The organism is Pollutimonas sp. M17 (genome assembly GCF_025836975.1).
In the GTDB taxonomy this organism is placed as follows: Bacteria; Pseudomonadota; Gammaproteobacteria; order Burkholderiales; family Burkholderiaceae_B.
Window position 1 is genome coordinate 2,716,392 of record NZ_CP107548.1, and the last position, 57,080, is coordinate 2,773,471.

The following is a 57,080-nucleotide window of genomic DNA, read 5'->3' on the forward strand; positions in this document are numbered from 1 at the left end:
CCCTGACGCGATATTGTTCTGGAATCTTGATGCGCCAAAGTGATAAAATCGATCACATAAACAATAATCGATTTTTTATGATGTTTTGTCAAGGGCTGCGGCGAACGCCGACCGTGGTAGCCTTGCCAAACGCAATTGGAAGAGGAACAAAACATGGGGTGCAACATTGTCGAATACTGGTAAGAGCCTGACGGAAAGCGTGTATCTCTCGCTGCGCGACGACATACTGACTTACCGTCTAAAGCCCGCGACCAAGCTGAATATCGCTTCCATGGCGAAATCCAGGGGTGTCAGCCTCAGTGCGGTTCGCGAAGCGTTGGCCCGCCTGAGCTCAGATGGGCTGGTCGTCACTGAACCGCAACGGGGCTTTCGCGTGGCACCGGTGTCGCGTGCCGACCTGCTCGACCTTACCGAGCGCCGGGTTGCGATCGAGGGACAGTGTCTGGAGAATTCAATCCACAATGGCAGCCTGGCCTGGGAAGGTCGTGTACTGGCCAGTCTTCACGAACTCAGCCGCACCCCCGTACGCCTTGAGAATGAGTTCAATCCGGCATGGATCAGTACGCACGTGCGCTTCCACGCCACACTGGTCGAAGCATGCGATAGCCCCTGGCTGATGCGTATCCGCGAACTGCTGTTCATTCATTCAGAACGCTACCGTGTGCTGTCCATCCACATTGACCGGCCTCATCTGGATTCCGAACACCAGGACATCGCCGAGGCCGCCATCACGCGAGACACGGAACGCGCCGTTGACCTGCTGACGGAACACGTGAAATTGACGGCCAAGATCATCCTGGAAAACGAGACGGGAGGGAGCGAGTCGCCCTATCTCGCCGCCTAGCTTCATCGGTGCACCTGCGCGCAGGTGCTTAGGATTGATTTCCGCAGCTCGTGGAGAACATACCTTCTACTTCTTACCACTGCCCGCCCCGACTACGCCGCAGCGCTGCATTGGACAGGAATTTTCATCCAAGAAGGCCGCTTACCATCCGCTGATGCGAGGCCAGTAAGCCTCTATTTGCGATGAACCTGCAACAACGTGATAGCCGTCATGCTGAGCCGCAGTCGAGCATGCATGGTTGGGCAAAATACGCAACAAGGTTCCAACCGGCAGCATCGGCGTCAAGCTGGTGTCGTCACGGTGCACGATGATGCCATGCTCCTGGTTGGCTTGCTGCATGATCAAGCCGGGCAGCGGTATCCCGGCCTGATCGCAGACCACGCCATAGCCCTGGTCGACTTTCTGGCCGGACGTGCCCCGATCGCGCGACATGGCCATCCAGCCGCCGTCGGTGATGATCCAGCCCTTCTCTTGCTGATGTCCGATGACGGAGCACAGCACCGAAAGCGCAATGTCGGATTGCTCGCACACGCCCAGCCCATGCATCACCAGGTCGAAAAAGACGTAGACACCCGCGCGCACCTCGGTGACGCCATCGAACGAACGGGCGAAATGCGCCGTCGGCGTGCTTCCTACACTGACGACCGGCGCCGGATAATCGGCCGCCCGCAAGCGTTGGGCGGCGCGTACGGCCCCCGCTCGTTCAAGCTCGGCCACCTTTTCGATGTCGGCGGTGCTTGGGCAGTTGTACGAGTCGCCCGCATGCGTCATGACGCCGGACAGCCAGGCCCCGCCGGCTGCCTCGGACTTGCCCAGCTGCGCCGCAATCTCCAGCAGAAGCGGCGCCTCGGGCGGGACGCCCGATCGATGCCCATCGGTATCGATCTCGATGAGGACGGGAATCGTCAGTTCCGTACTACGGCAGAATGCCGCCAGGGCCCGGGCCGTCTCGACATTGTCGAGCACGACCGTCATTCGGGCTCCGCGCTGGACCAGGTCGGCCACATGGGCGAACTTGTTGGCCGCAATGCCCACCGCATACAGGATGTCGGCCCAGCCGTGCTCGAAGAAGTACTCCGCCTCTTTCAGCGTCGATACCGTGATGGGCGATCCGGGCGCGCCGATGCGCCGGGCCACGTCGGCGGACTTGTTGGTCTTGACATGGGGCCGCAGCGCCACATCGAAGCCGGCGAGGCGATCACGAAGACGCGCGATATTGCGGTCCATCGCAAGCCTGTCGAGGATCAAGGCGGGAGTTTCCAGTTCGTTCAGTTGCATGTCCGTCCATGGTGATGGGTAAGCGGCCTAGCGGCCCGCCCAGGTGTCTTGCGTTGGCAAAGCGGCCGCGCATTGCCACAATTCTCGCAAAAGCCTATAGTGTTTCCAAGTGTCATGAGTTGGTAAAAGGGGGCGTAGCGCCCTTTGGATTTCGGCTTTGGCATGCATATCATGACAGGCCGGCTTGCTAGCCTAAGGAGATCGTCATGAAAATCGAATCCCTGAACCTGGTCGTCGATATCAATCACGATGGCGCCTACAGCATGTGGGAACTCTGGGAAGCGGTCAAGTTCGTCTATCGGGTGCCTGGCAATCTTCTGGTCGAAGGGCTGGGCCACATTCCCTACGTATCCTCCTTCCTGGGCATCAGGGCATCCGAGGCCGCGGGCTACGGCAGCCTGGACGGCCTGCTGTCGATTACGCTTTCCCTGATGTTCTGGATCGTGGTGCTGTTCAGTGCGCTGACCCTGTCCTCACCATCGGAAGACGACGCCGGCGACAGTGCCGAAAAGGCCCCTGGTCCGGCGCTGGAGGCACCCTCGGGTTTTCCCCTGGAAAAAAGCGGCCACACCCCATCGGCTGGCGCCCGGGATGACGGCGCCTGGGTCTCGTCCGCGGTTCGCGGCCACCTGCCGGTCAGCCGCTCGGCCTATTCCGCCCCCGGCAGCGCCAAGCACAAGAAGCCGCGCCGCCGCCACATGATCAGCTATCTGATCCGGCATGCAAAATAGCAACGCAACCAAGCGCGGGCGTTATCAAATGTAATCCAGCTGTACATGGGCTGAATGGCTGTAGCTTTTGGAAGCGTTTTACCTGTTTCACCTAACCGTTCTGAAACCAATAAACGGCACAATAGGCTGAACGAATTAAGCAAACAGGTGCTCGCATGAAAAAACTGCTATTGATCGCGGCGGCCGCCACGGCCATGATGGGCTCCACCGCCGCCATGGCCCGCGTCGACGTCGACATTTCCATCGGGGTGCCGGGCGTCATCTACAGCGAGCCCGATTACTATTATCCGCCCGTCCGTTATGTGGAAAGGCCCCGCGTCGTGATATTGCCGGAACGCGTGTACAGGCCGGCGCCCGTTTACCGATCCCGCTATTACCGGGAAGAGTACCGCCCGCGACACTACAAGCCGCATAAGCACTACAACAAGCACCATCATCGCGGCCATCGCGGCTGGGATCGCTAAACAAACAGGCCCGCCATTGGCGGGCCTGTTTGTTTGACAGCGTTGCCGTCAGGCCGCCGTCAACCGATCGGCCCCGCCCATATAGGCGCGCAGCGCCTCGGGCACGGCCACGCTGCCGTCTTCCTGCTGATAATTCTCCAGCACCGCCACCAGGGCGCGGCCCACGGCCAGGCCTGAACCATTCAGGGTGTGCAGGTATTCAGGCTTGCCTTTTTCCGGCCGGTAGCGGGCCTGCATGCGGCGCGCCTGGAAAGCCTCGCAATTGGATATCGATGAAATTTCGCGCCAGGTATTCTGGGCCGGCAGCCAGACTTCGATATCGTAGGTCTTGGCCGAGCCGAAACCCATGTCGCCGCCGCAAAGCAATACGACCCGGTAGGCCACCCCCAAACGCTGCAGGACGGTTTCGGCATGTCCCACCATCTCTTCGAGCGCCGGATAGGAGGCCTCGGGATGGACGATCTGCACCATTTCCACTTTGTCGAACTGATGCTGGCGTATCATGCCGCGGGTATCCCGCCCGCCGCTGCCGGCCTCGGACCTGAAGCAGGGTGTATGCGCCGTCAACTTCAACGGAAGCTCGTCCTGCGCGACGATGGTGTCGCGCACCGAACCGGCCAGGGTGATCTCGGAAGTGGAGATGAGATAAAGGTCTTCGCGGGCGATGGCATTGCCGTGTTCGTCGTGATCGGCGTCGTCATCCTGCCCGCCCTTGGTCACCCAGAACATGTCGTCCTTGAATTTGGGCAACTGCCCGGTGCCGAACAGCGTGGAGCTGTTGACGATGTAGGGCGTGTAGCATTCCTGATAGCCGTGCTCGGTGGTTTGCAGGTCCAGCATGAACTGGGCCAGCGCGCGATGCAGGCGGGCAATGGGCCCGCGCAGCATCATGAAGCGGGCGCCGGACAGCTTGCGGGCCGTCTCGAAATCCAGTCCCATGGGTTCGCCCAGGGCCACGTGATCCTTGGGCTCGAATGCAAACGGTGCCGGATTGCCGTCGGCGTCGGTGGCCATGCCCGGCGGCAGCCAGCGGCGCACCTCGACGTTGTCGTCGCTGTCCTTCCCCGCGGGCACGCTTTCGTGCGGCAGATTGGGGATGGTCATGAGCCACTCGTTCAGCTCGCCCTGCACCGCGGCCAGGTCCTGCTCCAGCTCTTTCAGACGGGCCGGAATCTGCTGCGATTCGGCCATTTCCTTGCTGGCGTCCTCGCCCTTGGATTTCAGTTGGCCGATCAGCTTGGAGACCGCATTGCGCCGCGCCTGCAGCGCTTCGGTTTCCACTTGCACCGACTTGCGCCGGGCTTCGAGCTGGTTGAAGCGGTCGGTGTCGAAGGCAATGCCGCGAAGCTGCAGGGCCTTGACGACGGTGGGCAGGTCTTTGCGCAACTGATTGGGGTCTAACATAATCAACCAAGAAAAAAATTAAGGGATGCGGCGGCCGTGCCGGCGGCTATCCGGACTTGCTCTGCTTGTCCAACTGCCGCAGGAAGGCCAGCTTTTCGGAGATTTTACCTTCTAGCCCGCGGTCGGTCGGCTTATAGAAGCTGGCCCGCAGGCCATCGGGAAAATAGTTCTCGCCCGCCGCGTAGCCATGCGGCTCGTCGTGCGCGTAGCGGTAGGCGCGGCCGTGGCCAAGCTCCTTCATGAGCTTGGTGGGCGCATTGCGCAAATGCATGGGGACCGGCGCGCTGCCGTTTTCCTCGGCATAGCGCCTGGCCATTTTGTAGGCGCTGTACACCGCGTTGGACTTGGCCGCGCAGGCCATGTACACCACGGCCTGTGCCAGGGCCAGTTCGCCCTCCGGCGATCCCAGGCGCTCGTAGATGTCGGCGCCATTCAGGGCCAGCTCGGTGGCGCGCGGGTCGGCCAGCCCTATGTCTTCGATGGCCATGCGCACAATGCGCCGCGACAGGTAGCGCGGGTCCGCCCCGCCGTCCAGCATGCGGGCGAACCAGTACAGAGAGGCGTCCGGGTCCGAACCCCGGACGGCCTTGTGCAGGGCGCTGATCTGGTCGTAGAAGGCGTCACCACCTTTGTCGAAGCGGCGCAGGTTCTGCGACAGCGAAGTCTCCAGCCAGGCGCTGTCTATGAGGGCCACGCCCGCGTCGCGCGCGGATTCGGCCACGACTTCCATGGCATTGATGACCCGGCGCGCATCGCCGTCGGCCCAGCGCGCCAGCTGTTCGCGCGCGGCGGGGTCGAAATCCAGCAGCAGGCCGCCCGGGCCGGCGCCCTCCGCCTCTGCAAGCTTGGCCGCAACATCGCCGGAGGTCCCGGACTCCAGGGGGAGTCCCGATGCGTCGAGATTGAGCAGGTCGACGGCGCGGTCGATGAGTTCCTGCAGTTCGTCGACCGACAGGGATTCCAGTACGTAGACGCGCGCGCGGGACAGCAGCGCCGAATTGACCTCGAAGGAAGGGTTTTCGGTCGTGGCCCCGATGAAGGTGAACAGGCCGCTTTCGACATAAGGCAGGAAGGCATCCTGCTGCGCCTTGTTGAAGCGGTGCACCTCGTCGACGAAAAGGATGGTGCGCCTGCCCTGCCCCTGGGCGACCTGAGCGGCAACCACCGCCTCGCGTATGTCCTTGACGCCGCCCAGCACGGCCGAGATGGCCAGGAACTGGGCATCGAAACCATCGGCCATGAGGCGCGCCAGCGTGGTCTTGCCCACGCCGGGCGGCCCCCAGAAAATCATGGAGTGCGGCCGCCCCGACTGGAAAGCCACGCGCAGGGGCTTGCCCGGTCCCAGCAAATGCGACTGGCCGACCACCTCGTCCAGGGTCCGGGGACGCATGCGTTCGGCCAGGGGCGCGTGCGCGGATGCGCTGACGGGCCCGAATAAATCATGGGTGCTTGCCATACAGGCCTACTGCATGTTCACGACGTCGACGCCGGCGGGCGGAGTGAAGGTGAATTCATCCGCGTCCAGCTTGGGATTGGTCACGATTCCGCTAAGATCGATGCGCGTCGTCTGGCCGAACGAATCCAGCAGTTCCAGGCGGGCGGGCAGGCCGTCACGAAAGCCGATATCCACATGCGTGAACCCCGCATCCGCGCCGCGCGGCTTGGCGCGCAGCCAGTCCAGCCCGTCTTTGGCGGACAAGGCGGAAATATCGAAGGCCTGCTCCAGGGAGCCTGAGCCAAACAGGATGGCCGCCGGCGAAGCGCCCAGGGACTGGTCCACGCCGCGCACGCTGACCTGGGCCAGGTCGGGATCGTACTGGTAGACCTGCTTGCCGTCGGAAACGATGAGCTGTTCGTACGGCTTCTTGACCGCCCACCGGAATTTGCCGGGGCGCAGGAATGAGAACTCGCCCGTTTGAGGAGCCTTGCCCTGCGACGGGCCATCCACGCGCTGCTGGCTGAACTGCCCCGTCGCCGAAGGAACCTCGGCGATGAATTTACGCAATTGCGCGGGCGCATCGGCCGACCAGGCCAGCAAGGGGCTGGCAGCCATGCATGCGGCCGCCACAAGGTGTCTAATCTTCATTGGAGGCATTCCCCGCTGGTACCAGGATTTCACGATTGCCATTGGACTGCATGGCGGAGACAAGCCCGGCCTGTTCCATTTGCTCGAGCAGGCGGGCCGCGCGGTTGTAGCCTATGCGCAAGTTGCGCTGCACCGACGAAATGGATGCCCGCCGGTTTTTCAATATGACTTCCACGGCCTGATCATACAGGGGATCGGACTCGGCGTCGGCAAAGCCGGTCACGCCGCCCACGCCGTCGCCGGTTTCGCCTTCGAGGGCGCCTTCCAGCAGCCCTTCGATGTAGTTGGGCTCGCCCTGCTCTTTCAAGGCTTCCACGACGCGATGCACCTCGTCGTCATGCACGAAAGCGCCATGCACGCGCGCCGGCAGGCCGGTGCCCGGCGGCAGGTACAGCATGTCGCCCTGCCCCAGCAGCGTTTCGGCGCCCATCTGGTCCAGTATCGTGCGCGAGTCGATCTTGGAAGAAACCTGGAAGGCGATGCGGGTGGGAATATTCGCCTTGATCAGGCCCGTGATGACGTCCACGCTGGGACGCTGGGTGGCAAGAATAAGGTGAATACCCGCCGCGCGGGCCTTCTGGGCCAGGCGGGCGATGAGCTCTTCGATCTTCTTGCCCACCACCATCATCAGGTCGGCCAGCTCGTCGATGACCACGACGATCATGGGCAGGGTGGACAAGGGCTCGGGCGCATCGGGCGTCAGCGAAAATGGATTGGGGATGGGCTCTTCCCGCTTGATGGCGTCGCGTATCTTGGTGTTGTAGCCGGCCAGGTTGCGCACCCCCATCTTGCTCATCAGGCGATAGCGCTTTTCCATTTCGCCCACGCACCAGTTCAGGGCATTGGCGGCATGGCGCATGTCGGTGACCACCGGCGCCAGCAAGTGGGGTATGCCTTCGTAGACGCTCATTTCGAGCATCTTGGGGTCGATGAGGATCAGCCTGACCTGGGTGGCATCGGCCTTGTACAGCAGGGACAGGATCATGGCGTTGATGCCAACGGACTTGCCCGAACCGGTGGTGCCCGCCACCAGCAAGTGAGGCATCTTGGCCAGGTCGGCCACGACCGGATTGCCGGCGATGTCCTTGCCCAGCGCCATGGTCAGCAACGAGGCGCTGGCATGATAGGTTTGCGATCCGATGATTTCAGACAGCTTGACCATTTGCCGCTTCGGATTCGGCAGTTCCAGGCCCATCAGGTTCTTGCCCGGTATGGTTTCCACCACGCGGATGCTGACCAGGCTGAGGGCGCGCGCCAGGTCCTTGGCCAGATTGACGATCTGGCTGCCCTTGACGCCGGTGGCCGGCTCGATTTCGTATCGCGTGATGACGGGCCCGGCCTGGGCGGCCACGACGACGGCCTTGACGCCGAAGTCGGACAGTTTTTTCTCGATGAGCCGCGAGGTGTATTCGATGGTTTCCGGCGAAACCATCTCGGCCTGCTCGACCGGCATGTCCAGCAGGCCTATGGCCGGAAGGTCGCCCGATCCGCCCGGCTCGGTCGGCGCGGCAAACAGGGTTTTCTGCTTTTCCTTTTCGACGCGCGCGGATTTGGGCACCGACGTGATGGCGGGCTCGATGCGCACCGGTTGCTCGTGCACCAGTTGCTCTTGCTTGGCGACCACGATCTCGTTGCGCTCGGCTTTCTTGGCCTGCCCCACCTTGCGGTCCTCGCGCGCCGCCTTGAACTCCAGCAGGCGGCGAGCGGCCTTTTCGATGACCAGGCCCACCCGCTCGGCCACGACAAGCCAGGAAAAGCCAAAAAACAGGCTGGCGCCCACCGCCGCGAAGACCAGCAGCAGCAAGGTGCAGCCGGTCGTGCCCATGGACAGGGACATGATGTGGGCCAGCAACTGGCCCAGCTGGCCCCCGGCTCCGGCCGGCAGCTCGGCGCCGAATTGCTTCAATTGCAGGGCTTCCGTGCCCATCGCGCCGACAAACAGCAGGAAAAAGCCGATTCCGACTTCCCAGCGCACGCGCGGCAGGGGCTCTTCGCGGTTGGGCAGCAGCAGGTGGGTCAGGCGATAGAAGCCCAGTGCGACCCGCTGGGCCAGCAGCACCACCCACAGCCAGGCGGAATAGCCGAAAAGGAAGAGAAGGAAGTCGGCGATATAGGCGCCCAGCGTCCCGCCCTTATTGAGTATGGCCGTGCTATGCACCGAATGCGACCATGCGGGGTCGGACGGATGCCAGGTGGCCAGCACCAGGCCCAGCCAGGCCGCCAGCGCGGCGAAGACGATCCAGCGCGCTTCGCGCAGCAGGCCCGACAGCCGGGACTGCAAGGGGGAAGGACCATTACGCACGTTGCGGGAGGAGCGCGGGGATGTAGCGGGTAATCTAGCCATGGACTCATTATAATTGGCTGTTCATATTTTTCGGATTTTCTGCGATGACGACTCCAAAACACGCCAAAGTACTGATTTTAGGCTCGGGGCCCGCGGGCTACAGCGCCGCGGTGTATGCCGCCCGCGCCAACCTGAATCCCGTACTGGTCACCGGCCTGGAACAAGGCGGTCAGCTCATGACCACCACCGACGTGGACAACTGGCCGGCCGACGCCCAGGGTGTGCAGGGTCCCGATCTCATGCAGCGCTTCCAGGCGCATGCCGAACGCTTCAACACGGAAATGATCTTCGACCATATCGCGAGCGTCGACGTGTCCAAGAGGCCTTTCACCCTTACCGGCGACACTGGGGCTCAGTACACCTGCGACGCGCTCATCATCGCCACGGGCGCGTCCGCCCAATACCTGGGCCTGCCCAGCGAACAGGAATTCATGGGCCGCGGCGTATCGGGCTGCGCCACCTGCGACGGTTTTTTCTATAAGAACCAAGATGTTATCGTTGTCGGTGGCGGCAATACGGCCGTCGAGGAAGCCCTTTACCTGTCCAATATCTGCCGCAGCGTCACCCTGGTCCACCGCCGCGACAAGTTCCGTTCCGAACCCATCCTGACCGACAAGCTCATGGACAAGGTCGCCAACGGCAACATGAAGCTCAAGCTGTTCTATCAGCTGGAGGAAGTCCTGGGCGATCAGTCGGGCGTGACCGGAGCCCGGCTGCGCAATACGCAAACCGGCCAGACCGAAGACCTGCCGGTTACCGGCGTGTTCATCGCCATCGGGCACAAGCCCAATACCGCCATCTTCGAGGGCCAGCTGGACATGGCCAACGGCTACATCGTTACCCGCAGCGGCCTGAACGGGCTGGCCACCATGACCTCGGTTCCGGGTGTGTTCGCGGCCGGCGACGTCCAGGATCACGTCTATCGACAAGCCATCACCAGCGCCGGGACGGGCTGCATGGCCGCCCTGGACGCACAGCGGTGGCTGGAGAATGCGGGCGAATAAAAACGGGCGCAGCGGCCAGCCCGCCCATGGGCTGGCCGATCTGAAACGCCTGCGCAAGGCGGCGGCCCAGGCAGCCGCCACCCCCGATACGGCTCCGCCCGCGGGCACGAAAGCCACGAAAACCGCCAAAACCGCCAAAGCCGTCGAACCGGCGCTTAGCCGCGACGATGCCCTGCTGTTCCGGCGCGCAATGAAAACCGTGGAACCCATCAAGGCGGCCCGCCGGACCCTCCTTCCCGTGCAGCGACCTGTCGCCGCAGGCGATATATTGCGCCAGCGGCGCGAGCGCGCCACGGGACTGGATCCCGTGCGCCTGCCGCAAACGTCCGACCATTACAGCCCGGCCACTGCGGACGGGGATGATTCCCGCTACCTGCGCATGGGTCACGGCCCCGACCTCATCAAGGGGCTGCAACGCGGCAAATGGCCTGTAAGCGCCAGCCTGGACCTGCACGGCAGCACGCTGGAGCAGGCGCGCGAGCGGCTGGACCGCTTCCTGGAGTCCTGCATGGCGCACCGGATCAAGTGCGTGCGCATTGTCCATGGCAAGGGCTACGGCTCGAAAGATGGCGCATCCGTGCTGAAGCAGACCATCCGGCGCTGGCTGACCCAGATCGACGGCGTTGCCGCCTATGCCGAGTGCTCCGAGCGGGATGGCGGCGCCGGTGCGGTGCATGTATTATTACGGACCGATGCGGCCAGCCCCTGAAGCTTGGGAAAGCCTTCCGCGTGGCGGGAATCCGGAAACAACAAAAGCAGGGACCATTCATGAGCTGGCTTTATCTTGCGATTGCCATTGCCGCCGAAATCGTTGCCACCACGGCCTTGAAGGCATCCGATGGGTTTTCCCGTTTATATCCTTCGGCCATAACGGTGGTGGGCTACGGCCTGGCTTTCTATTGCCTGGCCATCACCTTGAAGACCATACCCGTGGGCATCGCCTATGCCATCTGGTCGGGCGTGGGCATCGTGGCCATTTCATTGATAGGCTATGTGCTGTACAAGCAAGCGCTGGACGCGGCGGGGTTGCTGGGCATCGGCCTGATCGTGGCCGGCGTTGTGGTGCTGAACGTGTTTTCCAAATCGGCCATGCACTGAGCCGCCGCCGAATACCAGGGTGGCCGTCGCCGGCCAGAGCCATGCCGTGTTCCGTGCCCACATGACAAAGGCCGACGATTGTGTCGTCGGCCTTTGTTGTTTATATTTTTTATGGGTTCTGCAACTTTCTTATATACCGATTTATCGGCTTGCCCATGCAGGGCTTTGTCTCCTCACCTGCATGAACGGAATTGTGCATGATTATTACGGCTCGAACACTTAGGGAATGCACTAAGTTAATGCCTATTTTGTCTAAATAAGTGCCGCTTTTTACGATATTGGTGCATCGGCGGCCCTCAGCACCATCTTCCGGACTGCCTTTTTCTCCACCCAATCCCGGCTCAAGGCGTCGAAGGCCAGATAATGCGGCGATCGCAGATGCGTATCGATCGCCGCCTGGTCGTCATAGATCTCATACAGGAAGAACAGCGCCGGGTCGTCGGGATCGCGGCAGACATCGAAGCGCCGGCAACCCGCCTCGTCGGTCAGCGACGCGGCGGCATTGCGCAGGATGGCCGATTCGAATGCCTCGATGTGCGCCGGCCGGATACGGAATTCGACGAGAAGAACGAGCTGCTGGGACGGATTTTTTGTCATGACGGATACGGCGCCTGGTCTGGGTTCGGTTTTATTTTGCGGTGATTTTAGCCTTGGCTATCAGCTCGCCGAATTTGGCGACCTCGGACTCGATGCGCTTGCCCATTTCCTCCGGGCTGTTGCCCACGGGTTCCGCACCCATGGCCAGTAGACGCTTCTTGACTTCGGGATCGGCAAGGATCCGGACCGTCTCGGCATGAATCTTGTCGATGATGGGTTTGGGCGTACCGGCCGGCACCATCAGGCCGAACCACGTCGCGATGTCGAAGCCCGCAAGCCCCGACTCGTCCATGGTGGGCACGTTGGGCAAGGCGCTGGACCGCGTGCCCGTCGCCACCGCGATGGGCTTGAGCTTGCCGGACTGGATGTGGGGCAGGCAGGACGCGACCGTATCGAACATGAAGTCGATGCGCCCTCCCATCAGATCGACCAGCGCGGGGCTGCTGCCCTTGTAGGGCACATGCATCAGGTCGGTGCCGGCCATGGTGTTGAACTGTTCGCCGATCAGATGATGGGCCGTGCCCGCCCCCGTGCTGCCATAGGTGAGAGCGCCGGGATGCGCCTTGGAATATGCAATGACCTCGGCCGTGGTATTGGCGGGGAAATCGCTGCGCGTGATCATGACATTGGGAACAATGGCGACGATGGACACAGGAGCAAGGTCGCGCTGGACATCGTAGGACAGATTCTTGTAGAAGCTCTGTGCAATCGAGTGGTGGACGGCGCCCATGAGCACGGTATAGCCGTCGGCGGGGGCATCGGCGACATAGGCGGCGCCCAAGGTTAGGCCGGCGCCCGGCTTGTTCTCGATAACGACCGTCTGGCCCCAGGCCGCGCCCAGCCTGTCGCCCATCAGGCGGGCCAATTGATCGGTGCTGCCGCCCGGCGCCGACGGCACGACCAGCTTGATGGGCTTGGTCGGGTAGCTTTGGGCCGCCACGCAGAAACTGGCAGAACCCATCACCAGCGACAACAAGGCGCCGCGTATCACTCGTTTCATCTTCGTCTCCTGTGTTTTATCTGGCCGGCCGGCATGCACTCATGAAGGGCGGCGTTTATAGATTGGCAATCACTGCCTTCGTAATGTCGGCGGTATTGCTGCCTCCGCCGAACTCGAACGGAACGACCGCTCCGCTGGAAAAAGAGCGGGCAACCGCCTGCTCGATAGCCTGGGCGCCATCGCCCAAGGCTGTGTCCTTGGTCCGGTCGGCCAGCCAGTCAAGCATCATGGCGACCGACAGAATCATGGCCGTCGGATTGGCTATGCCCCTGCCGGCGATGTCCGGCGCACTGCCATGCGCGGGCTGGAACAGGCCATAGTCATCTCCGATGTCGCCCGACGGCGCCATGCCCATGCCGCCGACCATGGCCGCGACCAAGTCCGACAGGATGTCGCCGAACATGTTCTCCGTGACCAATACGTCGTACTGCCAGGGCTTGAGCACCAGGTTCAGCGCCATGGCGTCAACGTAGGCGCTGGACGATTCGATGCCCGGGAAGCCGGCGGCCCTTTCTTCGAAGATCTGGCGCCAGAAGGCCATCGAGTGGAATACGTTTGCCTTGTCGACATTGGTGACATGGCCCGGACGCCCCTGGGATTTTCGGCGCTCGGCCAGCCTGAAGGCAAAGTCGCAGATCCGGGTGGTCCCCTTGCGGGAAATCCTCATGGGATCCACCACCGCATCGTCGCCGTCCTGCTGGCTGCGTCCGCGCGAATAGAACAGGCCTTCGGTGTTTTCACGCACCAGGACCAGGTCGATAGAGGCGGCCCTTGGGTCGGACAGGGGTATGGGCAGGCCCGCGAAAGTGCGGATCGGACGGACGCCGGCATAGAGATCCAGCGCAAACCGGATATCCAGCTGGGGAATGATCTCGGTGCCGTCGGCGCCGCGCACATGCGGCAAGCCCATGGCGCCGAAAAGTATCGCATCGGCGGCGCGGCAGGCAGCCAGCGTTTTTTCCGGCAAGGCGTCGCCCGACTCCTGATAATGCTGGGCCCCGGCCGCATGGGCCCGGGCATCGAATTTACGGTCGATCTTCGAGCCCAGCGCCTGAAGCACGGCCAGGCCCGCATCCATGACCTCGCGGCCGATTCCATCGCCGGGCAATACAGCTATTGAATATTCTTTCGTCATGATCACATCTGTTGAAGGTTGAAGCGTTCGAAAATTGAGAGCAACTCGGCCGAGGCCCGCTGCCGATGCGCCTTGTTGATGGCGACAGCGCCCTGGGCATCCCCGGCAAGCAGGCGCTCCACCAGGGCCAGGTGCTCTTGCGTCGAATTGACAGGCTTGGCGCGCAGCTTGAGCGTGAACATACGCGCCCGATGAGCGCGATCCCAATAATTAAGGACGGTGTCGTGCAGTTGCCGGTTACCGCAAAGCACCAGCAATTGCTTGTGAAAGCGCTCGTCCGCTGCAGCCCATGCCTCCAGCCCGGCCCCTCCGTCTTCCAGGGCAAGAGCCATATCCCGGGTCGCATCCGCAAGAGGCCGCAATTCCTGTTCACCCGGCCGGCGCAGCGCCACCATTTCGACCGCGGCGCACTCCAGGGCCGTCAGGACTTCGTATATTTCACGCATGTCCTCCGCTGAAACCGGCAGGACACGCATGCCGCGCCGCGGAATCACCTTGACCAGCCCTTCGTTCTGCAAACATATGAGCGCCTCATGGATGGGCGTGCGGCTCATGCCCAACGCAAGGGCAAGCTCCTGTTCCAATGCCTGATAGCCCGGCGGCCATACGTTGTCCAGAATGCGCCGGCGAAGTTCGCGCAGCGCGACATCGGCCATGGATTCGGAAAGACGGGCGAGAGCATTCATGGATTTCTGCGCCATGCTTTATGCATGCATCAATGTATAAATTAATGCATACATTAATCCGAAGTATGGCCCGCAGGTATCGGGACAAACCCTGTGTCCGCTGCACGCTTATGAAAAAAGCCGGCGGCCCGTGGGCAGCCGGCTTTAAGACCGAACGAAATGACGCAAGCCGTTACGCGGCGGCGGGCAGAATGAAGTTGCCATCGTTGAGTTCGCCGGTATAACCGACCAGCTGGATCAGGCCATCACCGGATTCCAGGCCCATGTTCCCGTTTTGCACGAAGACAAAAGTGTCGCCCTCATGCTGGAAAGCAGCCCAATTGTCAACGTCGACATTGGCGGCGGCAGCCTCTACTTTGGCCAGCAACGTGGCTGAATCGTCCACGGCAATATCCACACGCATGCCTTGCAATACATCGCCGGTAAGCGCGCGCGGATCGGCGCCATCGCTGTGCTGACCAAAGACAAGCTCATCGCCGCTGCCGAACTCGACCACGCGCATTGCGCCGGCCAGCAGTCCTTCTTCGGTGCCGACATCCTTCAGGTTTGAAACCTGTTCGGTGAACTGAATCCAGTTATCGCCCTTCCCCGCCTCGATGGTCATGCCCAGGTTGCCATCCAGGTACAGAGTATTATCACCGGCACCCAGATCCAGCGTACGGTTGGCGCTGCTGCCCGATACCTCACCCTCGTCCGACAGCACCACGTCGATGCCGAGCGAATCGTCGCCGCCGCCCAACAATACCTTCCAGCCGGGCAATGACGCATCCTCCTTCTCGGTGATCACCACATTGCCGTCCACCGTGGGCGTCAGTGATCCAACGTCATAAGAGGCCGAGCCTTCCCCTTCGATCTCGATGGGCCCCAGCGTCATCGTGCCGCCCCCATCGATGATCACCTCCTGCAGCAACTGGCCTATCGGCGAATCCGTACCCAGATCGATCACGCCTTCCGTGGTAACCAGTTGAACCGCCAGGTTCTGCATCACCTGCGCAGCCACGGAAAGGTCGACCGTGCTGTTGGTAAAGGCCTCGGTCAATGAGGTTCCGGGCGCCAGCGCCTCGGAGTCGGATATGTCCATGGTGAACTTCAATACTTCACCATCCAGGCGGGCGCCCGTCACGTCAATGCCGCGCTCATCCAGGAACTGGATCAATGGGGCAGCGGCTTCGCGGATGTCGTCCAGCGTGAGGTTGCCCGTATCGCCAAGGCCGTCTCGCAGACGCAGCAAATCCGAAGGAGTCAGGCTGAAGGTCTGATCGCCACTGGGGCTGGTCAGCAATATTTCGCCCGTCAAGGCCAGCGTCATGGTGTCGCCGGTACGGAAGGCCTGGGCTTTACTGTCGGCGCTCCATTGCATGGGTATGCGGCCGAGTTCCGTCACCAATGTGATCGTGCCCGAGGCATCGTCCAGCTCAGCGCGAAATACGTTCGGGTTGCCTTCGGCCCCGCCATGAGGCGGGGGGCAGCCGTGGTTGTGCTCATGCCCATGCCCGTGTCCGTGCCCGTGATCATGGTCGCCGAATTTATCCTTGAGTCGTGAAAGTATGTCGAAAGAACTGTGTAGCCAATGCTTTACGCCCGATGTGAAATCAGGAGCAACATCCCGATTGAAGAATGTGGTCAAGAACGAAGCCATATGAACCTCCCGAGGGGCTGGTGATATGTACAACCGCATGAAGTAAGCAGCCAAGCGGCGGCGCTGCGCTGCAGTCCGATGCTAACAACACGGTTTCCATTCCCTATGACATTCCATGTCGACATACGAATATTCTGGTGTAAATGTAAATCACCGATCGCCATTGAAATGCCCGGTTTGCCGCCTGAAGGCATTCCGGCCATAGGAAGATAGGACAAACGGACCTCGCATCGGCCAGCGGCCCCAGGAAAAACACCGTTTCAAATAGGACAAAGGGATTACGGCCGTATGTCCAGGTTCACCGGCTTGCTCAAATACAGTTCATTGATCGAGTCGAAATCACCGGCCTCGAGTTCGCCCGCGACGCGCTCCAATTGCAGGCGAGCCAACAGATACTCGAGCCGCGCCTGCTCCAGTTTCGACCGGGCCTCGAACAGCACGTCCTGTTCGTCGAGCACATCAAGATTGCTGCCCACGCCGTAAGAAAACGCCTTTTGGGCCGCGTCGACACTCAGCTCGCTCGACGCCACGGCTGATTGAAGCGCACGGATGCGCTCGACGCCGTCGGCCACATTCGTATACTGGCGCATGGCATCGGCCGCCGCCTTCTCGCGGGCCGCGTCGAGTTCGTGCCGGCGCTGCCGATAGACCGCGCGCGCACGGGCCACGTTCGCCGTGGTGTAGCCACCGGTAAAAATCGGAATCGCAACGTGGATGCCCACCATGAAGGTATTGCTGCGCTGGCTCAACACAGAAAGATTTTCGCTATCCGCGTTGCTATAGCTGGCAACCAGACTCACCGTCGGCCAATACTCGCTCTTTGCCTGATCCAGCTCCGCCTGCGCAACGTTCACTGTCTCGCGAGCCGCCCTTGCGGATGGGTTGTTCACGCTGGCTCGCCGGAGCCATTCGTCCAGGCTGGCCGGCTGCGGTAGCTGCAGCGGAAATTCGTCCCCCGGTCCGGCAACGGAATCAGGAACGAAACCAAGCATGGATTGCAATTCCCGAACGGCCACGACCAGATCATCGTGCGCGGCGATTTCGTCGGCCTTGGCAAGGGCCAATCTCGCGGCGGTCTCACGCACGGCAGTCGCGGTGCCCGCATTATGCGCGTACCGGGACTTGAGGCCTTCATGGCGATCCGTCAATGCGGCGATCCGCGCGCGCTGCAAAGCACGCCTATCCTGGGCAAGCAAGACATTGAAGTACGCCGTCGCCAGCCGCGAGCCCGTTTCCTGTTGGTGAACCATAAAGGTGGCTGCGCCCTCGTCAGCCACCGCGACGCCACGCCGGTACCCCGCGTAGCGTCCATAATCCAACAGCGCCTGCTGCAATTGTATATAAGCGTTTGACGAGTCATAACTTACGTCGGAAGTAATATCCCGGCCGGAAAAGCCGGGCTGTGTAATAGCACCCGTGACACGGCCGCGTATATAGCCAGCCTGTATTTGCGGCAGCAGGCCGGCCCTGCCCTGCCGGCGAGCCGTTTGGGCCGCAAGCCTCTCGCTTACGGCCGCCCTGTAGCGATAGTCATGGTCCAGCGCCATTCGCCAGGCTCGCGACAAATCGACTGCATCCGGCCCAGCGCCGCCCGCTTCGTGCGTTGCGTCCGCCCCCGTGCGGGATGCCTTGGACGCCCCGGGCAATAATGACGAACCCCGCAAGGTAAACATATCGGGCACGCCTTGCGCATGCGAAAGCACAGCGGTTGCCGCCGTCAGCAGCAAACCGCGTAGCATCGCCATGCATGGCATTCGCACGCGTGTCCAGATAGGAAATACAGGCATCCTGTACCTTGATGTTGACGCAGACCCTGGGCGCGGGTATGGGTGAATCAAGCAGGAAGTTATTACAGTCGCGCAGAAAAGCAGGTGCGCAAACGTTACGTTCGTTATATGGTTTTACCGGCTTGCAAGCCGGCACGCCGGCCTTTGCGCCTGCCCGGCCTTCTAACGATGGAGCTGAACGGCGGGCCGCATAACCGCCGGCGCGCGGGAGAAACGTAGGAAACGGACGCAAAAGCAACATCGCGCCACACGTTGTCATAAACAGCCAAAATCCAACGGATATAGTGACACGCTTCGGCCGTTCCAGCGTGTCTTTTCCGCAGGATACTCATGACATCCTCCCGCCGTACCGAACTGGGTCTAGCGCTATATCGGTTCCGCAAGATTTTCTACAGCCTGGCCGCGTTCAGCTGCGTCATCAACATACTTGGCCTTGCACCGGCGCTTTATATGCTGCAAGTGTATGACCGGGTGCTGACCAGCACGAACGAAACCACGCTGCTCATGCTGACGATACTGGTCGTGGGCCTGTTCCTGTTGTCCGCATTGCTGGAACTCGCCCGTTCGCAGGTGCTGATACGCGTCGGCAACCGTTTCGACATGATTCTGAATCAGCGCATCTTCACCGCCTCGTTCGAGCGCAATCTGCGCCGCAGCGGGGGCAATCCCGCACAAGCGGTACAGGACCTGACCAATTTGCGCCAGTTCCTGGCCGGCAATGCCCTGATCGCATTTTTCGACGCCCCCTGGACACCCGTCTATATTGCCGTCACCTTCATGGTGCACCCGCTGCTCGGGCTCATTACCCTGGGCGGTTCGATCACATTGATCGTGCTGGCCTGCATCACCAACGCCATAACCCAAAAGCCGCTGGCCGAGGCCAACCAGGCATCGATTTCCGCCGCCGCCTTCGCCAACAACCACCTGCGCAACGCCGAGGTCATCGAGGCCATGGGCATGCTGCCTGGCTTGCGGGCACGCTGGTTCGGGCAGCACAGCCGCGTACTGGCCCTTCAGACCCAGGCCTCCGACCGCAATGCACGGATCAGCACCATCAGCCGCTTCGTGCGCATTACATTGCAATCGATCGTCCTGGGCGTAGGTGCCTTGCTGGTGATCGACGGCTCCATTACCGCGGGCATGATGATTGTGTGTTCGATCCTGATGGGCAAGGCGCTGGGACCCGTCGAACAGGCCATCGGCGCATGGCGGCAGATGCTCAATACCCGCCAGGCCTACGCCCGCCTGGACGAGATACTGAAGGAGGCGCCGCAGCGCGGCGATACGCTGAGCCTGCCCGCCCCGCAAGGCCATATCCGGCTTGAAAACGTCTTCGCGGGCGCGCCTGGCGGGCAAAGTGCGATCATCAAAGGATTGTCATTCGATATTCCCGCCGGCGACGCCGTCGGCGTCATCGGACCATCGGCCGCAGGCAAATCCACCCTGGCCCGCGTCCTGGTCGGCATCTGGCCCTCGCGGGCCGGAACCGTACGGCTGGATGGCGCGGATGTTTATCTATGGAACAAGGACGAACTGGGCCCGCATGTCGGCTACTTGCCGCAGGACATCGAGTTGTTCGAAGGTTCGATCGCCGAGAATATCGCCCGCTTCGGTGCCATGAACGATGAACAGGTCATCGAAGCCGCGCAGCGGGCCGGCGTGCACGACATGATCCTGCATCTGCCGCAAGGCTACGATACCCGCTTGGGCACGGATGGAGCCTCGCTGTCCGGCGGACAGAAACAACGGATCGCCCTGGCGCGGGCAATGTACGGCAACCCTGCCCTGCTGGTGCTGGACGAGCCCAATTCCAATCTGGACGAAAGCGGCGAAGCGGCTTTGGTGCAGGCCATCGCCGACATGAAGCGCCGAGGAAGCACCGTCGTGCTGATCACCCATCGCATGAATGTGCTTAACGCCATGGATAAACTATTGGTGATGCGCGACGGCGCTCTGGCCATGTATGGCCCGCGCGGCGACGTACTGGATGCCCTGCATCCGAAACAGATCAAGACCGCCACGCAAGCCGAACAAGGCCGCTCTCCCGGTGCCGATCCGGATGGTCAGTACCAGATCACGGCACCGCTGCATGCCATCCGAGCCAACCGGACCTGACATGACGGCCTATATCGAAAATCCCATTCCCGGCCAGGACAGCCTTCCAGGCGTCGACACCGACTTCACCAGCCCTTTGCGCTGGGGGCTTGCAGTGCTGCTCATCGGCTTCGGAGGCTTTGCCGGCTGGGCCGCTTTCGCACCGCTGGATGCGGGTATTACAGCCAACGCCGTCGTGCAAGTGGCCGGCAGCCGCAAGGCCGTGCAGCACCTGGAAGGCGGCACCGTTGAACAACTCATGGTGCGGGAAGGCGACTACGTCCGGGCCGGGCAGACCCTTGTCCGCCTGAACGCCACGCGCGCCCAGGCCGAACAGGGTGTTGTCAGTTCTCAGTACATTACCGCCGCCGCCATTGAAGCCCGGTTGATCGCCGAGCGGGACGGACTGAATCGCATCGAGCCCCTACCCGCCGTGCAGCAACGCTTCGGCAATGACCCGCGTTTCATCCGCGCCACGCGGGCGCAGCAGCGCCTGTTCGATACCCGCTCGCAAGCATTGCAAGGCGAGATCGGCATCCTGAACGAAAATCTGCAGGGCGCCGAACAACAACTGGCAAGCTTGAATCAAGTGCAGTCCAACCGGAAATCCCAGATCGGCTACTTGCAGCGGGAATTGCAGGGCGTGCGCAAACTGGCCGGCGAAGGCTATCTGCCGCGCAACCGCATGTATGAGCTGGAGCGCAACGCCGCCCAGTTGCGGGCCGCGCTCTCGAACGACGCCGTTGAATCCGGCCGGACGCGAAACCAGATCGCCGAGCTGAAACTGCGTATTCTGCAACGTGAACAGGAATACCAGAAGGAAGTCCAGTCGCAGCTGTCGGACGTTCATAAAGAAGCCTCCGCGCTCCACGACCGGTTAAGCGCGCTCGACTACACGGTAAGGCAAACCGACATCCAGGCCCCGGTGGACGGTTATGTGCAGAATCTGAGCATACATACCGTGGGCGGTGTTGTATCGCCGGGCGCCGTCCTGATGGAAATCGTGCCCGAAGACCGGAGCTACCTGATCCAGGCCCAGGTGCCGGTGCATGCGGTCGACCGCATGCGGCCCGGTCTTGACGTGGAAATCAGTTTTCCGGCCTTCAATCATGCCCAGACGCCGAACGTTCCGGGCAAAGTGCTGACCGTTTCCGCCGACCGCCTCAAAGACGACGACAGCAAAGCCCCCTACTACCTGGCTCAGGTCGAAGTTACGCCGGAGGGCGTCGACATGCTCAGCACAAATACCATTCGCCCCGGCATGCCCGCATCGGTGCTCATCCGGACGGGGGAGCGGACCATGCTGAGCTACTTGCTGAAGCCATTCCTCGACCGGCTGGACAAGTCATTCAAGGAGCAGTGATGCGAATAGCCGCAACGACGCGCATGCTGTTACTGCTCGCCATGCTGGCCTGCCTTCTGCCCCAAAGAAGTCAAGCGGCCGAGTCTTCCGTACGGCCGGCCAGGCAGCCATCGAACGAAACAACTCAGCAGCCTGTGCTGGACCTCACACTCGTCCAGGCCTGGCAAGCCGCCTTGAAACACGATCCCGGGTACCAAGCCGCCATCAGCGAACGCGAGGCCGGCCAGGCCAACCGCGGCATCGGCCGCGCAGGTCTGTTGCCGCAGGTCAGCGCATCGCTGGGCCGCAGCAAGCTGCGCGGCACTCTGGAAATCCCGAGCCCTCTCGGTGGAGTGCGCGACGAAGACCTGAACTACACAATCAAGACCAGCGAGATCCGCGCCACCCAGACCGTATTCGACTGGAGCCGCTATGCCGAATACCGGCAAGGCCATGCGCGCGCCGATCATAGCCTGGCCGTCTTCGATACCAAAGCGACAGACACCGCGACGCGGCTGTTCAACCGTTACTTCCAGGCCTTGCTGGCTCACGAGAACATCGTGCTGGCCCAGAACAAGCTGGATGCCAACGAGAAACTGCAAATGGTCGCCCGGCACCGCTTCGACAACGGCGAAGGCACCATTACGGATATTCGCCAAGCCGCTTCGCGACGCGATCTATCGCGCGCCGACCTGATTGCGGCCAGGGACGCCATGGTGATCGCACAACGCGAACTGCAGGAGATGGTGGGGCCCTCCCCCTTGCGCCTGGCCGCCCTGAAGCCTGATTTTCAGGCGCAGCCGCTCTCGCCTCCTTCCCTTGCGCAATGGCAGTCGGCCGCCCTGGCGGGCAGCGGCGAAATCCGCAGCAGCGAGCAAAACCTGCGCATCGCGGCCGACGAAGTCGATCGCAGTTTCGGTGGCCACTTGCCCACGTTGGAGCTCGTTGCCGCCCGCCGCTTGGCCAGCAACGAAACCATTGCCACCCGCTACCAGGACAGCAGCACCACGGAGATCGGCGTCCAGGTGTCCCTGCCCATTTATTCCGGCGGCCTGACCAGCGCCCTTGTCGATCAGGCAGGGCATAACCGGGATCGCGCCCTGCACGAACTGGCGGCGACACGCGAGCGCACCGCCGTGGAGGTGACCCGGCAATATCATGCCGTCGTCAGCGGGGCACAACGGATCAATGCGCTGATCGTGGCCGAACAATCGGGCGTGCAGGCACTGGAAGCCGTCGAGGCCGGCTTCGCGGCGGGAACGCACAGCATGGTCGACATCCTGGATACACAGGACCAACTGTATCGGTCGCGGCTGGACCTGGCGCAATCGCGGCTGGAGTATGTGCTGGCAAGATTGATGCTGTCGGCCGCCTCGGGAGGACTGGATGCGCAGTTGATTCAGCGGACGAGTGAGCAGTATTTCGGGAAAGGCCGGGTAGCCTTGCAGCCACCACCCCCGAAGTTCTGAGCCTTGCCGCGCCCCGCTGATCAGACCGTTGCGGCCATCATTTCCCGCAGTGCCTCCAAGGCCTCTTTGATGGCCTGCTGCTGGGCCGTCGATGCCGGAGGAATCGGCCTCAAGGTATGGCCGGTGGGCACCCCTTGCAGCGACAAGGTGAATTTGGCCAGGGCGACACGGTTGTCCGCATACATGGCGTTCCATAGCCGCAGCAGCCTTTCGTGCAAGGCCAGGGCATAGCCGTGGTCGCCGCGGCGCACCGCATCCCACAAGCTAACGCAGGCCCCCGGCGCGGTCGACGTCAGCATGGAGATCACGCCATGGGCGCCCAAGGCCATGCAGGGATACAGCAGGGAGTCCACGGCGGCATAGATGCGGTCTTGCGGGCCTGCGGCAATCAGCAGGTCGGCCAGCGCCTTCAGGTCGCCCGCGCTTTGCTTGACGCCGACCACGCCGGGAACCTCGCGCATGATGCGCAGGATGAGCGAAGGAGAAAGGTAATTCCAGGGAATCACGTTATAGATGAGGATGGGAATGTCGGTGGCATCCGAGATTTCCTGGAAATGCCGGATCATGCTGGCTTCGTCGGTCTTGTATATGTAGTGTGCAGGCGTCACCTGCAGCGCGCTGACATCAAGGCCTTCAAGGGCGCGTATTCTTCGTATCGTGCCGCGCGTGCTGTTGGCGATCACCCCGGCCACCACGGGCATCTTCCCCTGGGCTTCCTGGGCGCTTACCTCGACGATATGGCGCAGCTCGTCGGTTTCCAGGGCAAAGCCCTCGCCCGAGCTGCCGCCCGCCACCAGGCCGTGCACGCCTTGCGAAATCATGAACTTCACGACCGCGCGCAGGCTGTTCTCGTCGATTTCACCCGACGCATCAAAGGGAGTGATGAGCGGCGGGACGATGCCCTGAATTTGCTCCGGGGAAAACAGTTTTGTCATGATGGCCTCTTCAAAGTCTTTTTCGCTGAATGGTTGGGGTTATTGCGGCTCGACACCCGCCAAGCGCAGCAACTTGGCGAAGTGCTTGATTTCCTGCTCGATATACCGCCCGAAGCCCTGGCTGTCGGAAGGCGCGGGCTGCAGGCCCAATTGCTTCAGGCGCTCGACCACATCCGGAGAACCGACGGCCTGCACGGCGGCGGCATTCAGCCTGGCAATACGGTCGGCCGGCGTGCCCGCGGGCGCCACAATGCCATTCCAGGTCAGCACTTCGTAGCCGGGGTACGATTCGGCCAGTGCGGGAACATCGGGCAGCAAGTCGGAGCGGGTCGCCGAGGTCACGGCGAACGCCTTGAGCTTCTTCGACTGGACCAGAGGGACGGCTTCAAGAATGGGGCTGAAGGAAATCTGGATCTGCCCGCCCAACAGGTCGGTGTTGACCTGGCTTCCGCCGCGGTACGGCACGTTTATCATTTTGACGTCGGCCATCGATTCAAACAGAGCCGCTGCCAAATGAGGCGAAGAGCCATTGCCCGAGGTGCCATAGTTCACCTTGTTCGGGTGCTTCTTCAGATAATCGACGAAAGACTTCAGGTCGTCGGCGGGAACGGAGGGGTTCGCCACCAGAACACTGGGACTGGTCGTGGTACGGGCGACCGGAGCGAAATCCTTCAGCGAGTCATACGCCAGCGATTTATAGAGACTCATGTTGGCCGCCAAGGGGCCGCTGCTAAGAAACCCCAGCGTGTAGCCATCGGGCTTGGCCTGCGCGACGAATGCGGCGCCTATGGCGCCGGCCGCGCCGGTCTTGTTTTCCACGACTATGGCCTGCCCCAGGATGTCGCCCATTTTCTTGGCGATGAGCCGGCCGGAAATATCGTTGTTTCCACCCGCTGCGAACGGTATGACCAACGTTATGGGCTTTTCAGGATAGGCGGCCACCGTGGCGCCGGCGGCGCAAGCCGCCAGCACGCCCGCCAGGCAGGCGCGGAAAATGAATCGTTGTTTCATGTTTGTCTCCCGATGATCGGTTTTCTGTCGTTGAGGAATCATCCCGAATGACGCAAGGGAGCGCCATCGTTCATCTGCAAACCCATGGCACGAGTCACGACGCGCTGACGCGATGCATTGATGTGTTCACAGATGAGCGCCACGGCGCGTGGTTCGTCGCGCGCCTGAAGCGCGGCGATGAATGCGAGGTGCTCCCGCATCGCAGGCACCACCCGCATTGGCCGGGCCAGATCGCTGTCGATGCGGATAAGCTTGATATGCAGGCTATTGACACGGTACATGTCCGATATGATTTCGTTATTCAGGACATCGACCATGCGATGGTGAAAGTTCCAGTCCAGTGCCAGGGCCTCCTTGTCCAGCCTGGGATCGGGTTTGTCGTCGATGGCGCGGCCAAGCATCGCCCTGTGAGCCTCCGCTATCCGCTCGAGCTCGCTGTCGGAGGTGCTTCGAATGAAGGCGCAGGCAGCTTCCTTTTCGATCATCAGCCGGACATCAAAGGCATTGCGGATCAATTTAAGGTCGACCGGCATGATCTGCAGCCCCCGCTTGGGCACCGTGACGATGAGTCGTGCCGCCTCCAGCCTGGGGATCATTTCCCGTATGGCACCCAATGGCATGCCCAGCAGCAAGGTCAGTTCTTGCTGAGAAACGAACTGGCCCGGGCGCAGCCTGGCTGCAAGCACCTGCTCGCAAAACAGCTCGTACGCCTGATTCCTCAGGCTCGTAGCGCCGCCGGCGGGTTTTTCTAAAGAATGCGTGGCCATAAGACATCTCCTTGGCCGCATTCTAACTTTTATCTAACATGTTAGCAAGATGGCAGCAGTGAACCATGCACTTCTTATGCTGACGCTAGCGCCGCCGCTTCCACCATTTCAGCAAGCCATACGAAAGATGGGCCTTTTCCTGCCCGACCGGCAAGTCGGGCCGGATGCTCATCCAGGACGATTTCGCATACGCCAGGCGCTGATCAGGATAGACGCTTCGATGCCCTATGATCAGATACGCGGCAATCGCCGCGCCAGCCACGTATGCCGTGCCCACTGTTCCGCCAAACAGCTCCACGCCCATCAGGATGGCCGCCAGCGGCGTATTCGATGCGGACGCCACCACCGCCACCAGGCCCACCGCCGCGCCCAGTTCCGGACTGATTCCGAATAGATGCGCAAACGCGTTCCCGGTGACCGCCCCAATGACAAACTGCGGCGTGACGATCCCGCCGTAAAACCCGGACCCCAGGGTAATGGCCACCAGCAGGCTCTTCCACAAGAAGCCCATGTAAGGCATGGATTCCCCCGCCAGCGCCTGGTTCATGAGCGGCAGGCTCAGACCCAGATACTTTGTCGGAATCACGAATATCAAGGCCGCCAGCACGCAGCCACCCAACACCGGCATAAGCGGCGGCCACACGCCGAAACGTGTCCGCACATGCAGGAACAGGCGCGTGGCCCCGTGTGTCAGATCGACGAACACCCGCGCCGCCATGCCGCAGATCATGCCGATCAGCACGGTCTTGATGAACAGCAGCTCGGAAAATTCCGGCAACACCGGAATATGGAAGTATTCGTAGGGTATCCCCAAGATCTTGCTTACCTGGAAGGCCGTTACCCCGGCTACGATGGCGGGCAGCAGGAAGTCGTGCCGGATACGCCCTATGGCCAGCACCTCGACCCCATAAATGGCCCCGCCGATGGGTGTGCCGAATACGCCGGCGAAGCCGGCGCTTACGCCACAAGCCACCAGGCGCTTGCGCAGCTCGGCATTCAGCTTGAGGGAATGCCCGATGGCCGACGCCAGCGTCGCACCGATGTGCGAGCACGGCCCCTCCTTGCCCGCCGAGCCGCCGCAGGCCAACGTAACAATCGCCGCGACAGGCTTGATCAGCACAGTCTTGAACGGCATTTTGCCGCCCTGCTCGTAGACTGCCGCCAGCATGGAGTCCTTCAGCCCACCGGCGTTGGCCCGGTAGCCGTAGTACAGCATCAGGCCGTTGATCAAGCCGCCCAGGGGCAGCAACAGCAGTTGAAGCCAGAAAGGCACTGAGATCGATTCATCCGTCAGGAAGAACAAGACATGCAAAAAAAGGCTGGTGCCCATGCCCACGACCACGCCCGTAATCGTGGCCAGAACCAGCCATTGCACGACCGTTGCCAGCATGACCAATGGTTCTACATAATCGATGCGTCGCATGGATAATTATTCGGTGAAGGACGAAAAAACCCGCAAGCCTTTCGGCAAGCGGATTCTGTCTGGATGGTGGGCGGACTGGCGAACTGCACCGCTACATCGTAACATCCTGAAGTCCCAGGATCCGCGCTTGCGCGACCGTCGTGTAGTATGTTGCTGGAACAGTACGCTTCCACTTATTCACTGAACATGCTTCTGCCGACATTTGTTACCCGACACCGCCCTATCGCAAGGACTTTGAATTCTGCCTCGGCGGCAATCCGCCCTTACGGTCTGTCCCTGGCCATGCTGGGCATGGCGATATTGCTGGCTTCCTGCGGAACCACCAAACCCGTCGGACAAGGTCAGTATCGCGTCGCGAGGGGGGATACCCTCACAAAGATTGCTCGCGAACATGGGCAAAGCGTCGATACCCTCATCCGTTTGAATAAGCTGAAAGACGGCAACAGTATCCGGGTCGGGCAGGTTCTTAATGTAAGGGGTGGCACAGCGACGGCTCCCGCTCCCCGGGCATCGACAAACAGTCCATCCATTGCCGCCCCACGATCCATCGATCTCGTCTGGCCCGCGGAAGGAAGACCCAACCGGGGCAGCTCGGCTCCCCACACCCAGGGCGTTTATATTGCCGGCGTGGCTGGATCGCCCGTCAAGGCTGCGGCAGCCGGTAAAGTGATGTACGCCGGCAATGGCTTGCGAGGTTATGGCAATATGCTCATCGTGAAGCACGACGCCGACTTTTTAAGCGTCTATGCTCATAACCAAACCTTATTGGCAAAAGAAGGCGCGCAGGTCAGGCAAGGACAAACAATTGCCACGATGGGCAACACGGGCAGCAATGTCGTGAACCTGTATTTCGAGCTCCGCTACGGCGGCAAGGCGGTCGATGCATTGCGGTATCTGCCCAAGAGATCTTTGCAGTGACCCGCCAAGCACCCAAGATAAGTCTATGAATGCGCAGGCCGGGCAGTCAGTTGCACACCCAGCGCGGCGCATACACGGGCAATGGTATCGAAGCGCGGGTGCGATCCAGGGCGCAATGCCTTATAGAGCGCCTCACGTGTCAGACCGCTGGCTCGCGCGACTTCCGTCATACCACGCGCGCGGGCAATGACACCCAGCGCATGGGAAAGCTCGGCGGGATCGTTTTCTTCCAGAACCACCGTCAGATAGTTGGCAATGTCCTCATCCGTCTTGAGGACTTCGGCCATGTCGAACTCCGGCAGCTCGGAAATCTTGCTTGTCTTGGTCATGTAGGTTACTCCTGCAGTGTCTTCGCCAGCGCGATGGCCTGCTTGATATCGGCATTCTGTGTGGACTTGTCGCCGCCGCCCAGCATGACAATCAACACATCGCCCCGCTGGACGTAATACATTCGCCAGCCAGGACCAAAGTGTTCACGCATTTCGCTGACGCCCTCGCCTATCGGCGCCACATCACCCAGGTTGCCGCGCTGAACCTTATCCAAGCGCTTTGCCAGGCGAATTCGAGCCATGCCATCCTTCAGGCCGCCAATCCATCGCTCGAACTCCGGCGTTTGCTTGACTGTGAACATAAGGCAACTGTAATCACTTATTCACACTGCGTCAACATTCCTGGGCTGGGGGGCGCGTCTGGCTGGGTGATAGTGTGGGATAGACTTTGGATTGCCTTATACGATGTGACACAAGCAAGCGAATGAAAAAACCCGCAAACCTATGTGGAATGCGGGTTTCGTGTACTACCTGATATGACGGCCGACTTACATATTGTCGATCATCACCTGGCCAAAGCCCGAGCACGACACTTGGGTCGCGCCTTCCAGCAGGCGTGCGAAGTCGTAGGTGACCTTTTTCGACAGGATGGATTTTTCCATGCTGGAGATGATCAGGTCGGCGGCTTCGGTCCAACCCATATGGCGCAGCATCATTTCGGCGGACAGGATTTCGGAACCGGGGTTCACGTAGTCCTTGCCGGCGTACTTGGGCGCGGTGCCGTGGGTGGCTTCGAACATGGCAACGGAGTCGGACAGGTTGGCGCCCGGGGCGATGCCGATGCCGCCCACTTGTGCGGCCAGCGCGTCGGACACATAGTCGCCGTTCAGGTTTAGGGTGGCGATGACGTCGTACTCGGCCGGGCGCAGCAGGATCTGCTGCAGGAAGGCGTCGGCAATGACGTCCTTGACGGTGATTTCACGACCCGTCTTGGGGTTCTTGAATTTGCACCATGGGCCGCCGTCGATCATTTGGGCGCCGAATTCCTTTTGCGCCAGCTCATAGCCCCAGTCGCGGAAACCGCCCTCGGTGAACTTCATGATGTTGCCCTTGTGCACCAGGGTGACCGAGGGCTTGTCGTTGTCGATGGCGTACTGGATGGCCTTGCGGACCAGGCGCTGCGTGCCTTCGCGCGAAACCGGCTTGACGCCGATGCCCGAGGTTTCGGGGAAGCGGATCTTGGTGACGCCCAGTTCGTTCTGCAGGAAGGAAATGAGCTTCTTGGCATTGGCGCTTTCAGCTTCGAACTCGATGCCGGCGTAGATGTCTTCCGAGTTTTCGCGGAAAATGACCATATTGGTTTTTTCCGGCTCGCGCACGGGCGAAGGAACACCCTTGAAGTATTGGATGGGGCGCAGGCAGACGTACAGGTCCAGTTGCTGGCGCAGCGCGACGTTCAGCGAACGGATGCCGCCGCCCACGGGCGTGGTCAGAGGGCCCTTGATGGAAACGACGTAGTCCTTGACGGCTTCCAGGGTTTCTTCGGGCAGCCAGACGTCGGAGCCATATACTTTCGTGGACTTCTCGCCGGCGTAGACTTCCATCCAGTGGATTTTGCGCTTGCCGCCATAAGCCTTGGCCACCGCAGCGTCAACGACCTTGAGCATGACCGGCGTGATATCGGCGCCGGTGCCATCGCCTTCGATGAAGGGGATTACGGGCTCATCGGGGACGTTGAGCGAAAAATCGGCGTTAACCGTGATTTTCTGGCCCGCTGCCGGGACTTTGATGTGCTGATAGGACATGGATGCTCCAGTTGTGCTCCGGAAGGAGTAGAAATCGGTTGAACGAAAAGCAAAAAGCTCAGTCTTATATAAGAGTAGTTTATCCTAAATTTAACAAATCTGATATCGCCCCACCCCGCCTCGACCAAAAGCGCGATGCGGGGGAAGCTAAAATGATGCGCTTGCAGCCATCGCTATACAACAGGAAGCTTTATGTTCAATCCCTCCCGGGAACAGGTACGCCAGTTTTTCACCGAATCATGGAGCAAACACCGTTCGGGCGGGATCCTGACGCCCCTGGAAACCATGGCGGTCGACCTGATCGAACAGCACCCGGAATACCACGCCGACCTGGAAAGCCCGGATAGCGCAAACCGGGATTTTTCCGTCGAACAGGGGAAGACCAATCCCTTCCTGCACCTGTCCATGCACCTGGCGATCAACGAGCAGTTGTCCATAGACCAGCCACCCGGCATCAAAGCGGCTTTCCAGAGCCTGCTGGCCACCCGCGACGCCCACGACGCCGCGCACGTCATCATGGAGGCGCTGGGCGAAGTCGTCTGGGAAGCCCAACGCCTGGGGACACCCCTGGACACCGATAAATACCTGGAGCTGATCCGGCGCCACGCAAGCCGGAACTGACCCGGCCCGCATTATGCTTTAAAGAAAAAGGCCAAGTCCTGCGGATACAGGACTTGGCCTCTTGGCTTTTTACAGCCCCGCCTTTCTTGCGGAGCAGAACCTTACTTGCGCACCGCCAAAGGCGAGGGCAGGCTGGACAACCAGGCGGAGATGTTCTGGATATCGGCCGGCGACAGCTGGGCCACCATGGCGCCCATGATGGCGTTCTTGCGCGTATTGGCAGTGGCCGGAGCACCGGAGGCGCCGCGCTTGTAGGCGCGAAGCGCATGCTCCAGGTAATCCTGGTGCTGGCCGGCCAATACCGGGTAGGCCGGCATGGTGGACGATTTGCCGTCGGCGCCATGGCAGGACGCACACGTGAATTTTTCAAATGCGGCTTTGCCGGCATCCAGGTCGGCGGCGAGCGCGCCCGAAGCCAGGGCGAACAAGGCGGAGCCAGCCAAGGCGAGTGTCAGTTTTTTCATTCAGGCCCCCGATTATTTAAGACTGGAATAGTAAGCCGCGAGATCGGCCATGTCCTGCTCGGACAGGCTTTGCGCAATGGCTTCCATGGTCGGGAACGTACGTGCGCCGCTGGCGTATTCTTTCAGCGCGGCAACAATGTACTCGGCATTCTGGCCGGCAATCATGGGCACGTGGTAGACCTCGGGGTAGCTGGACTTGTATCCCGGGATGCCGTGGCAGCCAATACACATAGAGGTTTTAGACAGAGCGGCCTTGGCGTCGCCCACAGGCGCGGCATCGGCCGCAAGTGCTTGGCCCGCGATGGCACAGGAGGCCACAACGGCTAGCGCATTCAAGGTGCGCGTCAGGGATGTTCGCAACTTCATAATAGCTCTTGTTTTGGCGTTGAATAAAATTTGATCTATGTCAATAGACCGGCTAAAAATGGTGATTGTACGATAATTGGGACACGCCATACACGAATGAATGCTCAATCTTGCAATAGCGGACGAGCAGCCTTCCCCAACCACGGAACGATACGATGACTTCTGCCGCACCCGCATTTTCCTCCGAACGATTCACGGGAACCGAGCGCTATGTCGCCACCGACGACCTGAAACTCGCCGTAAACGCGGCGCTTGCGCTGCAGCGGCCGCTGCTTATAAAGGGCGAACCGGGCACCGGCAAGACCATGCTGGCCGAGGAGGTCGCCGCGGCGCTGAAGCGGCCCCTGCTGCAATGGCACATCAAGTCCACCACCAAGGCCCATCAGGGACTTTACGAGTACGACGCCGTATCGCGCCTGCGCGATTCCCAGCTGGGCGATGAAAAGGTCCGCGACATCGGCAACTACATCGTCAAAGGAGTGCTGTGGCGCGCCTTCGAGTCGGAGGAGCCGGTGGTCGTGCTGATCGATGAAATCGACAAGGCCGACATCGAATTCCCCAACGATCTGCTGCGCGAACTGGACCGCATGGAATTCCACGTATATGAGACACGCCAGACCATACAGGCCAGGCACCGGCCGCTGATCATCATTACGTCGAACAACGAAAAGGATTTGCCGGACGCTTTCCTGCGCCGCTGTTTCTTCCACTACATCAACTTTCCCGATCCTTCGACCATGAAGGAGATCGTGGCGGTGCACTATCCGGACATCCGGGAGGACGTGCTTCGGGCAGCCCTGGACACCTTCTTCGCCCTGCGCGATGCCCCGGGACTGAAGAAGAAGCCATCGACCTCCGAGTTCCTGGACTGGCTGCGCCTGCTGGTGAACGAAGCCGTATCGGCCAAGGACATCAGCGGCGCGCAAGGCGACCTGCCGTTGATGGCGGGGGCCTTGCTGAAGAACGAACAGGACCTGACCCTGCTTCAGCGCCTGGCCGCCGTGGCGCGCGCCGGCCAGCGCCGCTGATCCGCTCCGGCGCACCCGACCCCATAACGAACCCAGCAAGGCCGTGAGCATGACACAAGGATTCCTTCAGCCGCCCTCTCCCACCACACTTAGCGGGCATGGGGTCAGCCTGATGCCATTGCATCGCGATCACGCCGACGCTCTGGAAGAAGCCGCCGCGGACGGCCGGCTTTGGGAGCTGCGAGTCACGTCGGTGCCCGAACCGGGCGGCGCCGCCGCTTATATCCAGGCAGCCCTCCAAGGCCAGGCGGCGGGGCATATGCTGCCCTTTGCCATCATCGACGCCAACAGCGGCCGCGTCATAGGCACCAGCCGCTATCACGATATCGTGCCCGCCCTGGCACGGCTGGAAATCGGCTACACCTGGTATGGCAAAAGCTGGCAGCGCAGCCACGTCAATACCGCCTGCAAGCTATTGCTGCTGCGCCATGCATTCGAGGTGCTGGGCGCGGCGCTGGTGGGATGGCGCACCGACAATTTCAATATTGCGTCCCAGCGTGCCATAGAACGCCTGGGCGCCCGCAAGGACGGCGTCCTGCGGCACCATGCCCTGCGCCGCGACGGCACGGTGCGCGACACGGTCATGTACAGCCTCGCCAAAGGCGAATGGCCCGAGGTCGAGAGGCACCTGGAATACAAGTTGCGAGCCTATCATGCTGATTGATTTTTTTTACCATTTGCGCGCACGCAGGCTGCCGGTGTCGGTGCAGGAATACCTGACCTTGCTCAGCGCCCTGAAAAGCGATCTGATGGCGCCGACCATCGACGAGTTCTACCATCTGGCCCGCATGACGCTGGTCAAGGATGAAACCCTGTTCGACCGCTACGATCAGGCATTCGGCGAGTTCTACCGCAATCTGCAGGCCGCCTTCCCGGAAGACAAGGAGATTCCTCTGGACTGGCTGATCAAGGAGTTTCAGAAGAACCTCACTCCGGAGGAAAAGGCGGCGATCGAAAAACACGGCTGGGACAAGCTGATGGAGCTCTTCAAGGAACGTCTGGAAGAGCAGAAAGAGCGCCATGCCGGCGGCAGCAAATGGATAGGCACGGGCGGTTCCTCGGCCTTTGGGCATGGCGGCTATCACCCGGAGGGCATACGCGTGGGCGGGCCGTCCGCCGGCAACCGGACCGCCGTCAAGGTCTGGGAAAAGCGCGAATTCAAGGACTATGACGACCAGCAGGAGCTGGGCACCCGCAATTTCAAGATGGCATTGCGCCGCCTGCGGCATTTTGCGCGCGAGGGCGCCGAGCTGGAACTGGATCTGGACCATACCATCCGCAGCACCGCCCGCAACGCCGGCTTCCTGGACTTGCAGATGGTGCCCGAGCGGCACAACACGGTCAAAGTGCTGATGTTGCTGGATGTGGGCGGCAGCATGGACGACCACATTGCACGGGTCGAAGAATTGTTTTCAGCCGCGCGCAGCGAATTCCGGCATCTGGAGGTGTATTACTTCCATAACTGTCCCTACGAATCCCTGTGGCAGAACAACCGACGCCGCTATTCCGAGCGCTTCGACACCTGGGACATACTGCGCAAGTACAACGACGACTGGCGCCTGATCATCGTGGGGGATGCCACCATGAGCCCCTACGAGATCCTGCAGCCGGGCGGATCCGTGGAGCATTACAACAAGGAAACGGGAGCGGCCTGGCTGCAGCGCCTGCTGGACAACTGGCCCAAGGCCGTCTGGCTGAATCCCGAACCCGCCGCCTACTGGCAATACCGCCAGTCCATCGCCATCATCCAGAACATCATGCACGACCGCATGTATGGAGTGACCGTCAGCGGCATCGAACAGGCCATGCGCCACCTGTCCAAATAAAGCCCGGGCACGGTAAATGCGCGCAAGCCGCCTGTGTTAAAAGAAGCACTGGCACTCACCGATATTCTCGTACGGACGCGCGCATGCAAACCCTACTGCCCAAGACCCTGATTCGTTTCGGCATTTTTCTTCTTCTTGCCTTCATGGCGGCTGCGGCGGGCGCCAAAGAATTGCCTGCGGGGGTATCGCAAGGCCCTTCGGTCGAAGGCGTGACCGAATACACCCTGCCGAACGGCCTGCGCGTCTTGCTGGCTCCCGACGCATCCAAGCCCACCACCACCGTCAACATGACTTACCTGGTGGGCTCGCGCCACGAGAACTACGGCCAGACCGGCATGGCCCATCTGCTGGAACACATGCTGTTTCGCGGCACGCCCACCTTGCGCAATGCGCTGGCGGAGTTCTCCAAGCGCGGCTTGGCCGCCAATGGCTCGACCAGCAGCGACCGCACCAATTACTACGCAAGCTTTGCCGCAAATCCGGAAACCTTGTCCTGGTATCTGGAATGGCAGGCCGATGCCATGGTGAATTCGCTGATCGCCAAGGAAGACCTGGATTCAGAAATGACGGTCGTGCGCAACGAAATGGAGCGCGGCGAAAACAACCCCTTCCAGATGCTGATGCAGCAGATGCAGGCGGCCGCCTTCCGCTGGCACAACTATGGCCACAGCACCATAGGCGCCCGCTCGGACGTGGAAAATGTGGACATCGGCCAACTGCGCGCTTTCTACAAGGAATACTATCAGCCCGACAATGCCGTGCTGATCGTCTCCGGCCGTTTCGATCCCGATGCCAGCCTTGAAACCATCGCCAAGGCCTTCGGGAAAATCCCCCGGCCCGAACGCAGCTTGCCGCCCGAGTACACCGTGGAGCCCGTTCAGGACGGCGAGCGCCTGGTCACTTTGCGCCGCCAGGGCGGCAGCCCGCTGATCGCCGCGCTGTATCATGCGCCGTCCGCCGGCAGCCGCGATTTCACCGCCCTGGACATAGGCGTTTCAATCCTGTCGGACACGCCTTCGGGAAGGCTCTATAAAGCACTGGTCGGCCAAGGCCTGAGCGCGAGCGTCTTCGGCTTTGCCGCCGGTCTGCGGCAGCCGGGCTACGCCTTTTTCGGGGCCCAGCTGGAATCCGGCATGGATCAGGCCAAGGCCCTGGCCACCCTGAACGACACATTGGCTTCAGTCGCGTCGGAGCCTTTTACCGAACAGGACTTGCAACGCATACGCAATAAATGGCTGACCGACTGGTCCAAGACATATGCCAATCCGCCCAGCCTGGCCTCGGCCCTGTCGGAAACGGCCGCCGACGGCGATTGGCGCCTGTTCTTTTTGCAGCGCGATTGGGTGGAAAGCATGGAGCTTGCCGACGTGCAGCGCGTAACGGCCGCCTATCTGGTGCCCAGCAATCGCACCAACGGCCGGTACATACCGACAGAGAAGCCACTAAGGGCTCCCACGGCGCCGGACGTCGACCTGGCCGCCTTGTTCAAGGATTACAAAGGCAAGGACACCGCCCAGTCCGTGGCCGCGTTCGACACCAGTCCGGCAAACATCGATGCCGCCACCCAGCGCACGCCGCTCGACCTGCCCAATGGCAAGGTCAAGCTCGCCCTGCTGTCCAAGCCCACGCGCGGCGACCGGGTGGAGGCGAATCTGCTGATCCAGTTCGGCGATGCAGACAGCCTGAAAGGCCAGCGGGACATATCCAGCGCGGTGGCGTCGCTGCTGGATCACGGCACGAACAGGATGTCCCGCCAGGAGATCGAGGATCGTTTCGATGCGCTGGAAGCCAGCGTCGATTTCGGCGGCGGGGCCGGAATCGTCATGGTTGACATGTCGACCACGGAAAAACATTTGCCTGAGCTGGTGAAGCTGGTCCTGCATATCGTCCGCGATGCCGATTTCCCCGAACAGGAACTGACCGAATACAAGCGCCAGGCCAGCACCGCCATCAGCGACGCCAAAGCGGAGCCCAGCGCCCTGGCCTCCCGCGCTCTGGCCCGCCACGACAATCCATGGCCCGCCGACGATGTGCGCTATACGCCCACCTTCGACGAAGCGCAGCAAAGTATCGCCTCGCTAACGCGCCAGCAACTGGTCGACTTCCATAGCCGTTTCTATGGCGCCGGAACCATCGAGTTTGCCGCCGTCGGCGCCTTCGACGCGGACGCCGTGAGAGCCGCCCTGGCCGAAGGCCTGGAGGGCTGGCGCAAGGCGCCCGCCTATACCCGGGTTGCCGACCCTTACCGGGAGGTTCCGCCGAAGACCTTCGCCATCGACACACCCGACAAGGCGAATGCCTTCTATCTGGCCAAGCTGCCCCTGAAGCTGCAGGACACCGACACGGACTACACCGCGCTGTACCTGGCCAACTACCTGCTCGGCAGCTCGGAGACCTCGCGCCTCTGGTCCCGCGTCAGGGTGCAGGACGGCCTGTCCTACGATGTGCGCAGCTATCTGGATGCGTCCTCCTACGAACCTTCGGGGGATTGGACCATCTATGCCATACATGCCCCGGAGAACAGCCAGCGGCTGCAACGTGCAGTGAACGAAGAACTGAAGCGGGTGCTGAACGATGGGTTCACGGACGAGGAAGTGCGTGAAGGTGCAGCCGCCCTGTTGAACTTCCGCAAGCTGGCCCGCAGCCGGGACGGCACATTGGCCTCGGCCTGGATCAACTACATGCAGCTCGATCGCAGCTTCGACTGGTCCGAGAAAATCGACAAGGAACTGGCGGCGCTGACGGCCGAGGACGTGAATGCGGCACTGCGAAAAAGGCTGGATCCATCGCTGTTCAGTACAGCGATTGCCGCGGATGAAAGCAAGCAGGAGAAATAGCTATTCGAGCTTGGAGTAACCAAGCTCCCGAAACTCGTCCCAAGGAGGATGGAGGCTACCTGGGCAGGCCATAATAGGTCCCTGGTACAGGCGACTTCTGAACCCAGCTTTACGGGCAGAACTATTTCTTGAGCTATCCGGCTCCCTTTAAAGGGAGCCGAACGCCGCAGGACGGTTAAGGCTACACGGCGAGAACGAGGCGCTGACCAATAACTACGGGTTCTTCGCTCTCCAGGACCAAGGTATTCTTGCTCACCTTGAATGTCGCCACCAAGCGGGCCAGTTCCTTGGCTTGGTCTTGCATGCTGCTCGAGGCGACAGAAGCTTCTTCGACAAGAGCCGCATTCTGTTGTGTCACCTGGTCCATCTGCCCCACAGCTTGATTCACTTGCTCGATACCGACGCTTTGTTCACTGCTGGCAGTAGTAATTTCACCCATAATGGCCACCACTTTCTTGATGCTGTCTACCGTCTCTTTCATCGCATCGCCAGCCTTTATTACAAGCTTATTGCCCTCCTCAGTGGCATGAACGGACGTTTCGATCAAGCCTTTGATCTCCTTGGCGGCGGTCGCACTACGCTGTGCCAAACTGCGAACTTCACTTGCCACGACAGCAAACCCGCGCCCTTGTTCACCGGCACGAGCAGCCTCAACAGCGGCATTGAGCGCCAGGATATTCGTCTGGAAGGCTATTGCGTCAATTACACTGATAATTTCCACCACATGCTTGGCGGAGCCATCGATGGACGCCATGGTGTCGACCACTTGCGCCACGACATCACCGCTTTCAATGGCCACTTTTACCGCAGTCTCAGCAAGCTGATTCGCCTGTTCGGCGCTACTGGCATTCTGTTTGACAGTGGTCGTCAGCTCTTCCATCGTCGCGGCTGTTTCGGCCAAGGAGCTTGCCTGCTCTTCAGTGCGCGAAGACAAATCGATATTGCCGGCAGCAATCTGTGCTGATGCAGTTGCTATCGCATCCGACCCTTCCTGAACCTGGCCGATCACTCCCACCAAATTAGTATTCATCTGACGCAGCGCATTGAGCAACTGGCTCAGCTCATCTTGCCCATTCGCCTCGATTTGCTGCGTTAAATCACGCTTGGCAACAGCTCTGGCATACTCCACCGCGCGCTTCAAAGGCTGAGTGATGGAACGGGTGATGCCATAGGCGAAAAGCAGGCCGATCAACAAGGCAAAAGATCCGACTCCCGTGACGGCCCAGATGGCTGCCTGATTGTTCTCTTTAAGCAAATCGCCTCGTTGGTTGATCGAGTCTTGCTGGAATGCAATCAGTGAAGCAATGCTTCGCTCGTACTCGATCCGCATCTTGGACAGCTCGCCGGCCAGCCGTTGGGCTCGGTCATAATCACCAAAGTTCTGTGCCTGAACCACCTCGTCGCGCACTTTCCCGTACTCGCTGGCCTCCTGCTTCACAATCTCGAACAAGCGGTCGACCTCTGGATCAATGATCGCGGCTTCGAGTTTCCTTTGAAGTTCGTCATAGGTCTTGGCCGCTGCGGCCATGTCTTGCTCAAATTCCTTACGCGTTTCGGCCTCCGTCACCTTGGAGATTACGGACACTCGTAAAGCATTTTCGCGGACGATGGTGCCCCATTCCGTCAGCAGTCGCTCTATGGGGAGGCGGCGCTCAACAATCTCGTCGGTAGCACGAGCGCCTCCCTGCATCCGCCAGAACGACAGCGTTGCCAAGATCGCTATAAATATCAACATCAATGCGAAACCTGCTGCCAGCCTCGCTCCAATACTAAATCGGTTCACCTTCTAATCCTTATTTGTAAATTTCTATATTTAGAATCGGTAACCGCAACCCTCCCGAGCCGCAGATGCCACGTGTCGGCGAATATCGATTGCCTTGCACTATGCAAGGTATGGTCAAGCCGCCCAAGCCGTAACAATAAGAAATACAAACCACTCGTCATTACAGTTGTAACGGTTAGGGAATGTACTATATGACATAAGCATGTCACAACTAATATAATTAAAGGTTTTGCAATAAAATCGTTATCGTTGTTCTTATACGTCAGCAATGCTCGCTCAAAAGGCATGCCTTCGCTCATGTACACCTTGCGCTCTATCGTTAAATATCGTTTAACTACAAAGGCTTGGTTCTACGCGCGGTACTCCAGCCTGTGGCCCAGGCGGATGTTATTCAGAGATTGAAGACGGACCAGCCTTGAAGGCGCCAAGAGCGGGATGCAACACTAGCTGGTCCCGTTCGAGACGTCTAACCTCCCGGTCTTATTCGAAAGGCTATTCGGGGATGGCCGAAGGGGTGAATGCGGCACTGCGAAAAAGGCTGGATCCATCGCTGTTCAGTACAGCGATTGCCGCGGATGAAAGCAAGCACGAGAAATAGTCCGCGAAGCCTGCCGATGGATTCTTAGGCAGCATGCATTTGGATGATGGCTTCCGGGTTGACCGGTCGATAGATTCCTGAGCCTGGGGGCCGCTGCTGCCAGTCTCCAACGTAGCGGCGAAGCGCCCTCCCGGCGAACTCATGACGCAAAGGGTGGCCGTGGCAAGTGCGGCGCAGGCGCCTCGCGTATGCCGGCCCGGCAGCTGAAAGCGGAGGTGCAAGTACGCGGCTGTTTGAGCCCGGGCTTATGGACGGCCGGGGGCCGTCCATTCGGGCGAGTTCCGCGTACGCTCCGCTTTCAGCTGCCGGGCCGGGAAGTTCTGGCGGAGCCAGAACCATGCGCGCGAAGCCGGAGCAGCGCTTGCCACGGCCGCCCTCTCAAGAAATCCCGCCTGGGCCTGGCCCAACGCGGGCCAACGCCACACAGCACCCCAACCAGGGATGCCAGGCCACTACAGTCGATTACTCAGCCACCGCCTACGAGAAAAAGTTCTTGACCCTATCCGTCCATGACTCGCTCTTCGGCGAATGCTTTTCACCGCCCTGCTGCAGCGAGGCTTCGAACTGGCGCAAGATCTTCTTCTGCTCATCGGACAGCCGCACCGGCGTTTCCACCGAAATATGGCAGTACAGATCACCCGGATAGCTGGCCCGCAGGCCCCGTATCCCCTTGCCCCGCAAACGGAACGTCTTGCCCGTTTGGGTTCCTTCGGGAATCGTGATCTCGCCCCGACCCGCCAAGGTCGGAACTTCAAGCTCGCCCCCCAGCGCCGCCGTTGTAAACGGAATGGTCAATTCGCAGTGCAGGTCTTCGCCGTCGCGCTGGAATATGCCGTGCGGCTTCAGATGAATCTCGACGTACAAGTCTCCCGGAGGCCCGCCGTTGACGCCGGGCTCGCCGTTGCCGCTGGAGCGTATGCGCATCCCGTCGTCGATACCCGCGGGGATCTTCACCTGCAAGGTCTTGTTCTTGCGCGTGCGCCCGACACCGTCGCAGGCCGTGCAGGGATCAGTGATCTCCTTACCCGTGCCATGGCAGGTGGGGCAGGTTTGCTGCACGCTGAAGAAGCCCTGCTGCATGCGCACCGTGCCCGCGCCGTCGCAAGTGTGGCAGGTCTTGGGATGGGTTCCCGGCTTGGCGCCGGAGCCGTGGCACACATCGCAGGTTTCCCAGCTTGGAACCCGGATCTCGGTGTCGAAACCATTGGCCGCCTGTTCCAGGCTGATGTCCAGCGTGTATTTCAGGTCGGCGCCGCGATACACCTGCGGACCGCCGCCGCGGCGGCCACCGCCAAAGATCTCGCCAAAGATATCGCCGAATGCATCGGCAAAACCCGCGCCGCCCATTCCGCCGCCGCCCATCCCCGAGTTGGGATCGACGCCTGCGTGGCCGAATCGGTCGTACGCCCCGCGCTTCTGCTCGTCGGACAGCATTTCGTAGGCCTCTTTGGCCTCTTTGAATTTTTCTTCCGCTTCCTTGCTATCGGGATTGCGATCCGGGTGGTACTTCATTGCCAGCTTGCGATAAGCCTTTTTCAGCTCATCGTCAGAAGCGTTCTTCGCTACCCCCAGAATTTCATAATAGTCGCGTTTTGCCATTTGAGTCGCTTGCGTCTTGGACGTCTGTTCTTTGTGCTTGAATAAGAAGGCCCGATTTCCGGCAAAACACCAGAAACCGGGCTCAAACCGCTACAGCCAGCGCTTATTGATCGCGCTTGACTTCTTTGAAGTCGGCATCGACCACATCGTCGTCGACAGGCTTGGCCGCATCGGCCGCCTCGCTTTGCTGCGCCGCCGCCTGCGCTTGCATATCGGCGTACATCTTTTCGCCCAGCTTCTGCGAAGCGGTGGACAGGGCTTCGACCTTGGCCTCGATGGCGGCCTTGTCGCCGTCCTTCAAGGTCTCTTCGAGTTCCTTCAGGGCCGCCTCGATGGCTTCCTTGTCGGCGGCATCCAGCTTGTCGCCATACTCGCCCAGCGACTTGCGCGTGGAATGCAGCAGCGCGTCGGCCTGATTGCGCGTGAGCGCAAGTTCGGCAATGCGATGGTCTTCCTCGGCATTGGCTTCGGCATCCTTCACCATGCGTTCGATCTCGTCGTCGCTCAGGCCGGAATTGGCCTTGATGGTGATCTTGTTTTCCTTGCCGGTGCCCTTGTCCTTGGCCGACACGTGCAAGATACCGTTGGCGTCGATGTCGAAGGTGACCTCGATCTGGGGCGTTCCGCGTGCCGCGGGCGGGATGCCTTCAAGATTGAACTCGCCCAGCGCCTTGTTGCCCGCGGCGATCTCGCGCTCGCCCTGGAAGACCTTGATGGTGACGGCCGGCTGGTTGTCGTCGGCGGTCGAGAACACCTGCGAGAACCGGGTGGGTATCGTGGTGTTCTTCTGGATCATCTTGGTCATCACGCCGCCCAGGGTTTCAATGCCCAGCGACAGGGGGGTGACGTCCAGCAGCAGCACGTCTTTGCGGTCTCCGGCCAGCACCGAACCCTGGATGGCCGCGCCGGCGGCAACGGCTTCATCCGGATTGACGTCCTTGCGGGGCTCCTTGCCAAAGAATTCCTTGACCTTTTCCTGCACCTTGGGCATGCGCGTCATGCCGCCGACCAGGATCACGTCGTCGATCTCGGACACTTTCACGCCCGCATCCTTGATGGCGATGCGGCAAGGCTCGATGGTGCGTTCGATCAGTTCCTCGACCAGGGCTTCCAGCTTGGCGCGGGTGACCTTCAGGTTCAGGTGCTTGGGACCAGAGGCGTCCGCCGTGATGTACGGCAGGTTGATTTCGGTTTGCTGCGCCGAGGACAGTTCGATCTTGGCCTTCTCCGCCGATTCCTTCAGGCGCTGCAAAGCCAGCACGTCCTTGGACAGGTCGACGCCGCTTTCCTTCTTGAATTCGCCGATGATGTAATCAATGATGCGCTGGTCGAAGTCTTCGCCGCCCAGGAAGGTGTCGCCGTTGGTGGACAGCACCTCGAATTGCTTCTCGCCATCGACATCGGCGATTTCAATGATGGACACGTCGAAGGTGCCGCCGCCCAGGTCATAAACGGCGATCTTGCGGTCGCCCTTTTCGGTCTTGTCCATGCCGAAAGCCAGCGCGGCCGCCGTCGGCTCGTTGATGATGCGCTTGACGTCCAGCCCGGCGATGCGGCCGGCGTCTTTCGTGGCCTGGCGCTGGCTGTCGTTGAAGTAAGCGGGAACGGTGATGACCGCCTCGGTGATTTCCTCGCCCAGGTAGTCTTCGGCCGTCTTCTTCATTTTGCGCAGCACGTCGGCCGACACCTGGGGAGGCGCCAGTTTCTTGCCTTGCGCCTCGACCCATGCGTCGCCGTTGTCGGCCTTGACGATGCCGTAAGGCATGAGATGGATGTCTTTTTGCACCGCTTTTTCGTCGAACTTGCGGCCGATGAGGCGCTTGACGGCATAAAGCGTATTCTTTGGATTGGTGACGGCCTGGCGCTTGGCGGGGGCGCCCACCAGGATTTCGCCGTCCTGCATGTACGCCACAATGGAAGGCGTGGTGCGCGTGCCTTCGGCGTTTTCGATGATCTTGACGCTGCTGCCGTCCAGAACAGCCACACAGCTGTTGGTCGTGCCCAGGTCAATGCCGATAATCTTGCCCATATCTATTACCCTGCTGAAAAATTTCTGAATTTGTAAAAACTGCCTGATGAATCGTAAGTGGGGATCCGCAGTGCAATTTCAAGCCTGACGGCGGGATTTTTTATGATTTTCCCGCTTCAAGCGCCGTTTTAAGGTGAAAAAGGCGGATTCAACCTCGAAAACACTGCAATTTACGAATGCGGCCCGGACGACACCATGACCAGCGCGGGGCGCAGCACCCGGTCGGCAATGGTGTAACCCTTCTGGAGCAGTTGCACCACCGCTCCTTCGGGAAGCTCGGAGTGCACCGAGGAAATCGCCTGATGCACGTGCGGATCGAACTTGTCGCCTTCGACAGGCGCCACTTCTTTAAGCAGATTGCGTTCGAATGCCGTGTTCAACTGGCGCAAGGTGGCCTCGACGCCTTCCTTCCAGGCCTGGGCGGTCTGGTCGGTAAGGGCCAGGGCGGCCTCCAGGCTGTCCCGGACGGGGATCAGGCTTTCGGCAAACGACTCGGTGCCGAACTTGCGCGCCTTGGCCACATCTTCCTGAGCGCGGCGGCGTATGTTCTCGACCTCGGCCTTGGCCCGCAGCAGTTCTTCGTGGTACTGCGCCACCTTGGCTTGCGACTCGGACAGCAAGGTCGCCCAGTCTTCTTCGGCGGCCAGCTGCTCCTGAGCCTGGGTCTGGTCAATATCGCTATTGTCGGATGCGCCCTGGGCGTCGTTCACTTCCAGGTGTTCGGACGTATCGACCGAAGCATCCTGTTGCTTGGGATCTACGGGTTCCTTGGGTGCCGGCATAAAAAATCTCCACATCTACGGTATGCAATTCCATGAAAATGGGGGCGTCAGCCCCCATTTCAAGACCTGGGAACATGGCGTTTCCCGGCCATAACTCATTCGGCGCCATCCATGGGCTCGAACTTGCATAAAGCCGGCATGCCCACCGAATAAAACGCCCCAGAGTTTACACCCGCTCCGCCGGAACCCACCCGGCCAGATGCCCCCGCGCAATGCCCGCCAGGCTGGACGCCCAGTCCGGGTCGCCGTTCAGGCAGGGCAGGTAACGGAACTGCCGGCCGCCCTCGGACAGAAAAGCATCCCGGCACTGCATCTGGATTTCCTCCAGGGTTTCCAGGCAGTCGGCGAGGAAACCCGGACACATCACGTCCACTTGGCCGATGCCCTGCCTGGCCCATTCGCGCAAGGTCGGTTCGGTATAAGGTTCCAGCCACCTTTCGGTGCCAAAGCGGCTTTGAAAGGATACGTGCAACCGTTCGCCGTCGGCGCCCAGCCGCTGCTTCAGCAGGCCCGCGGTTTCCATGCAATCGCGGTAGTAGGGGTCGCCCTGCTCGACGCTGCGGCGCGGCAGGCCGTGGAAGCTGAGCAGGAGCCGATCGGGTTTGCCGTTGGCGGCCCAATAGTCGCGCAGTTGTCTCGCCAGCGCGTCGATATAGCCCGGATCGTCGTGATAGCGCTTGACGAAACGCAGTTCGGGCTGGTCGCGCATCCGGGCGGCGCAGGCGGCTACGCTGTCGACCGCCGTCGCCGTGGTGCTGGCCGCATATTGCGGGTACATGGGCAAAGTCAGGATACGCTGGCAGCCGTCGGCGCGCAGCCTGGCAAGCGCATCGGCGATGGACGGATTTCCGTAGCGCATGCCCAGCTCGACGTGCGCCGCGATGCCTTGATCGGCCAGGCTGTCCCGCAGCCCCTGCGCCTGCGCCCGGCTCCAGACCAGCAGCGGCGAACCCTGCTCCAGCCATATTTCCTTATAGCGCGGCGCCAGCGCGGCAGGCCGGCGCGTCAGGATAAAGGCGCGCAAGATGGGCTGCCATATCCATTGCGGAATTTCGATGACGCGCGGATCGGACAGGAACTCGCCCAGATAGCGGCGTATCGCCCCCGGCGTCGGCTCGTCGGGCGTGCCCAGATTGATCAGCAGCACGCCTACGGGGCCCGGATCGCGGGGCGGCGGATCCGGATTGAAGGCCTGCGGGTCGGCGGGTTCGGGCAAGTAACGCGAAGAGAACAAGGAAGACATGTGGATCGAGGCCCGGATCAGGAAAATTAAGCCGCGGCGACCGCGCCGCCATGCATGGCGGCGCGGTCGCGTCAGGACTGGTTGTGGCTGAGCGCGTTGGACAATAGCCGCGCCGTGATATCGACGATGGGAATGACACGTTCATAGGCCATGCGCGAGGGGCCGATCACGCCCAGCGTGCCGACCACCGTTCCATCGACGCCATACGGCGCCGTAATGACGGACACGTCGTCCAGAGGAACCAATTGGGAGTCGCCCCCGATATAGATCTGCACGCCCTGCGCGCGGCTGGACACGTCCAGCAGTTGCAGCAGGTCGGTTTTCTTTTCAAACAAGGAGAACATGCGCCGCAGCCTGTCCATGTCGGAGGCGATGTCGGAAATGTCCAGCAATTTGCTTTCGCCGGAAATGACCAGCGATTCATCGGTGTCCGCCGTGGCGGCGCCGGCCTCGACGGCCTCTTGCATGAGGCGGGAAATGTCCGCTTGCAGCGAGGACAGTTCGTCGGCGATGGCAAGGCGTACTTCTTCGAAGGACATGCCGGCAAAATGCTGATTGAAGAAGTTGCTGGCCTCGAGCAGTTCCTGTTCGAGATAGTCGCGCGACACGAACAGGATGCGGTTCTGGACGTCGCCATCGGGGGTGACGATGATGAGAAGCACTCTTTTTTCGGAGAGGCGGATGAATTCTATCTGCCGAAAGACCTGGGCGCGCTTGGGCGCAAGGACGACGCCGGCAAATTGAGACAGATTGGACAGCAGGGCCGCGGCGGCCGTCACGGCCCTGCCCGGCTCGGCCGCGGGGAGAATCTGGCGGATCTGGCTGGCCGGCAGCACTTCGAAGCGCTGCACCGCCAGCAGGCGGTCGACGAACAGGCGATAGCCCTTGGGCGTGGGCACCCGGCCGGCCGACGTATGGGGGCTGTGGATCAGCCCCAGGTCTTCGAGGTCGGCCATGACATTGCGTATGGTCGCGGGCGACAGGTCGAACATTTTTGAGAGGGTCCGCGACCCCACGGGCTGCCCGTCGGCTATGTATCGTTCTATGAGCGCTTTCAGGAGCGCGTTCGCTCGGTCATCCATGGTTCTATTTTATGCAAACTTTCAGGCCGGGGTTGTCCTGCCCAGCGCCACAACCCGCTCGCGGGAACCTATAATCAACGGGTCCTATTATTCCACCAAACCAGCAGGTATTCGCCTTATGCATTTCAAAAACGTTGCAATCGTGGGCCGCTATCAGGACACCGGTCTTGACGCCCCTTTGCGCAAGCTGGCCGATATGCTGGGCGCCGCCGGCTGCAAAGTGCTGATCGAGGCCGATACGGCCAAGAATACCGGCATACGGGAACACACCGTAGCCTCTTACCAGGAAATCGGCAATCAGGCCGACCTGGCCGTCATCATGGGCGGCGACGGAACCATGCTGGGCGCGGCCCGCCAGCTGGCGCACAGCAATGTGCCCCTGATCGGCATCAATCACGGCCGGCTGGGCTTCATCACCGACATTCCCCTGCATAGCGCCAACGACGCCCTGGCCAGCGTCATCCAGGGCAACTACGAGGCCGAAGACCGCGTCCTGCTCGAAGGGCGCGTGGTGCGCGACGGCCAAACCCTTTTTTCAGGCGTGGCCCTGAACGACGTCGTCCTGAACCGCGCCGGGCGCGGCGGCATGATCGAAGTCAAGGTCGAGTTCGACGGCGCCTTCATGTACAGCCAGCGGGCCGACGGTCTGATCATCGCCACCCCCACCGGCTCGACCGCCTATTCGCTCTCGGCCAACGGTCCCATCGTCCATTCGCGCCTGAACGCCATCCTGCTGGTTCCGGTCGCGCCGCAAACCCTGTCCAACCGGCCTATCGTGCTGCCCGACAGCGGCACCCTGAGCCTTACCGTTACCGCCCTGGGCCGGGTAGAGTCCGGCGCCAGCGTCCACTTCGACATGCAGACCTGGTCCGACTGCCAGGCCGGCGACCGCATCGAGGTGCGCCGGGCACAGAATACGGTACGCTTCATCCACCCCACCGGCTACAGCTTCTTCTCCACCTTGCGACGCAAGCTGTACTGGAACCACATGCCGCAACCCTCCGACGAGGTCGAATAGCCCATGCTGCGTACTTTGCATATACGCGATTTTGTCATCGTCGAGCAGGCCGAAATCCAGTTCGACGCCGGGTTCACGGTCTTCTCCGGCGAAACGGGCGCGGGCAAGTCGATACTCATCGACGCGCTCTCGCTGGCCCTGGGCGCCCGCGCCGACGCCTCCGCGCTGCGCGAGAACGCGGCGCGCGCCGATATCTCGGCCGTGTTCGATCCTCCCGACACGCTGGGCGGCTGGCTGCGCGAACAGGAACTCGACGCCGACGACGCCCTGGTCCTGCGCCGCGTCATCGACAGCCAGGGCCGCAGCCGCGCCTTCATCAACGGCCTGCCGGTCACGCTGGGGCAACTGCGCGAACTGGGCGAATACCTGGTCGACATCCACGGCCAACATGCGCATCAAAGCCTGCTGAAATCGGCCAGCCAGCGCGAACTGCTGGACACCCAGGGCGGACATTTGCCTTTGGCCCGCCAGGTGCAGCAAGCCTGGCAGCAATGGCAGCATGCCCTGAAAGCATTGGACGCCGCCCGCGCAAACAGCGCCACGCTGCAGGAAGAGCGCGAACGCCTTGAATGGCAGTTGTCCGAACTGAATCGTGTGGGCCTTCAGCCCGGCGAATGGGACGCCATCAACAACGACCACAATCGCCTGGCGCATGCGCAGGCCCTGCTGGACGGCGCGACCCAGGCGCTGGCGGCCCTCGATAGCGATGAAGGGTCCGCCCAGCAGGCGCTGAACACCGCCGGGCACGCCCTGCAACAGTTGCTGCGCCACGACGCCCATTTGCAGGGCATCTACGACGCCATCGAGTCGGCGCGCATCTCGGCGGCCGAGGCCGTATCCGACCTGAACAGCTACCTGGACAGGCTCGAACTGGAGCCCGACCGGCTCGCCCAGGCCGAGCAAAGGCTTTCCGAAATCTTCGACCTGGCGCGCAAGTTCAAGATCGAGCCCGAGGATATCCCCGCCCTCGGACAAAGCCTGGAAGACCAGCTGAATGCCAGCCAGACCGCCGCCGACATCCCGGCGCTGGAGGCCCGCGAGCAAACAGCCCGGGCGGAATATCACCAGTTTGCCGCGCAGCTGAGCGCCGCCCGGAAAAAAACCAGCAAAGACCTGGGCAAGCGCGTGAGCGCGGCCATGCAGACGCTGGCCATGCAAGGAGGCCGCTTCGACATCAGCCTGTCCGAATCGCCTCCCGGCCCCCACGGTATGGAAACGGTCGAGTTCCTGGTGGCGGGCCACGCCGGCGTAAGCCCACGGCCCCTGGCCAAGGTGGCGTCAGGCGGCGAGCTGGCGCGGATCTCGCTGGCCCTGTCGGTGATTGCCAGCCAGGCGGCGCGTGTTCCCACGCTTATCTTCGACGAAGTCGACACCGGCGTGGGCGGCGCCGTGGCCGAAATGGTGGGCCGCCTGCTGCGCGAACTGGGCGAACGCCACCAGGTGCTGTGCGTCACCCACCTGCCCCAGGTGGCGGCACGCGGTTCGCATCATTACGAAGTCAGGAAATCGACGGCCGCTTCAAGCACCTTGTCGACCATCCAGGCGCTCGATGCCAAAGGCCGCATCGACGAGGTCGCCCGCATGCTGGGCGGGCTGAAAATCACCGACACCACGCGCAAGCATGCGCGCGAGATGCTGGCAAGCTAAAGAAGCGCAGCCCCGCCCTTCACGGACGGGGGGAAGGCAAGCCGGAACCTTGCGGGTTCCGGCTTTTTTACTTGGCGTGCTTGGGCGAGCAGTCGGAGCAAATGCCATACAAGAGCATGGTGTGGCTTTCAAGGGCGAAACCCTGTTCCTTGGCGATCTTGTGCTGGCGCTTTTCGATGTCGTGGTCGGTGAACTCCACCACCTTGCCGCAATTGGTGCAGATAAGGTGATCGTGGTGGTCGCCGTCGTTGAGCTCGAATACCGCCTTGCCGCCATCGAACTGGCTGCGCACCAGGATGCCGGCCTGCTCGAACTGGGTCAGCACGCGGTACACGGTCGCCAACCCGATATCCACGTCTTCGGCGATAAGCGTGCGGTACACGTCTTCGGCGCTTTGATGCCGCAGATCGGCGCGTCGGAAAATATCAAGAATCTTGAGGCGCGGAAAAGTCGCCTTCAAGCCCATATTCTTCAGTTCATTTTGGTCGTTCATAGCTAAAATGTCTCTGGCGGTAGGATGATGTTCGGGCGCGCGCAGGGTATGCTGTGCGCCCAACGCTGACTAACGCTATTATGCGTTTATTCTTAAACCTTTATGATAACGGTTTTATTCGATCTGAATAACAGGGGCGCTTCGTGCTGACGACTGCAAAACCAATATTTTCAACGCTTCGCGCCGGCCTGGCGGCCAGTGCAATAGCCCTGGCCCTGGCGGCCTGCGGCACGACCAACTGGGGTTTCCCGTATCGTCCCGACGTCCAGCAAGGCAACTGGATCACCGCCGAGCAGGTCGCGCAGCTGCAAAAAGGCATGAGCCGCGAACAAGTCCGCTTTATTCTGGGCACCCCCACCTTGCAGGATGTCTTCCGCACCAATCGCTGGGATTACCCCTACTATAACAAGCCAGGCTACGGAGACGAACAGGAACGCAAGTTCACGGTCTGGTTCGAAGGCGACAGCCTGGTGCGCTGGGAAGGCGACCAGCAGCCGGACCGCCAGCCATTCCAGAAAGCGGACACCGGCGCAGGCGAAGCGGGCGACGCGCAGGACGGCACGGGCAAGATCAGTTCCGATGACGCGCCCGAACAAACGTCGGCGCAAACCAGCCCCGTCGTCGATGGCTCCGGCCAGGGAAGCAACGCCCCCAATGACGGCAAGACGGCCACGGATGCCGACGCGCAGGACACTCAACCGCAGGGTGGCGCAGCGGCCCAGCCGCGCCGGCCATTGATCAACGCCAGCGAGCCGCGCACGGCCAATCCGGGGGCTCCCAATCCCGGCCGAAGCACCGCCGAGCCGCTGCGCTAACAAAAGGAACACTATGCGTATCGCTATCGCCGGGGCCGACGGCCGCATGGGCCGCATGCTTATCGAAGCCGTGCTCCAAAGCCCGGATCTACAGCTGACCGCAGCGCTGGATCGCTCAGGGTCGGCCTCGATCGGCCAGGATGCCGGCGCCTTCCTCGGCCAGGAAACCGGCGCAATCATCACCGACGATCTGGACGCCTTGGCTCATGCCGATTGCCTGATCGACTTCACCCGGCCCGAAGGAACGCTGGCGCATCTGCAAGCCTGTATCAAGCACGGCACCAAATGCGTCATCGGCACCACCGGATTCGACGACCAAGGCAAGCTGGCCATACAGGCCGCCAGCCAGAAGATCGCCATCGTATTCGCGCCCAACATGAGCGTGGGCGTCAACGCCACCTTGAAGCTGCTTGAAATGGCCGCCAAGCTGCTGAACAGCGGCTACGACGTTGAGGTATTCGAAGCCCACCATCGCAACAAGGTCGACGCCCCGTCCGGCACGGCGCTGGCCATGGGCGAGGCCGTGGCATCGGCCTGGGGCAAGAAGCTGAACGATATCGCCGACTGGGCGCGCCATGGCGAAACCGGTGCACGCGAAACCGGCAAAATCGGCTTTTCCGTCGTGCGCGGCGGCGACATCATCGGCGATCACACCGTGTATTTTTGCGGCACGGGCGAACGCATCGAAATCACGCACCGATCCGGCAGCCGCGCCACGTACGCGCAAGGCAGCCTGCGCGCGGCCCGCTATCTGGCGCGCAAGGAATTCGGGCTGTTCGACATGCAGGACGTGCTGGCGACCTAGACGTAAAGTGCCGCAGGCATTGAAAAGTTCGCGAACAGCACATTCCCGCCTGTGCCTTGAAGATGGCGGCGCAATCTGTAGGGCTGTCATCGCGCCATAATCGGCAGTTCGCCGTTCCGAGTCTGATGGATGCAAGCCTAGGCCCGCCCGCGCGGGCCTTGTTGCTTTCAGCGGACCTGCACAGGCTCCTGCTCCAGGGCCACGCCGAAGCGCGCCTGGATGTCCGCCTTTATAGCGTCCGCCAATCGCTGGATGTCATGCGCATCGGCGCCGCCATGATTCACCAGCACCAGCGCCTGGCGGTCATGCACGCCCACCCGCTCCAGACGCCTGCCCTTCCAGCCGGCGCGATCGATCAGCCAACCCGCGGCCAGTTTGTAGGCGCGCCCGCCCGCTTGCTCATACGCCACCAAATCGGGATGCGCGGCTTTGAGCGCGCTGAAGGCCGCGGCATCGACAACGGGATTCTTGAAAAAACTGCCCGCGTTGCCCAATACAGCGGGATCCGGCAGCTTGCGCCGGCGCACCTCGCACACCGCATCGAATACCCGCCGCGCCGTCACCGCCGCGGCGCCTTCCTGCAAGGAAGGATGCTGACGCAAATCCGGGTAGTCGAGCGCCGGGCGCCATGCCTTGGGCAAGCGCAGGCGCAGCGCGGTAATCAGCCAGCGTCCGGGTTCCGACTGCTTGAAGAAGCTGTTGCGATACGAGAACCGGCAATCGTCCGGCCCCATTTCAAGCAGGCGGCCTGTGTGCAGGTCCCATGCGACCAGGCTGTGGAAGCGCTGGTCGAGTTCGACGCCGTAAGCGCCTATATTCTGCACTGGCGCCGCCCCCGCCGTGCCCGGTATCAACGCCAGGTTCTCCAGACCGTTCCATCCCTGGCTCACGCAATGCGCCACGAAATCGTGCCAGACTTCGCCGGCCTGCGCCTCGATGATCCATGCGTCCTTGCTTTCGTCGACCAGTTCTATGCCCCGGGACTCCACCTTGACGACCAGGCAGTCCAGCTGCGGAGCAAGCACCACATTGCTGCCGCCGCCCAGCACCATGGCCGTGTCGTAGTGCGATGCCAGCTCGCTCAGCAGCGGCAATTGCTCCGCGGCGCTGTAACGGACAAGCGCCCTGGCCCGCGAACGCAGGCCGAGTGTGTTTAGAGAGGTCAGATCCTGGTCGTGAACTTGCAGCAAAGGGGGTCCTGCCGGTGAAGAAGTTTCGAGGAAAATCGCTGAAGGCATAAGCATACCTCGTCATGCCGTTTCTTCGACGGGCGGTTGGCCCTCTGTATTTGCAGAATAAAAGCAGCAGGCCCTGCTTGACAGCCATGGGAGCAATCGTGCTATTATCTTGGTCTTGGCTGAATATTGATTTATTTAGATCCAGGCGCATCGTACGGCACGTTTATCGCGGCGGGTTTTGAAAACATGCTTTGATAGACAGGGGTGCAAAAAGTCCGACTCGGATGATTTGCATGGCCAGAAAAAAGTGCTTATAATGCGAGGCTTCTTTCAGCAGCGGTTCACACCGCAATGAATGAAGCAGGCAGTAAATATGCGGGAGTAGCTCAGTTGGTAGAGCGCAACCTTGCCAAGGTTGAGGTCGCGAGTTCGAGACTCGTCTCCCGCTCCAGATTCTAAAAAGGCCCAAACTTCGGTTTGGGCCTTTTTGCGTTTGGTGGTTTCGTTCTTGCGGTTTGGTTGAGTGACTGCTTACGACTGAAACGGACTTTCTTCTTTTCATTTCTCTCGCAGCCATAGCTCGGCGAACCATGAGCGCAAGTAAAGCATGTCGCGGTATTAAGTAGGTCGAGTTCTGCTATCGCGAATCAACGAGCAGCGGTAGTGGGAGTTCCATTTGGACCCCAGACGGGGTCAAGCAAGGGGGCTGTCCTCTTCGGGGTAGACGAAAGGATCGCCAAGGACCTGGATAAAAGGCAGGGCTCAATTTGCCTATGGTGTCGGGCAGATCACACTGGCTGCGCGCCATTTCCAGTGCTTCGTTGAAACGGTAGTAGCAATAAGAAAGTGAGATCAGCAGTTGATCCGCGACATATTGCATCTTGTTGCGGTGATGCTGCAGAAGATATAGGTATGCACCGGCTCTTGATTCATGTGACTCGGGTTTGTACGTCGTCGTGTGCAGGTCTCAGCGTTGAAACTATAGTTTATTGCAGGCACCATTTTGACGTACAATTATGGTCTGCCTATTTACAGATGTGGAGGTATTTGCTATGAGTGCAGCGACCGATACCAAACAGGAACGCATTAATTTGCGGCTGGAGCAGGGTGCTAAGCAGGTACTGGAGCGTGCCGCGCGTTTCGAGGGAAAAACGGTCAGCAGTTTTATCCTGACCAGTGCCCTGGCGTATGCTGAAAAAACCATTGACGCGCACGAAACCATGCGCCTGAACAGGCAGGATTCCGAGGCGTTCTTCAATGCCCTGGTCAAGCCTGTACGACTCAACAAGAGGCTGGCCGCCGCCCTCAAGGAACATGAGCAACGCGTGACCAGCAAATGACCGACTATTCGTCTCTGTTCATCTCAGCGCTAGACGGGAGCCACGAGAGATCCGGCTTTCACTGTGGTGTGCCTTCGCTGGATAATTATCTCCACAAACAGGCTAGCCAGGATGTGAAGCGCCGCATCAGTCGCGTATTTGTTGCGACGACACCAGCGAATCCGCACACCATCGTGGGCTATTACACATTGTCCACGCTTTCGATTGAACTCGATCAGTTGCCTGACAGTGTCGCCCGCAAGTTGCCTCGACATCCGGTCCCGGCGGCATTGCTGGGTAGGCTTGCTGTCGATCAGCAAGCCCGTGGCCATGGTGTGGGCAGAATGCTGTTGGTCAATGCCATTCAGCGCACGTTGGCAGTCAGCGACCAGATCGCCATTTATGCCATGATCGTCGATGCCATAGACGAGCAGGCACGTAGCTTCTATGAGCAGTTTGGCTTCTCGCTGCTGGACTCGGGCGGTCATCGCCGGTTGTTTCTGCCGCTGAAGTCTGTTTAACGTAAAAGTGGGACACCCTCAGCGGAAAAGCATCAGGGCGCCAAGTCAAGTTTCTCGCATATGTTTATATTGACTGCCCCACAACGTTGACTTGCAGTGCCACACCCAACCGCCGGCACACGACGCCAAAACTCGCTGCCAAGTTATCCATGCTGGGATTACCCTTGGACGAGAGCATTCGGCTCAGGCTCTTTCTTGGGCAACCGATTTGGATGGCGAACTGCTCGCACCCCAGAGGCGCGCTGTTTCGGCCTCCGTTCAGAAACAGTGTGGCCGCTTCGTCGAGCAGCGCACGGGCCTTCACCTCTGCGCTGTTCGTTCTCGACGCCACATCTTCTGATGTAACCGGTGCTCAGGGTAAGCCGCCAAGCAACTAACTGATAGCCTATTGCTACCACAATGGCTCGGTTTACGTTAGCCCTTCCTGCTCCACCGTAAAGCCAGCCGCCACTACAGCCTCACCCAACGTCGCCCATCCGGCCGCGTCAGCAAAATGGCGAATGCGCCCCAGAACGTAGGGAGTCGCCTTACGGCGCACTTCGACGGGAACATCATCTGGATGCATCCGCCAGGGCTGCAATGTATGGCCGGCAGCCAGCGCCTCACGAGCCAGTGCCGCGGCGATTCGGAAACCACCCTCATCAACATCACCCCAGTGAAGGACTGGCGTTGCCTTAGGCGCTGCCTGAAGAAGCCTGACGTACATTGCTCGCCAGGCTGGTGAAGGCATTCCCGCGGTGTAAATGAGTAGCACGTCCTCGTTGCAACGGCGCTTCGCCTCGCTGTGGAACGTCGTCAAGTTCTCGATGGTCATCACCTGGCGCGGAAAGGTTTCTAAGCTCCGCACGGTGGCAGCCGGTAGCCCTACGTAGGGTATGTCAAGGAAAGCCGACGCTCGCTCCCTGATAATGACTACGTTGCCGGCAAGTAGCACGGGATGCTCTTCGCGGAACAGGCCCAATTCCTCCCAAACAGCAGTGGGTTCACGGGGCACTGCTTCAACGCTACCGCATAACAGCACATCGATTGGGCCAACTAGCTTCTCGATGCGTTTGCTGTCCTTGAAGATGCGGTAGCTCGCCTCGCGAATTGGGGCCGAGATTGCATCCGCCGACACATTAATCGCGGAGTCAATAACCGTCACTGCATCTACCCAGTCCTGCGCTGACGCTGGCGTTAACGTCCGAACAGTGCGCAACTGGGACCAACGCTGCATAACGTCATTGAGCACAGGGAAGCGCTCCAGGTACGGCGCAAACTGCATTGCGACGCTGGTCAGTACGTCGCCCAGTGGCGTACGGCCTAGAAACTCAGCCAAGACCCTCGGATCGACGAGAGCCACCCGCGTGATAAAACCGTTTCCCTCCTGAGGATCGTCCCACGTCAGGCTGACAGCGCCCTGGGCTCGTGCCGCCTGCATCGTGGTCTCGAAAGACTCCTTGGCCTGCAATACCCTTTCGCTACGGTAGGCCGCGAGATTGGACCGCGTAAGCGCCGCCGCTCGCGAACGGACGCCCGCGTTAGCCTTGTCTGCGTCGCGGAGCAGCTTCTCGAGCAACTGACGTGCGCGTTCATCCATCGCGTCAGATTTCCTTCACCATCGCCGAAACGTGGGCCATGCCCTGATGCATGACCGCAAGCTCCTGTTCGATCAGCTCAGGATTGAACTCGGGCAAGTCAGAACGGAACAGTGCCCGGGTCTCCGGTAGAACTTCCCGGCCCTCAATCATAACGGCGTTGTTGTCGACGTCGCGCAGGATGTCGTAGTAGCGATGCAGGAATGCTGTCAGGATGCCAAGGTTCTCGCCAGGACTGGCCATGAAAACCTGCAGACCCAACTCCTCCAAATAGCGCATCGTGGCGATGATGTTGGTCGGATCCATCTTGTTGAAGGCCTCATCAAGCAGCATCAGCCGCAGACCGTCTTTTTGACCACGGTCGAGGCGGTATGCAGACGCCAGCGCCGCTCCGGCGATGACATAGAGCGGCGCGCGGTGTTCCCCGCCGGAGCCTGGACCCAGGCGCTTGCTGAGGTGGCCAACGACCTTTGACATCTTGGTCAACGGATCCTCGCGCAGGATCTCGATGTCGAACTCGAAGAATTCACGGTAGTCATCCAGAGGGCTGCGCACACCGGTGGCACCGGGCGCAATCTTCTCTTCAAGCAGCGCATGAAATTCTTCGGGAAGTTCGCCAGGACCGCCGAGCAGGTCTTCTGCCGGGCCATAGGCCGCGACGTTCTTCACGAACTTGAGCAGCGAATCCAATTGCGGCCGAGCTACCCGCCGGAATTGATAGCGCTCACCGTTCGAGAAGGTCGGGCACTCGCGCAGCACCGCGTTCAGCCGGTCCATGGTCTCCCTCAGCCACTCCAGGTTGTTGCTGAGCGCAATTGCCACATCATTGCGGAAGGTCTCCTGTGAGGTTCGGTAGGCCGCATCCATGTCTTCCTTGAAGGGGGCGAGTTGGGTGTCGTTCAACTGCTTAAGCAAGTCCTTCAACCAGCTCCAAGCCGTCAACCAGTCGGTGGCAATTTCTTGCGGCGCATGCTCTCGGTATTTCTGCAGAAAGATGCCCAACTCTTTGGTGCCTGCATTAATGGCTGCAGCCATGCGCCGTCGGCAGAAACCTTCTTGTTCGACCGAGTGCCGTTCCATGGCAGAGTAGGCGCTGTCATACTTATCGAGAAGTGCATCCCACTGCCGAGCTTCGAAGTCCTTCTCAACCTCGGGGTGCTGCCGTGCCTCCGTGACCGCAGCATGGGCAGCCTCGACTGCAGCTTTCGCAATCGTTTCGCGAGCCTTGCACTGCGTGTGTTGTTCCTTTGCGCGCCCAATCTCCCGAGCCACCTCCCGAAGGCAGCTTTCGGCCACAGAAGCACGCTGTGATGCCTCCG

Annotated in this window: 50 protein-coding genes, 1 tRNA gene and 1 pseudogene (1 of these 52 only partly in view); 22 read left to right on the plus strand and 30 right to left on the minus strand. The window is 60.9% G+C overall.

Translation table 11 applies throughout. The annotated features are described in order from the left end of the window. Positions 1-166 precede the first annotated feature (166 nt). Entirely contained in the window at positions 167-844 is a 678-nt protein-coding gene (locus OEG81_RS12795; protein WP_264129637.1) for a GntR family transcriptional regulator, read from the plus strand. Between the two features lie 141 nt (positions 845-985). Here the strand turns inward: OEG81_RS12795 and OEG81_RS12800 are convergent, their stop codons facing one another. Then, a complete protein-coding gene (locus tag OEG81_RS12800; protein ID WP_264129638.1) occupies positions 986-2,122 on the minus strand; it encodes a DSD1 family PLP-dependent enzyme in 1,137 nt (378 codons plus the stop codon). 206 nt (positions 2,123-2,328) lie between these two features. Between OEG81_RS12800 and OEG81_RS12805 the strand changes: the two genes are divergently transcribed. Together OEG81_RS12805 and OEG81_RS12810 are read left to right on the plus strand one after the other, a co-directional pair. Continuing rightward, positions 2,329-2,853, plus strand: coding sequence for a hypothetical protein (locus tag OEG81_RS12805; RefSeq protein WP_264129639.1), 525 nt, complete (start codon positions 2,329-2,331; stop codon positions 2,851-2,853). A gap of 155 nt (positions 2,854-3,008) precedes the next feature. Beyond that, the gene (locus OEG81_RS12810) at positions 3,009-3,317 is read left to right on the plus strand and encodes a virulence factor (protein ID WP_264129640.1); all 309 of its coding nucleotides are present in this window, start codon (positions 3,009-3,011) and stop codon (positions 3,315-3,317) included. Between the two features lie 48 nt (positions 3,318-3,365). Here the strand turns inward: OEG81_RS12810 and serS are convergent, their stop codons facing one another. Genes serS through OEG81_RS12830 form a run of 4 tightly spaced genes read right to left on the minus strand, consistent with a single transcriptional unit; the run spans position 3,366 to position 9,151 of the window. After that, positions 3,366-4,721, minus strand: a complete 1,356-nt coding sequence (gene serS / locus OEG81_RS12815; RefSeq protein ID WP_264129641.1) for a serine--tRNA ligase — start codon at positions 4,719-4,721, stop codon at positions 3,366-3,368. Between the two features lie 46 nt (positions 4,722-4,767). Continuing rightward, entirely contained in the window at positions 4,768-6,177 is a 1,410-nt protein-coding gene (locus OEG81_RS12820) for a replication-associated recombination protein A (protein WP_264129642.1), read from the minus strand. A gap of 6 nt (positions 6,178-6,183) precedes the next feature. After that, entirely contained in the window at positions 6,184-6,807 is a 624-nt protein-coding gene (lolA, locus tag OEG81_RS12825) for an outer membrane lipoprotein chaperone LolA (protein ID WP_264129643.1), read from the minus strand. Next, entirely contained in the window at positions 6,797-9,151 is a 2,355-nt protein-coding gene (locus OEG81_RS12830; RefSeq protein WP_264129644.1) for a DNA translocase FtsK, read from the minus strand. Before OEG81_RS12830 ends, lolA begins: the two co-directional genes overlap by 11 nt. 44 nt (positions 9,152-9,195) lie before the next feature. Between OEG81_RS12830 and trxB the strand changes: the two genes are divergently transcribed. Genes trxB through OEG81_RS12845 form a run of 3 tightly spaced genes read left to right on the plus strand, consistent with a single transcriptional unit; the run spans position 9,196 to position 11,253 of the window. Beyond that, positions 9,196-10,155, plus strand: coding sequence for a thioredoxin-disulfide reductase (gene trxB, locus OEG81_RS12835; RefSeq protein WP_264129645.1), 960 nt, complete (start codon positions 9,196-9,198; stop codon positions 10,153-10,155). Continuing rightward, positions 10,142-10,864 carry a Smr/MutS family protein gene (locus OEG81_RS12840; protein WP_264129646.1) on the plus strand — a complete coding sequence of 241 codons (723 nt, stop codon included), beginning with the start codon at positions 10,142-10,144 and terminating at the stop codon, positions 10,862-10,864. The genes trxB and OEG81_RS12840 overlap by 14 nt, the downstream gene beginning before the upstream one ends. A 59-nt stretch (positions 10,865-10,923) precedes the next feature. Then, positions 10,924-11,253, plus strand: a complete 330-nt coding sequence (locus OEG81_RS12845) for a DMT family transporter (RefSeq protein ID WP_264129647.1) — start codon at positions 10,924-10,926, stop codon at positions 11,251-11,253. Between the two features lie 270 nt (positions 11,254-11,523). On the opposite strand, the gene OEG81_RS12850 is transcribed toward OEG81_RS12845, so the two are convergent. The 6 genes from OEG81_RS12850 to OEG81_RS12875 all read right to left on the minus strand — a co-directional run bounded on the left by OEG81_RS12850 (position 11,524) and on the right by OEG81_RS12875 (position 18,055). Continuing rightward, the gene (locus OEG81_RS12850) at positions 11,524-11,850 is read right to left on the minus strand and encodes a putative quinol monooxygenase (protein WP_264129648.1); all 327 of its coding nucleotides are present in this window, start codon (positions 11,848-11,850) and stop codon (positions 11,524-11,526) included. A 31-nt stretch (positions 11,851-11,881) separates the two neighbouring features. Beyond that, positions 11,882-12,850, minus strand: coding sequence for a tripartite tricarboxylate transporter substrate binding protein (locus tag OEG81_RS12855; protein WP_264129649.1), 969 nt, complete (start codon positions 12,848-12,850; stop codon positions 11,882-11,884). A gap of 55 nt (positions 12,851-12,905) precedes the next feature. Further along, positions 12,906-13,985 carry an isocitrate/isopropylmalate dehydrogenase family protein gene (locus tag OEG81_RS12860; protein WP_264129650.1) on the minus strand — a complete coding sequence of 360 codons (1,080 nt, stop codon included), beginning with the start codon at positions 13,983-13,985 and terminating at the stop codon, positions 12,906-12,908. 2 nt (positions 13,986-13,987) lie between these two features. Beyond that, a complete protein-coding gene (locus OEG81_RS12865; protein WP_264129651.1) occupies positions 13,988-14,671 on the minus strand; it encodes a GntR family transcriptional regulator in 684 nt (227 codons plus the stop codon). A gap of 172 nt (positions 14,672-14,843) precedes the next feature. Further along, positions 14,844-16,310, minus strand: a complete 1,467-nt coding sequence (locus tag OEG81_RS12870; RefSeq protein WP_264129652.1) for a hypothetical protein — start codon at positions 16,308-16,310, stop codon at positions 14,844-14,846. 278 nt (positions 16,311-16,588) lie between these two features. After that, on the minus strand, positions 16,589-18,055 hold the full coding sequence (locus tag OEG81_RS12875) for a TolC family outer membrane protein (protein ID WP_264129654.1): 1,467 nt from the start codon (positions 18,053-18,055) through the stop codon (positions 16,589-16,591). A gap of 372 nt (positions 18,056-18,427) precedes the next feature. Between OEG81_RS12875 and OEG81_RS12880 the strand changes: the two genes are divergently transcribed. From OEG81_RS12880 to OEG81_RS12890, 3 genes are read left to right on the plus strand one after another with little or no spacing between them, the layout of a single operon-like run. Continuing rightward, positions 18,428-20,212 carry a type I secretion system permease/ATPase gene (locus OEG81_RS12880; protein ID WP_264129655.1) on the plus strand — a complete coding sequence of 595 codons (1,785 nt, stop codon included), beginning with the start codon at positions 18,428-18,430 and terminating at the stop codon, positions 20,210-20,212. Between the two features lies 1 nt (position 20,213). After that, positions 20,214-21,554, plus strand: coding sequence for an HlyD family type I secretion periplasmic adaptor subunit (locus OEG81_RS12885; RefSeq protein WP_264129656.1), 1,341 nt, complete (start codon positions 20,214-20,216; stop codon positions 21,552-21,554). Next, positions 21,554-23,002 carry a TolC family outer membrane protein gene (locus OEG81_RS12890; RefSeq protein ID WP_264129657.1) on the plus strand — a complete coding sequence of 483 codons (1,449 nt, stop codon included), beginning with the start codon at positions 21,554-21,556 and terminating at the stop codon, positions 23,000-23,002. The genes OEG81_RS12885 and OEG81_RS12890 overlap by 1 nt, the downstream gene beginning before the upstream one ends. A 20-nt stretch (positions 23,003-23,022) precedes the next feature. On the opposite strand, the gene OEG81_RS12895 is transcribed toward OEG81_RS12890, so the two are convergent. The 4 genes from OEG81_RS12895 to OEG81_RS12910 all read right to left on the minus strand — a co-directional run bounded on the left by OEG81_RS12895 (position 23,023) and on the right by OEG81_RS12910 (position 27,138). Continuing rightward, the gene (locus OEG81_RS12895) at positions 23,023-23,937 is read right to left on the minus strand and encodes a dihydrodipicolinate synthase family protein (RefSeq protein ID WP_264129658.1); all 915 of its coding nucleotides are present in this window, start codon (positions 23,935-23,937) and stop codon (positions 23,023-23,025) included. A gap of 39 nt (positions 23,938-23,976) precedes the next feature. Next, positions 23,977-24,948: a Bug family tripartite tricarboxylate transporter substrate binding protein gene (locus OEG81_RS12900; RefSeq protein ID WP_264129659.1), complete on the minus strand. Its 972-nt coding sequence runs from the start codon at positions 24,946-24,948 to the stop codon at positions 23,977-23,979. Positions 24,949-24,986: 38 nt separating this feature from the next. Further along, positions 24,987-25,715, minus strand: coding sequence for a GntR family transcriptional regulator (locus OEG81_RS12905; protein WP_264129660.1), 729 nt, complete (start codon positions 25,713-25,715; stop codon positions 24,987-24,989). Positions 25,716-25,800: 85 nt separating this feature from the next. Further along, a complete protein-coding gene (locus OEG81_RS12910) occupies positions 25,801-27,138 on the minus strand; it encodes a chloride channel protein (RefSeq protein ID WP_264129661.1) in 1,338 nt (445 codons plus the stop codon). A 282-nt stretch (positions 27,139-27,420) separates the two neighbouring features. Between OEG81_RS12910 and OEG81_RS12915 the strand changes: the two genes are divergently transcribed. Further along, complete coding sequence (locus OEG81_RS12915; protein ID WP_264132595.1) at positions 27,421-28,056, plus strand: peptidoglycan DD-metalloendopeptidase family protein; 636 nt, start codon at positions 27,421-27,423, stop codon at positions 28,054-28,056. Between the two features lie 23 nt (positions 28,057-28,079). On the opposite strand, the gene OEG81_RS12920 is transcribed toward OEG81_RS12915, so the two are convergent. The 3 genes from OEG81_RS12920 to icd form a co-directional block, all read right to left on the minus strand. After that, the gene (locus OEG81_RS12920; RefSeq protein WP_264129662.1) at positions 28,080-28,385 is read right to left on the minus strand and encodes an addiction module antidote protein; all 306 of its coding nucleotides are present in this window, start codon (positions 28,383-28,385) and stop codon (positions 28,080-28,082) included. A gap of 5 nt (positions 28,386-28,390) precedes the next feature. Beyond that, a complete protein-coding gene (locus OEG81_RS12925) occupies positions 28,391-28,687 on the minus strand; it encodes a type II toxin-antitoxin system RelE/ParE family toxin (RefSeq protein ID WP_264129663.1) in 297 nt (98 codons plus the stop codon). 186 nt (positions 28,688-28,873) lie between these two features. Further along, on the minus strand, positions 28,874-30,130 hold the full coding sequence (gene icd, locus OEG81_RS12930) for an NADP-dependent isocitrate dehydrogenase (protein WP_264129664.1): 1,257 nt from the start codon (positions 30,128-30,130) through the stop codon (positions 28,874-28,876). Between the two features lie 192 nt (positions 30,131-30,322). Between icd and OEG81_RS12935 the strand changes: the two genes are divergently transcribed. Continuing rightward, positions 30,323-30,751: a DUF1841 family protein gene (locus OEG81_RS12935; protein WP_264129665.1), complete on the plus strand. Its 429-nt coding sequence runs from the start codon at positions 30,323-30,325 to the stop codon at positions 30,749-30,751. A gap of 101 nt (positions 30,752-30,852) precedes the next feature. On the opposite strand, the gene OEG81_RS12940 is transcribed toward OEG81_RS12935, so the two are convergent. Together OEG81_RS12940 and OEG81_RS12945 are read right to left on the minus strand one after the other, a co-directional pair. After that, positions 30,853-31,215: a c-type cytochrome gene (locus OEG81_RS12940; RefSeq protein WP_264129666.1), complete on the minus strand. Its 363-nt coding sequence runs from the start codon at positions 31,213-31,215 to the stop codon at positions 30,853-30,855. A 12-nt stretch (positions 31,216-31,227) separates the two neighbouring features. Then, the gene (locus OEG81_RS12945; protein WP_264129667.1) at positions 31,228-31,581 is read right to left on the minus strand and encodes a c-type cytochrome; all 354 of its coding nucleotides are present in this window, start codon (positions 31,579-31,581) and stop codon (positions 31,228-31,230) included. A gap of 155 nt (positions 31,582-31,736) precedes the next feature. Here OEG81_RS12945 and OEG81_RS12950 point away from each other — a divergent pair, with 155 nt between their 5' ends. The 4 genes from OEG81_RS12950 (at position 31,737) to OEG81_RS12965 (ending at position 37,272) form a co-directional block, all read left to right on the plus strand. Continuing rightward, a complete protein-coding gene (locus OEG81_RS12950) occupies positions 31,737-32,609 on the plus strand; it encodes an AAA family ATPase (protein WP_264129668.1) in 873 nt (290 codons plus the stop codon). 49 nt (positions 32,610-32,658) lie between these two features. Further along, positions 32,659-33,273, plus strand: a complete 615-nt coding sequence (locus tag OEG81_RS12955; protein WP_264129669.1) for a GNAT family N-acetyltransferase — start codon at positions 32,659-32,661, stop codon at positions 33,271-33,273. Next, positions 33,263-34,435 carry a vWA domain-containing protein gene (locus OEG81_RS12960; protein ID WP_264129670.1) on the plus strand — a complete coding sequence of 391 codons (1,173 nt, stop codon included), beginning with the start codon at positions 33,263-33,265 and terminating at the stop codon, positions 34,433-34,435. Before OEG81_RS12955 ends, OEG81_RS12960 begins: the two co-directional genes overlap by 11 nt. A gap of 83 nt (positions 34,436-34,518) precedes the next feature. Then, a complete protein-coding gene (locus OEG81_RS12965) occupies positions 34,519-37,272 on the plus strand; it encodes a M16 family metallopeptidase (RefSeq protein WP_264129671.1) in 2,754 nt (917 codons plus the stop codon). A 181-nt stretch (positions 37,273-37,453) separates the two neighbouring features. Here the strand turns inward: OEG81_RS12965 and OEG81_RS18080 are convergent, their stop codons facing one another. The 6 genes from OEG81_RS18080 to hrcA all read right to left on the minus strand — a co-directional run bounded on the left by OEG81_RS18080 (position 37,454) and on the right by hrcA (position 46,388). Continuing rightward, positions 37,454-39,055 carry a methyl-accepting chemotaxis protein gene (locus OEG81_RS18080; RefSeq protein WP_317135350.1) on the minus strand — a complete coding sequence of 534 codons (1,602 nt, stop codon included), beginning with the start codon at positions 39,053-39,055 and terminating at the stop codon, positions 37,454-37,456. 1,075 nt (positions 39,056-40,130) lie between these two features. Beyond that, positions 40,131-41,252: a molecular chaperone DnaJ gene (dnaJ, locus tag OEG81_RS12980; RefSeq protein ID WP_264129672.1), complete on the minus strand. Its 1,122-nt coding sequence runs from the start codon at positions 41,250-41,252 to the stop codon at positions 40,131-40,133. Between the two features lie 103 nt (positions 41,253-41,355). Continuing rightward, a complete protein-coding gene (gene dnaK / locus OEG81_RS12985; RefSeq protein ID WP_264129673.1) occupies positions 41,356-43,281 on the minus strand; it encodes a molecular chaperone DnaK in 1,926 nt (641 codons plus the stop codon). A 170-nt stretch (positions 43,282-43,451) separates the two neighbouring features. Then, the gene (gene grpE / locus OEG81_RS12990; protein WP_264129674.1) at positions 43,452-44,063 is read right to left on the minus strand and encodes a nucleotide exchange factor GrpE; all 612 of its coding nucleotides are present in this window, start codon (positions 44,061-44,063) and stop codon (positions 43,452-43,454) included. A 166-nt stretch (positions 44,064-44,229) separates the two neighbouring features. After that, positions 44,230-45,306: a ferrochelatase gene (gene hemH / locus OEG81_RS12995; RefSeq protein ID WP_264129675.1), complete on the minus strand. Its 1,077-nt coding sequence runs from the start codon at positions 45,304-45,306 to the stop codon at positions 44,230-44,232. Between the two features lie 71 nt (positions 45,307-45,377). Continuing rightward, positions 45,378-46,388 carry a heat-inducible transcriptional repressor HrcA gene (hrcA, locus tag OEG81_RS13000; RefSeq protein ID WP_264129677.1) on the minus strand — a complete coding sequence of 337 codons (1,011 nt, stop codon included), beginning with the start codon at positions 46,386-46,388 and terminating at the stop codon, positions 45,378-45,380. A gap of 118 nt (positions 46,389-46,506) precedes the next feature. On the opposite strand from hrcA, the gene OEG81_RS13005 reads away from it, so the two are divergent. After that, complete coding sequence (locus OEG81_RS13005) at positions 46,507-47,406, plus strand: NAD kinase (protein WP_264129678.1); 900 nt, start codon at positions 46,507-46,509, stop codon at positions 47,404-47,406. A 3-nt stretch (positions 47,407-47,409) separates the two neighbouring features. Beyond that, on the plus strand, positions 47,410-49,053 hold the full coding sequence (recN, locus tag OEG81_RS13010) for a DNA repair protein RecN (RefSeq protein WP_264129679.1): 1,644 nt from the start codon (positions 47,410-47,412) through the stop codon (positions 49,051-49,053). A 67-nt stretch (positions 49,054-49,120) separates the two neighbouring features. On the opposite strand, the gene fur is transcribed toward recN, so the two are convergent. Beyond that, entirely contained in the window at positions 49,121-49,546 is a 426-nt protein-coding gene (gene fur, locus OEG81_RS13015; protein WP_264129680.1) for a ferric iron uptake transcriptional regulator, read from the minus strand. Positions 49,547-49,710: 164 nt separating this feature from the next. Here fur and OEG81_RS13020 point away from each other — a divergent pair. Then, a pseudogene (locus OEG81_RS13020) lies at positions 49,711-50,184 on the plus strand (outer membrane protein assembly factor BamE); the annotation flags it as partial. A 190-nt stretch (positions 50,185-50,374) separates the two neighbouring features. Continuing rightward, positions 50,375-51,166 carry a 4-hydroxy-tetrahydrodipicolinate reductase gene (gene dapB, locus OEG81_RS13025; protein ID WP_264129682.1) on the plus strand — a complete coding sequence of 264 codons (792 nt, stop codon included), beginning with the start codon at positions 50,375-50,377 and terminating at the stop codon, positions 51,164-51,166. Between the two features lie 167 nt (positions 51,167-51,333). Here the strand turns inward: dapB and murB are convergent, their stop codons facing one another. After that, on the minus strand, positions 51,334-52,410 hold the full coding sequence (murB, locus tag OEG81_RS13030) for a UDP-N-acetylmuramate dehydrogenase (protein WP_412034067.1): 1,077 nt from the start codon (positions 52,408-52,410) through the stop codon (positions 51,334-51,336). Positions 52,411-52,719: 309 nt separating this feature from the next. Here murB and OEG81_RS13035 point away from each other — a divergent pair. The 3 genes from OEG81_RS13035 to OEG81_RS13045 all read left to right on the plus strand — a co-directional run bounded on the left by OEG81_RS13035 (position 52,720) and on the right by OEG81_RS13045 (position 54,184). Next, positions 52,720-52,795: transfer RNA gene (locus tag OEG81_RS13035), tRNA-Gly, on the plus strand. Positions 52,796-53,396: 601 nt separating this feature from the next. Continuing rightward, the gene (locus OEG81_RS13040) at positions 53,397-53,684 is read left to right on the plus strand and encodes a DUF1778 domain-containing protein (RefSeq protein ID WP_264129684.1); all 288 of its coding nucleotides are present in this window, start codon (positions 53,397-53,399) and stop codon (positions 53,682-53,684) included. Then, the gene (locus OEG81_RS13045) at positions 53,681-54,184 is read left to right on the plus strand and encodes a GNAT family N-acetyltransferase (protein WP_264129685.1); all 504 of its coding nucleotides are present in this window, start codon (positions 53,681-53,683) and stop codon (positions 54,182-54,184) included. The genes OEG81_RS13040 and OEG81_RS13045 overlap by 4 nt, the downstream gene beginning before the upstream one ends. A gap of 409 nt (positions 54,185-54,593) precedes the next feature. On the opposite strand, the gene OEG81_RS13050 is transcribed toward OEG81_RS13045, so the two are convergent. Together OEG81_RS13050 and OEG81_RS13055 are read right to left on the minus strand one after the other, a co-directional pair. Then, positions 54,594-55,763, minus strand: a complete 1,170-nt coding sequence (locus OEG81_RS13050; protein WP_264129686.1) for a Wadjet anti-phage system protein JetD domain-containing protein — start codon at positions 55,761-55,763, stop codon at positions 54,594-54,596. A gap of 4 nt (positions 55,764-55,767) precedes the next feature. Continuing rightward, on the minus strand, positions 55,768-57,080 hold the end of the coding sequence (locus OEG81_RS13055; protein ID WP_264129687.1) for an SbcC/MukB-like Walker B domain-containing protein. The gene runs 2,143 nt beyond the window's last position; only the last 1,313 of its 3,456 coding nucleotides appear in the window; its start codon lies beyond the right edge, outside the window; its stop codon occupies positions 55,768-55,770.

Bases quoted from the DNA above. Each gene is read 5' to 3' on its own strand.
- OEG81_RS12800 (WP_264129638.1), bottom strand. From the start codon at position 2,122: ATGCAACTGAACGAACTGGAAACTCCCGCCTTGATCCTCGACAGGCTT.
- OEG81_RS12805 (WP_264129639.1), top strand. From the start codon at position 2,329: ATGAAAATCGAATCCCTGAACCTGGTCGTCGATATCAATCACGATGGC.
- OEG81_RS12810 (WP_264129640.1), top strand. From the start codon at position 3,009: ATGAAAAAACTGCTATTGATCGCGGCGGCCGCCACGGCCATGATGGGC.
- serS (WP_264129641.1), bottom strand. From the start codon at position 4,721: ATGTTAGACCCCAATCAGTTGCGCAAAGACCTGCCCACCGTCGTCAAG.
- OEG81_RS12820 (WP_264129642.1), bottom strand. From the start codon at position 6,177: ATGGCAAGCACCCATGATTTATTCGGGCCCGTCAGCGCATCCGCGCAC.
- lolA (WP_264129643.1), bottom strand. From the start codon at position 6,807: ATGAAGATTAGACACCTTGTGGCGGCCGCATGCATGGCTGCCAGCCCC.
- OEG81_RS12830 (WP_264129644.1), bottom strand. From the start codon at position 9,151: ATGGCTAGATTACCCGCTACATCCCCGCGCTCCTCCCGCAACGTGCGT.
- trxB (WP_264129645.1), top strand. From the start codon at position 9,196: ATGACGACTCCAAAACACGCCAAAGTACTGATTTTAGGCTCGGGGCCC.
- OEG81_RS12840 (WP_264129646.1), top strand. From the start codon at position 10,142: ATGCGGGCGAATAAAAACGGGCGCAGCGGCCAGCCCGCCCATGGGCTG.
- OEG81_RS12845 (WP_264129647.1), top strand. From the start codon at position 10,924: ATGAGCTGGCTTTATCTTGCGATTGCCATTGCCGCCGAAATCGTTGCC.
- OEG81_RS12850 (WP_264129648.1), bottom strand. From the start codon at position 11,850: ATGACAAAAAATCCGTCCCAGCAGCTCGTTCTTCTCGTCGAATTCCGT.
- OEG81_RS12855 (WP_264129649.1), bottom strand. From the start codon at position 12,850: ATGAAACGAGTGATACGCGGCGCCTTGTTGTCGCTGGTGATGGGTTCT.
- OEG81_RS12860 (WP_264129650.1), bottom strand. From the start codon at position 13,985: ATGACGAAAGAATATTCAATAGCTGTATTGCCCGGCGATGGAATCGGC.
- OEG81_RS12865 (WP_264129651.1), bottom strand. From the start codon at position 14,671: ATGAATGCTCTCGCCCGTCTTTCCGAATCCATGGCCGATGTCGCGCTG.
- OEG81_RS12870 (WP_264129652.1), bottom strand. From the start codon at position 16,310: ATGGCTTCGTTCTTGACCACATTCTTCAATCGGGATGTTGCTCCTGAT.
- OEG81_RS12875 (WP_264129654.1), bottom strand. From the start codon at position 18,055: ATGGCGATGCTACGCGGTTTGCTGCTGACGGCGGCAACCGCTGTGCTT.
- OEG81_RS12880 (WP_264129655.1), top strand. From the start codon at position 18,428: ATGACATCCTCCCGCCGTACCGAACTGGGTCTAGCGCTATATCGGTTC.
- OEG81_RS12885 (WP_264129656.1), top strand. From the start codon at position 20,214: ATGACGGCCTATATCGAAAATCCCATTCCCGGCCAGGACAGCCTTCCA.
- OEG81_RS12890 (WP_264129657.1), top strand. From the start codon at position 21,554: ATGCGAATAGCCGCAACGACGCGCATGCTGTTACTGCTCGCCATGCTG.
- OEG81_RS12895 (WP_264129658.1), bottom strand. From the start codon at position 23,937: ATGACAAAACTGTTTTCCCCGGAGCAAATTCAGGGCATCGTCCCGCCG.
- OEG81_RS12900 (WP_264129659.1), bottom strand. From the start codon at position 24,948: ATGAAACAACGATTCATTTTCCGCGCCTGCCTGGCGGGCGTGCTGGCG.
- OEG81_RS12905 (WP_264129660.1), bottom strand. From the start codon at position 25,715: ATGGCCACGCATTCTTTAGAAAAACCCGCCGGCGGCGCTACGAGCCTG.
- OEG81_RS12910 (WP_264129661.1), bottom strand. From the start codon at position 27,138: ATGCGACGCATCGATTATGTAGAACCATTGGTCATGCTGGCAACGGTC.
- OEG81_RS12915 (WP_264132595.1), top strand. From the start codon at position 27,421: ATGCTGGGCATGGCGATATTGCTGGCTTCCTGCGGAACCACCAAACCC.
- OEG81_RS12920 (WP_264129662.1), bottom strand. From the start codon at position 28,385: ATGACCAAGACAAGCAAGATTTCCGAGCTGCCGGAGTTCGACATGGCC.
- OEG81_RS12925 (WP_264129663.1), bottom strand. From the start codon at position 28,687: ATGTTCACAGTCAAGCAAACGCCGGAGTTCGAGCGATGGATTGGCGGC.
- icd (WP_264129664.1), bottom strand. From the start codon at position 30,130: ATGTCCTATCAGCACATCAAAGTCCCGGCAGCGGGCCAGAAAATCACG.
- OEG81_RS12935 (WP_264129665.1), top strand. From the start codon at position 30,323: ATGTTCAATCCCTCCCGGGAACAGGTACGCCAGTTTTTCACCGAATCA.
- OEG81_RS12940 (WP_264129666.1), bottom strand. From the start codon at position 31,215: ATGAAAAAACTGACACTCGCCTTGGCTGGCTCCGCCTTGTTCGCCCTG.
- OEG81_RS12945 (WP_264129667.1), bottom strand. From the start codon at position 31,581: ATGAAGTTGCGAACATCCCTGACGCGCACCTTGAATGCGCTAGCCGTT.
- OEG81_RS12950 (WP_264129668.1), top strand. From the start codon at position 31,737: ATGACTTCTGCCGCACCCGCATTTTCCTCCGAACGATTCACGGGAACC.
- OEG81_RS12955 (WP_264129669.1), top strand. From the start codon at position 32,659: ATGACACAAGGATTCCTTCAGCCGCCCTCTCCCACCACACTTAGCGGG.
- OEG81_RS12960 (WP_264129670.1), top strand. From the start codon at position 33,263: ATGCTGATTGATTTTTTTTACCATTTGCGCGCACGCAGGCTGCCGGTG.
- OEG81_RS12965 (WP_264129671.1), top strand. From the start codon at position 34,519: ATGCAAACCCTACTGCCCAAGACCCTGATTCGTTTCGGCATTTTTCTT.
- dnaJ (WP_264129672.1), bottom strand. From the start codon at position 41,252: ATGGCAAAACGCGACTATTATGAAATTCTGGGGGTAGCGAAGAACGCT.
- dnaK (WP_264129673.1), bottom strand. From the start codon at position 43,281: ATGGGCAAGATTATCGGCATTGACCTGGGCACGACCAACAGCTGTGTG.
- grpE (WP_264129674.1), bottom strand. From the start codon at position 44,063: ATGCCGGCACCCAAGGAACCCGTAGATCCCAAGCAACAGGATGCTTCG.
- hemH (WP_264129675.1), bottom strand. From the start codon at position 45,306: ATGTCTTCCTTGTTCTCTTCGCGTTACTTGCCCGAACCCGCCGACCCG.
- hrcA (WP_264129677.1), bottom strand. From the start codon at position 46,388: ATGGATGACCGAGCGAACGCGCTCCTGAAAGCGCTCATAGAACGATAC.
- OEG81_RS13005 (WP_264129678.1), top strand. From the start codon at position 46,507: ATGCATTTCAAAAACGTTGCAATCGTGGGCCGCTATCAGGACACCGGT.
- recN (WP_264129679.1), top strand. From the start codon at position 47,410: ATGCTGCGTACTTTGCATATACGCGATTTTGTCATCGTCGAGCAGGCC.
- fur (WP_264129680.1), bottom strand. From the start codon at position 49,546: ATGAACGACCAAAATGAACTGAAGAATATGGGCTTGAAGGCGACTTTT.
- dapB (WP_264129682.1), top strand. From the start codon at position 50,375: ATGCGTATCGCTATCGCCGGGGCCGACGGCCGCATGGGCCGCATGCTT.
- murB (WP_412034067.1), bottom strand. From the start codon at position 52,410: ATGCTTATGCCTTCAGCGATTTTCCTCGAAACTTCTTCACCGGCAGGA.
- OEG81_RS13040 (WP_264129684.1), top strand. From the start codon at position 53,397: ATGAGTGCAGCGACCGATACCAAACAGGAACGCATTAATTTGCGGCTG.
- OEG81_RS13045 (WP_264129685.1), top strand. From the start codon at position 53,681: ATGACCGACTATTCGTCTCTGTTCATCTCAGCGCTAGACGGGAGCCAC.
- OEG81_RS13050 (WP_264129686.1), bottom strand. From the start codon at position 55,763: ATGGATGAACGCGCACGTCAGTTGCTCGAGAAGCTGCTCCGCGACGCA.